The 55,413-nt window shown below is 66.6% G+C and carries 57 protein-coding genes and 1 pseudogene (1 of these 58 only partly in view); 38 read left to right on the forward strand and 20 right to left on the reverse strand.

Annotation, left to right across the window (positions count from 1 at the left end; translation table 11 throughout):
- The 13 genes and pseudogenes from KW843_RS25965 to KW843_RS26025 all read left to right on the forward strand — a co-directional run.
- Window positions 1-127: pseudogene (locus tag KW843_RS25965) on the forward strand (elongation factor Tu); the annotation flags it as partial.
- A gap of 26 nt (window positions 128-153) precedes the next feature.
- Window positions 154-465, forward strand: coding sequence for a 30S ribosomal protein S10 (gene rpsJ, locus KW843_RS25970; RefSeq protein ID WP_005796953.1), 312 nt, complete (start codon window positions 154-156; stop codon window positions 463-465).
- A gap of 225 nt (window positions 466-690) precedes the next feature.
- Window positions 691-1,365: a 50S ribosomal protein L3 gene (gene rplC / locus KW843_RS25975; protein ID WP_218298005.1), complete on the forward strand. Its 675-nt coding sequence runs from the start codon at window positions 691-693 to the stop codon at window positions 1,363-1,365.
- Window positions 1,365-1,985, forward strand: coding sequence for a 50S ribosomal protein L4 (rplD, locus tag KW843_RS25980; protein WP_008906425.1), 621 nt, complete (start codon window positions 1,365-1,367; stop codon window positions 1,983-1,985). Before rplC ends, rplD begins: the two co-directional genes overlap by 1 nt.
- A complete protein-coding gene (gene rplW, locus KW843_RS25985) occupies window positions 1,982-2,296 on the forward strand; it encodes a 50S ribosomal protein L23 (protein ID WP_007847815.1) in 315 nt (104 codons plus the stop codon). Before rplD ends, rplW begins: the two co-directional genes overlap by 4 nt.
- A 2-nt stretch (window positions 2,297-2,298) precedes the next feature.
- Window positions 2,299-3,123: a 50S ribosomal protein L2 gene (gene rplB, locus KW843_RS25990; protein ID WP_010467175.1), complete on the forward strand. Its 825-nt coding sequence runs from the start codon at window positions 2,299-2,301 to the stop codon at window positions 3,121-3,123.
- Window positions 3,124-3,133: 10 nt separating this feature from the next.
- Window positions 3,134-3,409 carry a 30S ribosomal protein S19 gene (gene rpsS / locus KW843_RS25995; RefSeq protein WP_010467177.1) on the forward strand — a complete coding sequence of 92 codons (276 nt, stop codon included), beginning with the start codon at window positions 3,134-3,136 and terminating at the stop codon, window positions 3,407-3,409.
- Between the two features lie 9 nt (window positions 3,410-3,418).
- Window positions 3,419-3,751, forward strand: coding sequence for a 50S ribosomal protein L22 (rplV, locus tag KW843_RS26000; RefSeq protein WP_106445895.1), 333 nt, complete (start codon window positions 3,419-3,421; stop codon window positions 3,749-3,751).
- A gap of 15 nt (window positions 3,752-3,766) precedes the next feature.
- Window positions 3,767-4,648, forward strand: coding sequence for a 30S ribosomal protein S3 (rpsC, locus tag KW843_RS26005; protein ID WP_142149114.1), 882 nt, complete (start codon window positions 3,767-3,769; stop codon window positions 4,646-4,648).
- A gap of 2 nt (window positions 4,649-4,650) precedes the next feature.
- Complete coding sequence (rplP, locus tag KW843_RS26010; RefSeq protein ID WP_218298006.1) at window positions 4,651-5,067, forward strand: 50S ribosomal protein L16; 417 nt, start codon at window positions 4,651-4,653, stop codon at window positions 5,065-5,067.
- 16 nt (window positions 5,068-5,083) lie between these two features.
- Window positions 5,084-5,278, forward strand: a complete 195-nt coding sequence (gene rpmC, locus KW843_RS26015) for a 50S ribosomal protein L29 (RefSeq protein WP_008906429.1) — start codon at window positions 5,084-5,086, stop codon at window positions 5,276-5,278.
- A 9-nt stretch (window positions 5,279-5,287) separates the two neighbouring features.
- Window positions 5,288-5,557 (forward strand): 30S ribosomal protein S17, encoded by a 270-nt coding sequence (gene rpsQ / locus KW843_RS26020; protein WP_218298007.1) that lies wholly within the window; start codon window positions 5,288-5,290, stop codon window positions 5,555-5,557.
- 134 nt (window positions 5,558-5,691) lie between these two features.
- Window positions 5,692-6,198: a peroxiredoxin gene (locus KW843_RS26025; protein WP_218298008.1), complete on the forward strand. Its 507-nt coding sequence runs from the start codon at window positions 5,692-5,694 to the stop codon at window positions 6,196-6,198.
- Window positions 6,199-6,265: 67 nt separating this feature from the next.
- On the opposite strand, the gene KW843_RS26030 is transcribed toward KW843_RS26025, so the two are convergent.
- Together KW843_RS26030 and KW843_RS26035 are read right to left on the reverse strand one after the other, a co-directional pair.
- Entirely contained in the window at window positions 6,266-6,757 is a 492-nt protein-coding gene (locus KW843_RS26030) for a GNAT family N-acetyltransferase (RefSeq protein WP_218298009.1), read from the reverse strand.
- Window positions 6,758-6,806: 49 nt separating this feature from the next.
- On the reverse strand, window positions 6,807-7,490 hold the full coding sequence (locus KW843_RS26035) for a cytochrome b/b6 domain-containing protein (protein WP_218298010.1): 684 nt from the start codon (window positions 7,488-7,490) through the stop codon (window positions 6,807-6,809).
- 167 nt (window positions 7,491-7,657) lie between these two features.
- Here KW843_RS26035 and KW843_RS26040 point away from each other — a divergent pair, with 167 nt between their 5' ends.
- The gene (locus tag KW843_RS26040) at window positions 7,658-8,113 is read left to right on the forward strand and encodes a cytochrome c (protein WP_218298011.1); all 456 of its coding nucleotides are present in this window, start codon (window positions 7,658-7,660) and stop codon (window positions 8,111-8,113) included.
- A gap of 236 nt (window positions 8,114-8,349) precedes the next feature.
- On the opposite strand, the gene KW843_RS26045 is transcribed toward KW843_RS26040, so the two are convergent.
- Complete coding sequence (locus KW843_RS26045; protein ID WP_218298012.1) at window positions 8,350-8,853, reverse strand: TlpA disulfide reductase family protein; 504 nt, start codon at window positions 8,851-8,853, stop codon at window positions 8,350-8,352.
- Window positions 8,854-9,013: 160 nt separating this feature from the next.
- On the opposite strand from KW843_RS26045, the gene KW843_RS26050 reads away from it, so the two are divergent.
- The 6 genes from KW843_RS26050 (at window position 9,014) to KW843_RS26075 (ending at window position 14,707) form a co-directional block, all read left to right on the forward strand.
- Window positions 9,014-9,568, forward strand: a complete 555-nt coding sequence (locus KW843_RS26050) for a hypothetical protein (protein ID WP_218298013.1) — start codon at window positions 9,014-9,016, stop codon at window positions 9,566-9,568.
- Window positions 9,565-10,836, forward strand: coding sequence for a nitrate/nitrite transporter (locus tag KW843_RS26055; RefSeq protein ID WP_218298014.1), 1,272 nt, complete (start codon window positions 9,565-9,567; stop codon window positions 10,834-10,836). Before KW843_RS26050 ends, KW843_RS26055 begins: the two co-directional genes overlap by 4 nt.
- Complete coding sequence (locus tag KW843_RS26060; RefSeq protein ID WP_218298015.1) at window positions 10,833-11,285, forward strand: PTS sugar transporter subunit IIA; 453 nt, start codon at window positions 10,833-10,835, stop codon at window positions 11,283-11,285. The genes KW843_RS26055 and KW843_RS26060 overlap by 4 nt, the downstream gene beginning before the upstream one ends.
- Window positions 11,254-11,523 carry an HPr family phosphocarrier protein gene (locus KW843_RS26065; RefSeq protein WP_218298016.1) on the forward strand — a complete coding sequence of 90 codons (270 nt, stop codon included), beginning with the start codon at window positions 11,254-11,256 and terminating at the stop codon, window positions 11,521-11,523. Before KW843_RS26060 ends, KW843_RS26065 begins: the two co-directional genes overlap by 32 nt.
- On the forward strand, window positions 11,520-13,277 hold the full coding sequence (ptsP, locus tag KW843_RS26070) for a phosphoenolpyruvate--protein phosphotransferase (RefSeq protein WP_218298017.1): 1,758 nt from the start codon (window positions 11,520-11,522) through the stop codon (window positions 13,275-13,277). The genes KW843_RS26065 and ptsP overlap by 4 nt, the downstream gene beginning before the upstream one ends.
- 185 nt (window positions 13,278-13,462) lie before the next feature.
- On the forward strand, window positions 13,463-14,707 hold the full coding sequence (locus KW843_RS26075) for an MFS transporter (protein ID WP_218298018.1): 1,245 nt from the start codon (window positions 13,463-13,465) through the stop codon (window positions 14,705-14,707).
- Between the two features lie 66 nt (window positions 14,708-14,773).
- Here KW843_RS26075 and KW843_RS26080 read toward each other — a convergent pair whose 3' ends face one another.
- From KW843_RS26080 to KW843_RS26090, 3 genes are all read right to left on the reverse strand, one after another.
- Window positions 14,774-15,379 carry a bifunctional 2-polyprenyl-6-hydroxyphenol methylase/3-demethylubiquinol 3-O-methyltransferase UbiG gene (locus KW843_RS26080; protein WP_218298019.1) on the reverse strand — a complete coding sequence of 202 codons (606 nt, stop codon included), beginning with the start codon at window positions 15,377-15,379 and terminating at the stop codon, window positions 14,774-14,776.
- Between the two features lie 75 nt (window positions 15,380-15,454).
- On the reverse strand, window positions 15,455-16,288 hold the full coding sequence (locus tag KW843_RS26085) for a DMT family transporter (protein ID WP_218298020.1): 834 nt from the start codon (window positions 16,286-16,288) through the stop codon (window positions 15,455-15,457).
- Between the two features lie 130 nt (window positions 16,289-16,418).
- Window positions 16,419-17,180, reverse strand: a complete 762-nt coding sequence (locus tag KW843_RS26090) for an AraC family transcriptional regulator (RefSeq protein WP_218298021.1) — start codon at window positions 17,178-17,180, stop codon at window positions 16,419-16,421.
- Between the two features lie 136 nt (window positions 17,181-17,316).
- Between KW843_RS26090 and KW843_RS26095 the strand changes: the two genes are divergently transcribed.
- From KW843_RS26095 to KW843_RS26115, 5 genes are all read left to right on the forward strand, one after another.
- A complete protein-coding gene (locus KW843_RS26095; protein ID WP_218298022.1) occupies window positions 17,317-19,479 on the forward strand; it encodes a type I secretion system permease/ATPase in 2,163 nt (720 codons plus the stop codon).
- Between the two features lies 1 nt (window position 19,480).
- Complete coding sequence (locus KW843_RS26100) at window positions 19,481-20,896, forward strand: HlyD family type I secretion periplasmic adaptor subunit (RefSeq protein ID WP_218298023.1); 1,416 nt, start codon at window positions 19,481-19,483, stop codon at window positions 20,894-20,896.
- Between the two features lie 5 nt (window positions 20,897-20,901).
- A complete protein-coding gene (locus tag KW843_RS26105; protein WP_218298024.1) occupies window positions 20,902-21,567 on the forward strand; it encodes a response regulator transcription factor in 666 nt (221 codons plus the stop codon).
- The gene (locus KW843_RS26110; protein ID WP_255591960.1) at window positions 21,560-21,790 is read left to right on the forward strand and encodes a hypothetical protein; all 231 of its coding nucleotides are present in this window, start codon (window positions 21,560-21,562) and stop codon (window positions 21,788-21,790) included. The genes KW843_RS26105 and KW843_RS26110 overlap by 8 nt, the downstream gene beginning before the upstream one ends.
- 141 nt (window positions 21,791-21,931) lie before the next feature.
- A complete protein-coding gene (locus KW843_RS26115) occupies window positions 21,932-31,774 on the forward strand; it encodes a retention module-containing protein (protein WP_218298025.1) in 9,843 nt (3,280 codons plus the stop codon).
- 269 nt (window positions 31,775-32,043) lie between these two features.
- On the opposite strand, the gene KW843_RS26120 is transcribed toward KW843_RS26115, so the two are convergent.
- A complete protein-coding gene (locus KW843_RS26120) occupies window positions 32,044-33,957 on the reverse strand; it encodes an EAL domain-containing protein (protein WP_218298026.1) in 1,914 nt (637 codons plus the stop codon).
- Between the two features lie 30 nt (window positions 33,958-33,987).
- Entirely contained in the window at window positions 33,988-34,686 is a 699-nt protein-coding gene (locus tag KW843_RS26125; RefSeq protein WP_218298027.1) for a transglutaminase-like cysteine peptidase, read from the reverse strand.
- A 138-nt stretch (window positions 34,687-34,824) separates the two neighbouring features.
- Between KW843_RS26125 and KW843_RS26130 the strand changes: the two genes are divergently transcribed.
- Window positions 34,825-36,306 carry a TolC family outer membrane protein gene (locus KW843_RS26130; protein WP_218298028.1) on the forward strand — a complete coding sequence of 494 codons (1,482 nt, stop codon included), beginning with the start codon at window positions 34,825-34,827 and terminating at the stop codon, window positions 36,304-36,306.
- Between the two features lie 47 nt (window positions 36,307-36,353).
- Here KW843_RS26130 and lipA read toward each other — a convergent pair whose 3' ends face one another.
- The 3 genes from lipA to KW843_RS26145 are packed head-to-tail and all read right to left on the reverse strand — an operon-like array spanning window position 36,354 to window position 38,421.
- Window positions 36,354-37,343 (reverse strand): lipoyl synthase, encoded by a 990-nt coding sequence (gene lipA / locus KW843_RS26135; protein ID WP_218298029.1) that lies wholly within the window; start codon window positions 37,341-37,343, stop codon window positions 36,354-36,356.
- Between the two features lie 14 nt (window positions 37,344-37,357).
- Window positions 37,358-38,056: a lipoyl(octanoyl) transferase LipB gene (gene lipB / locus KW843_RS26140; protein ID WP_218298030.1), complete on the reverse strand. Its 699-nt coding sequence runs from the start codon at window positions 38,054-38,056 to the stop codon at window positions 37,358-37,360.
- Window positions 38,057-38,103: 47 nt separating this feature from the next.
- Window positions 38,104-38,421, reverse strand: a complete 318-nt coding sequence (locus KW843_RS26145) for a YbeD family protein (RefSeq protein ID WP_218298031.1) — start codon at window positions 38,419-38,421, stop codon at window positions 38,104-38,106.
- Window positions 38,422-38,697: 276 nt separating this feature from the next.
- Here KW843_RS26145 and KW843_RS26150 point away from each other — a divergent pair, with 276 nt between their 5' ends.
- The 9 genes from KW843_RS26150 (at window position 38,698) to KW843_RS26190 (ending at window position 45,868) form a co-directional block, all read left to right on the forward strand.
- The gene (locus KW843_RS26150; protein WP_218298032.1) at window positions 38,698-39,171 is read left to right on the forward strand and encodes an ATP synthase subunit I; all 474 of its coding nucleotides are present in this window, start codon (window positions 38,698-38,700) and stop codon (window positions 39,169-39,171) included.
- Window positions 39,172-39,190: 19 nt separating this feature from the next.
- Entirely contained in the window at window positions 39,191-40,069 is an 879-nt protein-coding gene (atpB, locus tag KW843_RS26155) for a F0F1 ATP synthase subunit A (protein ID WP_218298033.1), read from the forward strand.
- Window positions 40,070-40,127: 58 nt separating this feature from the next.
- Entirely contained in the window at window positions 40,128-40,397 is a 270-nt protein-coding gene (gene atpE / locus KW843_RS26160; protein ID WP_099657604.1) for a F0F1 ATP synthase subunit C, read from the forward strand.
- 34 nt (window positions 40,398-40,431) lie between these two features.
- Window positions 40,432-40,902, forward strand: a complete 471-nt coding sequence (locus tag KW843_RS26165; RefSeq protein WP_007847746.1) for a F0F1 ATP synthase subunit B — start codon at window positions 40,432-40,434, stop codon at window positions 40,900-40,902.
- Between the two features lie 10 nt (window positions 40,903-40,912).
- A complete protein-coding gene (locus KW843_RS26170) occupies window positions 40,913-41,455 on the forward strand; it encodes a F0F1 ATP synthase subunit delta (protein WP_218298034.1) in 543 nt (180 codons plus the stop codon).
- Window positions 41,456-41,497: 42 nt separating this feature from the next.
- The gene (gene atpA / locus KW843_RS26175; RefSeq protein WP_055396240.1) at window positions 41,498-43,051 is read left to right on the forward strand and encodes a F0F1 ATP synthase subunit alpha; all 1,554 of its coding nucleotides are present in this window, start codon (window positions 41,498-41,500) and stop codon (window positions 43,049-43,051) included.
- 18 nt (window positions 43,052-43,069) lie between these two features.
- Entirely contained in the window at window positions 43,070-43,936 is an 867-nt protein-coding gene (gene atpG / locus KW843_RS26180; protein WP_218298035.1) for a F0F1 ATP synthase subunit gamma, read from the forward strand.
- Between the two features lie 33 nt (window positions 43,937-43,969).
- Window positions 43,970-45,376 carry a F0F1 ATP synthase subunit beta gene (gene atpD / locus KW843_RS26185; RefSeq protein WP_055396243.1) on the forward strand — a complete coding sequence of 469 codons (1,407 nt, stop codon included), beginning with the start codon at window positions 43,970-43,972 and terminating at the stop codon, window positions 45,374-45,376.
- Window positions 45,377-45,451: 75 nt separating this feature from the next.
- Window positions 45,452-45,868, forward strand: a complete 417-nt coding sequence (locus tag KW843_RS26190) for a F0F1 ATP synthase subunit epsilon (RefSeq protein ID WP_218298036.1) — start codon at window positions 45,452-45,454, stop codon at window positions 45,866-45,868.
- 131 nt (window positions 45,869-45,999) lie between these two features.
- On the opposite strand, the gene KW843_RS26195 is transcribed toward KW843_RS26190, so the two are convergent.
- The 6 genes from KW843_RS26195 to KW843_RS26220 all read right to left on the reverse strand — a co-directional run bounded on the left by KW843_RS26195 (window position 46,000) and on the right by KW843_RS26220 (window position 50,237).
- A complete protein-coding gene (locus tag KW843_RS26195; protein ID WP_218298037.1) occupies window positions 46,000-46,857 on the reverse strand; it encodes a hypothetical protein in 858 nt (285 codons plus the stop codon).
- 146 nt (window positions 46,858-47,003) lie between these two features.
- Window positions 47,004-47,300 carry a DUF4148 domain-containing protein gene (locus KW843_RS26200; RefSeq protein WP_218298038.1) on the reverse strand — a complete coding sequence of 99 codons (297 nt, stop codon included), beginning with the start codon at window positions 47,298-47,300 and terminating at the stop codon, window positions 47,004-47,006.
- 92 nt (window positions 47,301-47,392) lie between these two features.
- Complete coding sequence (locus KW843_RS26205; protein WP_218298039.1) at window positions 47,393-47,680, reverse strand: DUF4148 domain-containing protein; 288 nt, start codon at window positions 47,678-47,680, stop codon at window positions 47,393-47,395.
- A gap of 441 nt (window positions 47,681-48,121) precedes the next feature.
- Window positions 48,122-48,667, reverse strand: coding sequence for a TPM domain-containing protein (locus KW843_RS26210; RefSeq protein WP_218298040.1), 546 nt, complete (start codon window positions 48,665-48,667; stop codon window positions 48,122-48,124).
- Between the two features lies 1 nt (window position 48,668).
- Complete coding sequence (locus KW843_RS26215; protein ID WP_218298041.1) at window positions 48,669-49,601, reverse strand: YgcG family protein; 933 nt, start codon at window positions 49,599-49,601, stop codon at window positions 48,669-48,671.
- A 36-nt stretch (window positions 49,602-49,637) separates the two neighbouring features.
- Window positions 49,638-50,237: a LemA family protein gene (locus KW843_RS26220; RefSeq protein WP_218298051.1), complete on the reverse strand. Its 600-nt coding sequence runs from the start codon at window positions 50,235-50,237 to the stop codon at window positions 49,638-49,640.
- 235 nt (window positions 50,238-50,472) lie between these two features.
- Between KW843_RS26220 and KW843_RS26225 the strand changes: the two genes are divergently transcribed.
- The 3 genes from KW843_RS26225 (at window position 50,473) to KW843_RS26235 (ending at window position 52,573) form a co-directional block, all read left to right on the forward strand.
- On the forward strand, window positions 50,473-50,922 hold the full coding sequence (locus KW843_RS26225) for a nuclear transport factor 2 family protein (RefSeq protein ID WP_218298042.1): 450 nt from the start codon (window positions 50,473-50,475) through the stop codon (window positions 50,920-50,922).
- A 66-nt stretch (window positions 50,923-50,988) separates the two neighbouring features.
- Complete coding sequence (locus KW843_RS26230; protein ID WP_218298043.1) at window positions 50,989-52,008, forward strand: YheT family hydrolase; 1,020 nt, start codon at window positions 50,989-50,991, stop codon at window positions 52,006-52,008.
- Window positions 52,001-52,573 carry a DUF2946 family protein gene (locus tag KW843_RS26235; protein WP_218298044.1) on the forward strand — a complete coding sequence of 191 codons (573 nt, stop codon included), beginning with the start codon at window positions 52,001-52,003 and terminating at the stop codon, window positions 52,571-52,573. Before KW843_RS26230 ends, KW843_RS26235 begins: the two co-directional genes overlap by 8 nt.
- Window positions 52,574-52,679: 106 nt before the next feature.
- On the opposite strand, the gene KW843_RS26240 is transcribed toward KW843_RS26235, so the two are convergent.
- From KW843_RS26240 to KW843_RS26250, 3 genes are all read right to left on the reverse strand, one after another.
- On the reverse strand, window positions 52,680-53,558 hold the full coding sequence (locus KW843_RS26240) for a cytochrome c5 family protein (protein ID WP_218298045.1): 879 nt from the start codon (window positions 53,556-53,558) through the stop codon (window positions 52,680-52,682).
- A 172-nt stretch (window positions 53,559-53,730) separates the two neighbouring features.
- Complete coding sequence (locus tag KW843_RS26245) at window positions 53,731-55,158, reverse strand: efflux transporter outer membrane subunit (protein ID WP_218298046.1); 1,428 nt, start codon at window positions 55,156-55,158, stop codon at window positions 53,731-53,733.
- Window positions 55,151-55,413: the 3' end of an efflux RND transporter permease subunit gene (locus KW843_RS26250; RefSeq protein ID WP_218298047.1), read on the reverse strand. 2,893 nt of this gene lie beyond the right edge of the window; 263 of the gene's 3,156 nt are visible here — the last part of the coding sequence; its start codon lies beyond the right edge, outside the window; the stop codon is at window positions 55,151-55,153. Before KW843_RS26250 ends, KW843_RS26245 begins: the two co-directional genes overlap by 8 nt.

Genomic DNA, 55,413 nt, shown 5'->3' on the forward strand with positions numbered 1-55,413 from the left:
TGGCGACAACGTGTCGATCACCGTCAAGCTGATCAACCCCATCGCCATGGAAGAAGGCCTGCGCTTCGCCATCCGCGAAGGCGGCCGTACGGTCGGCGCTGGCGTCGTGGCCAAGATCATTGCTTAATTCATAAGCAGAACAAGGAACTTGCCATGTCCAAGCAAAAAATCCGCATCCGCCTGAAGGCGTTTGACTACAAGCTGATCGACCAGTCCGCTGCCGAGATCGTTGACACCGCCAAGCGCACCGGCGCCATCGTCAAGGGCCCCGTGCCCCTGCCGACGCGCATGAAGCGTTTCGACATCCTGCGCTCGCCGCACGTCAACAAGACCAGCCGCGACCAGCTCGAAATCCGCACGCACCAGCGCCTGATGGACATCGTGGACCCTACGGACAAGACCGTGGACGCCCTGATGAAGCTCGACCTGCCCGCGGGCGTGGACGTCGAAATCAAGCTGCAGTAATGGCTTTTGCGGGGTGGGTTCGCCCACCCCGCAAGGTCCGAAATAACGCGAACTTGCTTGCGAAAGCAGTTCGCGTTATACTTTAGGGCTTCACTCGATTTGCGCCTTTGAAAGGGTGCCGGCCGGGCGGAGTTTTATTAACCTTCTTTCATGCACGCAGGCGAGAGCTTGCGGAAACGCCGTAGCCAATTGAAGTTGCGGCGGTGAGAGTTTTGGAGAAAACCAATGAGTCTGAGCAACTCCCTCGGGTTGCTGGGTCGCAAAGTGGGCATGATGCGTCTGTTCACCGATGATGGGGACGCAGTGCCTGTCACGGTGGTGGATGTGTCCAACAACCGCGTTACCCAGATCAAAACCCAAGAGAACGATGGCTACGTGGCCCTGCAGGTCACGTTCGGTTCGCGCAAAGCATCGCGCGTGACCAAGCCAGAAGCCGGCCACCTTGCCAAGGCAGGTGTGGAAGCCGGTGAAATCATCCAGGAATTCCGCGTAACCGCCGATACCGCAGCCCAGTACCAAGCTGGCGCCTCGGTGGCTGTGACGTCCGTGTTCTCCGTGGGTCAGAAGGTCGACGTGCAAGGCACCTCGATCGGTAAAGGCTACGCCGGTACCATCAAGCGCCACAACATGAGCTCGCAGCGCGCGTCGCACGGCAACAGCCGTTCGCACAACGTGCCTGGCTCGATCGGTATGGCACAAGACCCAGGTCGCGTGTTCCCCGGCAAGCGCATGACGGGCCACCTCGGCGATGTCACCAAGACCACGCAAAACCTCGATGTGATCCGCATCGACGAAGCGCGTCAACTGCTCTTGATCAAGGGCGCTATTCCGGGCTCCAAGGGTGGGTTCGTGACGGTGCGTCCAGCGGTCAAGGCCAAAGCCTCCAAAGGAGCGAACTAATGCAGCTCGAACTCCTGAATGACCAAGGCCAGGGCGCATCCAAGCTGGATGTTCCTGAAACCGTGTTCGGTCGTGAATACAACGAAGATCTGGTGCACCAGATCGTGGTGGCCTATCAGGCCAACGCACGCCAAGGCACTCGCGCCCAGAAGGACCGCGAGCAAGTCCGTCACTCGACCAAGAAGCCTTTCAAGCAAAAGGGTACGGGTAACGCACGTGCAGGTATGACCTCGTCGCCACTGTGGCGCGGGGGCGGTCGGATTTTCCCGAACATGCCTGACGAAAATTTCACGCAGAAGATCAACAAGAAGATGTACCGCGCTGGTATGTCTGCCATCTTGTCGCAGCTGGCCCGCGAAGGCCGTCTGGCTGTGGTCGACTCCCTGAAGCTGGATTCGCCCAAGACCAAGGTCTTGGCCGACAAGTTCAAGGCGATGAACCTGCAATCGGTGATGGTGATCGCCGATGAAGTGGACGAAAACCTGTACCTGGCTTCGCGCAATCTGGTGAACGTGCTCGTCGTCGAGCCCCGTTACGCAGATCCCGTGTCGCTGGTCCGTTTCAAGAAAGTGCTCGTCACCAAGGGTGCAATCGACAAACTCAAGGAGATGTTCGCATGAGCACACTCAAGTTTGACGAAGGTCGTCTGATGCAAGTGCTGGTCGCTCCCATCGTGTCCGAAAAGGCCACCATGGTTGCCGAGAAGTCCAATGCTGTGACGTTCAAGGTGCTGCAGAACGCTACCAAGCCAGAAATCAAGGCCGCTGTGGAATTGATGTTCAAGGTCGAGGTCAAGGGCGTTTCTGTGGTGAACACCAAAGGCAAGACCAAGCGCTTCGGCAAGACCGTCGGCCGCCGCGACAACGTTCGCAAGGCATACGTCACGCTGCAGCCAGGTCAAGAGCTGAACCTCTCCGGGGAGGCCGCGTAATCATGGCTGTCATCAAGATGAAACCCACTTCGCCCGGCCAACGTGCCGTGGTGAAGGTCACGCGTGACCACCTGTACAAGGGTGAAGCGTACGCCCCCCTGCTGGAACCACAATTCCAGAAGGCCGGCCGTAACAACAACGGTCACATCACCACCCGCCACAAGGGCGGTGGTCACAAGCACCACTACCGCGTGGTGGACTTCAAGCGCAACAAGGACGGCATTCCGGCCAAGGTTGAGCGCATCGAGTACGACCCCAACCGTACGGCCCACATCGCTCTGGTGTGCTATGCCGACGGCGAGCGTCGCTACATCATCGCTCCCCGCAACCTGGAAGTGGGCGCAACCCTGCTGTCCGGTTCGGAAGCCCCGATCCGCGCTGGCAACACGCTGCCGATCCGCAACATCCCCGTGGGTTCGACCATCCACTGCATCGAGCTCAAGCCCGGTGCCGGTGCGCAGATCGCCCGCTCGGCAGGTGCTTCGGCAACGCTGCTGGCCCGCGAAGGCGTTTACGCCCAGGTGCGCATGCGCTCGGGTGAAGTTCGCAAGATCCACATCGAATGCCGCGCCACCATTGGCGAAGTGGCCAACGAAGAACACAGCCTGCGCCAACTGGGCAAGGCCGGTGTGAAGCGCTGGATGGGTATTCGTCCCACGGTTCGCGGCGTTGCCATGAACCCGGTGGATCACCCTCACGGTGGTGGCGAAGGCCGCACCGGCGAAGGCCGCCATGCAGTCGATCCTTGGGGCAATCTGACCAAGGGTTATCGCACCCGTAACAACAAGCGCACACAGATCATGATCGTGTCGCGTCGCAAGAAGTAAGGGGTAACAGATGACTCGCTCTCTTAAAAAGGGTCCATTTGTTGACCATCACTTGCTGGCCAAGGTCGAAAAGGCCGTTGCCACCAAGGACAAGAAACCAGTCAAGACCTGGTCGCGTCGCTCCATGGTTCTGCCCGAGTTCATCGGTCTGACCATTGCCGTGCACAACGGCAAGCAGCACGTACCTGTCTATGTCACCGACCAGATGGTGGGCCACAAGCTGGGCGAATTCGCCCTGACGCGCACCTTCAAGGGTCACCCCGCTGACAAAAAAGCGAAGAAGTAAGGAACGACCATGTCTGAAACACGTGCAGTCCTCCGGGGCGTCCGTCTGTCGGTCGACAAGGGCCGTCTGGTCGCCGATCTGATCCGCGGCAAGAAGGTGGACCAGGCTCTGAACATCCTGAACTTCACGCAGAAAAAAGCTGCGGGAATCGTCAGGAAGGTTCTGGAGTCGGCCATCGCCAACGCCGAACACAACGATGGCGCCGACATCGACGAACTGAAGGTCAAGACCATCTACGTCGAACAAGGCACCACGCTCAAGCGCTTCACCGCGCGCGCCAAAGGCCGCGGCAATCGCATCAGCAAGCCCACGTGCCATGTGTACGTGACGGTTGGCAACTAAAGGCTCGGGAAGACTATGGGACAGAAAATCCATCCTACCGGCTTCCGCCTTGCGGTCAGCCGCAACTGGTCCAGCCGTTGGTACGCCAGCAACCGCGATTTCGCGGGCATGCTGGCCGAAGACATCAAGGTGCGTGAGTACCTGAAGGCCAAGTTGAAGAACGCCGCCGTGTCGCGCATCCTGATCGAGCGTCCTGCCAAGAACGCCCGCATCACCATTTACTCGGCTCGTCCTGGTGTGGTGATCGGCAAGAAGGGTGAAGACATCGAGAACCTGAAGAAGGAACTCGCTGCTCGCCTGGGCGTGCCCGTCGCAGTGAACATCGAAGAAGTGCGCAAGCCTGAAATCGATGCCAAGCTGATCGCCGACAGCATCACGCAACAGCTCGAAAAGCGGATCATGTTCCGCCGCGCCATGAAGCGCGCCATGCAGAACGCCATGCGTCTGGGTGCCCAGGGCATCAAGATCATGTCGTCCGGCCGTCTGAACGGTATCGAAATCGCTCGCTGCGAGTGGTACCGCGAAGGCCGCGTGCCACTTCACACGCTGCGTGCGGACATCGACTACGGTACCTCTGAAGCCAAGACCACCTACGGTGTGATCGGCGTCAAGGTCTGGGTCTACAAGGGTGACACGCTGGGCCGCAATGACCTGCCCGCCGTGGAAACGCCTCGTCCAGACGAAGAGCGCCGCCCACGCGGTCCACGCCGTGATGGCCGCCCAGGTGGCGACCGTCCAGGCGCAGGCCGTGGCCCACGTCGTCCTGTCGGTGGCAACACCGCTCCGGCCGACGGCAGCGACAAGCCAGCGGAAGCTGGTGGCGCTGATAACACCGCCGTTAAGCGCGTACGCAAAGTCGCCGCGCCCGCTACAGCAGCGGACGGTAAAGGAGAATAACTATGCTGCAACCTGCTCGCCGCAAATACCGCAAGGAGCAAAAGGGCCGTAACACTGGTGTCGCAACGCGGGGTTCCTCCGTTGCGTTCGGTGATTTCGGTCTGAAGTGCACCGACCGTGGCCGTCTGACGGCCCGTCAGATCGAGGCTGCACGCCGTGCAATCTCCCGTCACGTCAAGCGTGGCGGCCGTATCTGGATCCGCGTGTTCCCGGACAAGCCAATCTCTACCAAGCCCGCAGAAGTGCGTATGGGTAACGGTAAGGGCAACCCCGAGTACTACGTGGCCGAAATCCAGCCCGGCAAGATCGTTTTCGAGATCGTCGGTGTGCCCGAAGAACTGGCCCGTGAAGCGTTCCGCCTGGCTGCCGCCAAGCTGCCGCTGCGCACCACGTTCGTCAGCCGCCTGATCGGCGCGTAATTCAGGAGAACAAGCAATGAAGACTACTGAACTGCGCCAAAAAGACGTCGCCGGCATCGAAGCCGAAATCAAGGCGCTGCAAAAGGCCCATTTCGGCCTGCGCATGCAAAAGGCCACGCAGCAACTGGGTAACACCAACACGCTGCGCACCACCCGCCGCGATATCGCCCGTGCCAAGACCATTCTTGCTGAAAAGCAAGCCGCCAAGTAAGGAGCCCACATGACGGAACCTAAAAAATCCCTCAAGCGCACCTTGGTTGGCAAGGTGGTCAGCGACAAGCGTCAAAAGACCGTGACCGTGCTGGTCGAGCGCCGTGTGAAGCACGAGCTCTACGGCAAGATCGTTGCGAAGTCGAGCAAGTACCACGCCCATGACGAAAAGGGCGAGTACAAGCTGGGCGACGTGATCGAAATCACCGAGAGCCGTCCGCTCTCCAAGACCAAGAACTGGGTTGCCACCCGCTTGGTGCAAAAGGCCGGCCTGCTCTAAGCCCTCCCGGCTTCCAGGCAGCACAGCCCCTCAAAACGACCCACAATGTGGGTCGTTTTGTTTTGTGGGCCGCGTTTTTTTGCAGGCCTGCAGGCGAATGTGTTCAATACCCCCAGCAACCCAAGGAGAGATCAATGATCAAAATCGGTGACACCCTGCCAGCCAGCACCCTGATGGAATACTCGGAAGTCGAGGGCGAAGGCTGCTCCATCGGCCCGAATCCCGTGCCGGTGGACAAGGCCACGGCAGGCAAGACGATTGCCCTGTTCGCGCTGCCTGGCGCCTTCACGCCCACCTGCTCGGCCAAGCATGTGCCTGGCTACGTGGAAAAGGCAGCCGAATTCAAGGCCGCCGGCGTGGATGAGATCTGGTGCGTGAGCGTGAACGATGCCTTCGTGATGGGCGCCTGGGCGCGCGACCAGAAGACCGACGGCAAGGTGCGCATGCTGGGCGACGGTGATGCCACCTTCGCCAAGGCGACCGGCCTGACGCTGGACCTGAACGGCAAGGGCCTGGGCCTGCGCAGCAACCGCTATTCGATGCTGGTGCGCGATGGCAAGGTGGTCACGCTCAACGTGGAGGCCCCTGGCAAGTTCGAGGTGAGCGACGCCGACACCCTGCTGGCCCAGGCCAGGGCGTGATGCCCTGATTTGCTATCCAATTGGTAGCTTCTGGCGCTTGTGAACCAGGCGCCAGCGCCCAAAAACCTCAGAAGATATCGACCTTGAGGTAGTGGGCCCCCGCAATGGGGTTGTGGTAGTAGGGCGGAATCTCCTCGAAGCCCAGGTCGGTGTACAGCGCGCGCGCCGACTCCATGTCGTCAAGGGTATCGAGCAGCACACAGGCATAGCCTGCCTGCCGCGCGAGGTCGAGCATGGCTTCGGCCAGCTCGCGGCCCAGGCCGAATCCACGGAACGCCTTGCGCACGTACAGGCGTTTCATCTCGCTCGCATTGGGGTAGTCGGCCGCATCCAGCGGCCGCAGGGCGCAGCAGCCCGCTATCGCGCCCTCTACCTCGGCCAGCAGCAGGGCACCGCGCGGCGCGGCATAGTCGCCGGGCAGGTGGGCAAGCTCGCTCTCGAAGTCCTGAAAGCACAGATCGACGCCCAGGGTGTCGGCGTATTCGCGGAAGATGTCGCGGACCGCCTGAAGCTCGGCAGGCGAGGAGGGGATCCGCAGGGTGACGGCAGGCTTGTCCAAGGCACAAAGTGGTGTGAAACGACGGAAGCCGCAGTGTAGCCAGTTCGGTTCAGAACCCGGGCGCCGCCGCCAGTGTCGACACCCACCAGGCCAGCCCGAAGCTCAGTCCCAGCACCACCAGCGCGACCACCCGGGTGGCCAGATCGTCGCGCGATGCAGGCGCGGGCGCCGCCAGCAGCTTGTCGCCGTGCAGCATGGGCTTGACCAGGCGCTGCTTGCGCACCAGCACGTAGAACACGATGGCCAGCAGGTGCAAGGCCACCAGCGCCAGCACCAGGTACTGCCCGATTTCCTTGTGGTAGCCCGTGGCCTGGCCCACCACCGCATTGGGCACGAACCGGGTGAGCGGGCCGGCAAAGGCGATCTCGTCATCGCTGAGCAGGCCGGTTGCCACCTGCGCGGCCAGCACGGCCAGCAGCGCGAACACGGACAGCGCCCCCAGGGGGCTGTGGCCGATGCTGTCCTCGGCGTGCGCCGCGCCGCGCACATAGCGCAGCAGCCGGGCGGGGGAGTACAGGAAGCTCGCGAAACGCGACCAGCGCCCGCCGATCAGTCCCCAGACGGCGCGGAACACCAGCAGCGCCAGCACCATGTGGCCCAGCCGGAAATGCCACTCCATGGCGTTGCCGCCCACCTTGGCCGTGACCACCAGTGCCACGACGCAGGCGGCCAGGGTCCAGTGGAAGATGCGGGTGGGAAGGTCCCAGATGCGTACGGTGTGCTGCTGCGTCATGGTGGCGGTGGGCTGGGTGTTGAGGAGGAGGGGAATGGCCGCATTGTGAAGGAGGCGGGGTAAACCCGGAAGGAGGGCGCCGCTGCGAAACCCGTGGTAAACCGGCATACTCCCTGCTGGTCAAAAGGTTTTTGCATTTACCCCCCACGAAAAAAGGAAATACCCCCATGAAAGCACTTGCCGCGTTCGCCCTTGCCGCTGCCACGCTGACCGTGTCGGCACCGGCCTCCGCCCAGTTCGCCAAGGCCGAGGACGCCATCAAATACCGCCAGAGCGCACTCTTCGTGATGGGCCAGCACTTTGGCCGGCTCGGTGCCATGGCCAACGGGCGCATTCCGTTCGATGCCAAGGCGGCGCAGGAGAACGCGGATGTGGTGGCCCACATGGCCAAGCTGCCCTGGGCGGGCTTCGGGGCGGGCACGGACAAGGGCGCTCCCACCAAGGCGCTGCCCGAGATCTGGACCGAGCAGGCCAAGTTCAAGGAACACTCCGAGAAGCTCGAGGCCGAATCCGTCAAGCTGGCCGCCGCGGCCAAGACCGGCAGCCTGGACAACCTGAAGACGGCCTTTGGCGCTGCCGCGGGCACCTGCAAGGCCTGCCACGACAACTACCGCGCCAAGTAAAGTGCATCGCCCTGAGCGGCGTTGCCGCTTCTCCCTTCTCTCTGCGCGCTGCGCGCTCCGGGAGGGGGGACGACGCCAGCGCGGCGGGGCAGCCCTTGTGCGGCGTTCGCTGGCCGGGGCCGCGCGCGCTCAATGCGCATGCTATTAAAGTGGTAGCTGTTTGCGCTGAATCCATAAGCGACAAAGGCCGATTTCGCATGAAATCGGCCTTTTGCCTTTGAAGGTGCCGTAGCGGCTCAGGTCTCGGCCAGCAGCTTTTCGATGAGCTGGTGCAGCTCGGGGAAGTTGGGTGCGCCCACGTAGGTCTTCACGATCTCGCCGCGCTTGTTCACGATGAAGGTCGAGGGCGTGAGCCGCACATCGCCCCAGGCCTGGGCCACCTTGCCGGTGTTGTCGATGGCGACCTGGAAGGGCAGCTTGCGGGTTTCGGCAAAGTTCACCACGTAGCTGGGCGGGTCGTAGCTCATGGCCACGGCCAGGGTGTCGAAGCCCTTGGCGTGGTACTTGTTGTAGGTCGCCACGATCTCGGGCATCTCGGCCACGCAGGTGGTGCAGCTCGTGGCCCAGAAATTCACCAGCGTGACCTTGCCGCGCAGATCGGCGGTGGACTTGCTGGAGCCGTCCAGCAGCACGAAGTTCGACTCCGGCGCCACGGAGCGGCCCGTATCCAGGTACACATAGGCGCCCACGGCCGCGAACGCCGCCACCGCCACACCTGCTGCCCAATGCTTGATCGCCATGACTTCCTATCCATCCAGAACTGTGGGCCGGGCCCGCGCCGAAACCCGGCCGCAGCCGGTGCCCCGATTGTCGCAGCTTGGGTGGAGTCGTGTGCTGCGCAAAAGTTCGCGCAAAACGGCGCACGCGGCCCGCGCTGCGTGCTGTGCCGATAATCGGCCAATGAACCGAACACCAACCCGCGCGGCCGCCTTGCCGCCCATGCTCCTGCTGGCGTGGCTGGCAGGCTGCAGCCCCGCGCTCAACTGGCGCAGCGTGCCGCTGCCCGAGGCGGCCATCACCATCACGCTGCCCTGCAAGCCCGACCGGGCCGTGCGCCCGGTGGAGCTGGCGGGCTCGCCCGTCGAGCTGGCCATGGCGGGCTGCGATGCGGATGGCGCGACCTTTGCGGTGTCGCATGCCGCGCTGGCCGACCCCGCGCAGGTGGGCGCGGCGCTCACGCACTGGCGGGCGGCCGCGATCGCCAACCTGGGCAGCGGCGCGGCCGCCCGCGCGGTCGACACGCCGTACGCGCCGCCGGGCGTGCTGCCCCTGCCCCAGTCGGTGCGCACCGTGGTCCAGGGCCAGCGCCCGGATGGCAGCGCCGTCACGGCCCAGGCCGTGTGGTTCGCGCGCGCCGTGGGCCCGCAGGTGCGGCTGTACCACGCGGTGGTCTACACCCCCAAGCCCCGCCCCGAGGTGGCCGACCAGTTCTTTGCCGGGATCACGCTCCAATGACGGCCCCCGGCGTGCTGCCGCGGCGGGCCGCGGTGATTGTCTTCCTGGCATTTGCCTTCGCGTATTTCCTGTCGGCCCTGGTGCGGGCGGTGACTGCCACCCTGGCGCCCACGCTGTCGCAGGAGTTCTCGCTGCACGCCAGCGACCTGGGGCTGCTGGCCGGGGGGTACTTCCTGGGGTTCGCGGCCACGCAGCTGCCGCTGGGCACCTGGCTGGACCGGCACGGGCCCAAGAAGGTCGCCCTCGGCTTCCTGGGCGTGGCCGTGGTGGGCAGCCTGGTGTTCTCGGTGGCGACGGGGTTCTCGGGCCTGCTGGCCGGCCGCGTGCTGTGCGGCGCCGGCGTCAGTGCCTGCCTGATGGCGCCCCTCACCGGCTACCGGCGCTGGTTCGAGCCCACCCTGCAGATGCGGGCGAACTCGTGGATGCTGATGACCGGCTCGCTGGGCATGGTGGCGTCCACGCTGCCGGTGCAATGGGCGCTGCCGCTGGTGGGATGGCGGCCCCTGTTCTGGGTCCTGGCCGCGCTGATCGCGGTATCGATGGTGGTGATTGCCGTCTGGGTGCCGGCCTGGGGCGCCGCCACCCCGCGGGCAGACGGACCGGTGCCTCCTGCCGGGGCCACCGAGGGCGCGCAACACGGCTACGCCATGGTGTGGCGCCATCCCTACTTCCAGCGCCTGGCGCCCCTGGGGTTCTTCGTGTACGGCGGCATGGTGGCGATGCAGACCCTGTGGGCCGGGCCCTGGATGCAGCGCGTGGCGGGCTACACGCCGCTGGAGGCCGCCACGGGCCTCTTCTGGATCAATGTCTCCATGCTGTGCACGTTCTGGACCTGGGGCATGCTCAACCCCTGGCTGCTGCGAAAAGGGCTGGGGGCCGACCGCCTGATGGCGGCGGGCCTCCCGCTGTGCCTGGTGGTGCTGCTGGGCACCATCGTGGCGGGGCCCCGGGCCGGGGGCGGGGCGTGGGCGCTGTTCTGCATGTCGTGCACGTTCGTATCGCTGTCGCAGCCCGCGGTGGCCATGGCGTTCCCGCAGGCGCTCGCGGGGCGGGCCTTGTCGGCCTACAACCTCGTGATTTTTGCGGGGGTGTTCGTGGTGCAGTGGGGCATCGGCCTGGCGGTGGACGCCTTCGCCGCCGCGGGCCTGTCCGCGGTGCAGTCCTTCCAGGCCGCGATGGCGGTGTACCTCGCGTGCAACGCGGGCGCCTACGCGTGGTTCCTGCTGCGGGGGCGGCGCCATAATGTGCTGCAAACCACCGCGCCATGAGCACCACCAGCATCCTCATCATCGCCCACGCCCCGCTGGCCCATGCGCTGCGCGAATGCGCGCTGCATGTGTTCCCCGACTGCGGGGGCAGCGTGTCCGCGCTCGATGTGCAGCCCAACCAGCCGCCCGAGGAGTCGCTGGCGCAGGCCCGCATCATGCTCGATCAACTGGGCGCGGATTCGACGCTGGTGCTCACCGACGTGTTCGGCGCCACGCCCTGCAACATTGCGCAGCGCCTCATCGGCAACGTGCGCTCGCGCCTGGTGACGGGCGCCAACCTGCCCATGCTGCTGCGGGCCGTGAGCTACCGCCACGAGCCCCTTGATTCGGTGGTCACCCGCGCCGTGGTGGGTGGCACCCAGGGCGTCATGCAGGTGGCCATCTCCGCACCGCAGAACCAGAATACCCGCAACCGACATGATCAAGACCCGTACGACCATCAACAATAAACTGGGCCTGCATGCCCGCGCGTCGGCCAAGCTCACCAAGCTGGCCGGCAGCTTTCCCTGCGATGTCTTCATGAGCCGTGGCGACCGGCGCATCAACGCCAAGAGCATCATGGGCGTGATGATGCTGGCCGCCGGCATGGGCACCGAGGTGGAGATCGAAACCAGCGGCGAGCGCGAACAGGAGGCCATGGACGGGCTCCTGGCCCTGATTGCCGACAAGTTTGGCGAGGGTGAATGACCTTCTCCGTCCACGGTCTCGCAGTCGCCCGCGGCATCGCCATCGGCCGTGCGGTGCTGGTGGCGTCCAGCCGGGTGGACGTGGCGCACTATTTCGTCAAGCCCGAGCAGATCGAGGGCGAGATCGAGCGGGTGCGCAACGGGCGCAATGCCGTGGTCGAGGAACTGCAGCGCCTGCAGGTGGAGATGCCCGCCGATGCGCCGCATGAACTGACCGCGCTGCTCGACGTGCACCTGATGCTGCTGCAGGACGAGGCCCTCACGGGCGGGGTCAAGCACTGGATCACCGAGCGCCTGTACAACGCCGAGTGGGCGCTCACCACGCAGCTCGAAGTCATCGCGCGCCAGTTCGACGAGATGGAGGACGAATACCTGCGCGAGCGCAAGGCCGACCTGGAACAGGTGGTCGAGCGCATCCTGCGCTACATGAAGGGCGTGGCCAGCCCCGTGGCGCCCCCCGCCAGCAGCCCGCGCCGCAAGACCCAGCAGGACCTGCTGCTCGACGACACGGTGGACGTGCCCCTGGTGCTGGTCGCGCACGACCTCTCGCCCGCCGACATGCTGCAGTTCAAGCAGAGCGTGTTCGCGGGCTTCGTGACCGACGTGGGCGGCAAGACCAGCCACACCGCCATCGTGGCGCGCAGCATGGACATTCCGGCCGTGGTGGGCGCGCGCGCGGCCAGCCAGCTGGTGCGCCAGGACGACTGGGTCATCATCGACGGCGATGCGGGCGTGGTCATCGTGGACCCGTCGCCCATCATCCTGGCCGAGTATGGCTTTCGCCAGCGCCAGGTGGAGCTGGAACGCGAGCGCCTGGCCCGGCTGCGCCACACCCCGGCCATCACGCTCGACGGCCACAAGATCGAGCTTCTGGCCAACATCGAGCAACCAGGCGACGCCGCCGCCGCCGTGCGCGCCGGCGCCGTGGGCGTGGGCCTGTTCCGCAGCGAGTTCCTGTTCATGGGCAAGAGCGGCAACCTGCCCGGCGAGGACGAGCAGTACCGCGCCTACTGCGAAGCCATCGACGGCATGCAGGGCCTGCCCGTCACCATCCGCACCATCGACGTGGGCGCCGACAAGCCGCTGGACCACAAGAGCCACAAGGACAGCTACCTGAACCCGGCCCTGGGCCTGCGCGCCATCCGCTGGAGCCTGGCCGACCCGGCCATGTTCCGCACCCAGCTGCGCGCCGTGCTGCGCGCGGCGGCGCATGGCAAGGTCAACCTGCTGTTCCCGATGCTGGCGCACACGCACGAGATCCAGCAGACCATCGCGCAGGTGGACCTGGCCCGCGCCGAGCTGGATGCGCGCGGCGTGCCCTACGGCCCGGTGCAGCTGGGCGCGATGATCGAGGTGCCCGCGGCGGCGCTCATGGTGCGCACCTTCCTGCGGTATTTCGATTTCCTCTCCATCGGCACCAACGACCTGATCCAGTACACGCTGGCCATCGACCGCGCGGACGAGGCGGTGGCGCACCTGTACGACCCGCTGCACCCCGCCGTGCTGCGCCTGGTGGGCGATGTGATCGCCGAGGGCGAACGCCAGGGCAAGAGCGTCTGCGTGTGTGGCGAAACGGCCGGCGACGTGACCATGACGCGCCTGCTGCTGGGCCTGGGCCTGCGCAGCTTTTCCATGCACCCCGCGCAGATCCTGGCCATCAAGCAGGAGGTGCTGCGCGCCGACACGCGCAAGCTCGCGCCGTGGGCGCGCCAGGTGCTGGAGGGGGACGAACCCGCGGCCGCGCTGGCGCCGTAGGGTGGTGCTGAAATGCTCCTTAATTGATAGCTTTCTGCGCTTGATGGACCGGCGCCAGGGGCCGGTTTTGCCAGATTTTTTTGAAAAGTGAAGCGCGGCGTCCGCCAGCCTGCAAGGCCGGCGGATGCACTTCTCCCCGCCCGTTCTGATGGCCTGCGCTGCATCCAGAAAAACCCATGCCTCCCATGCAGCTTGCCCACGCAGACCCGTCCCTCATCGACTCGCCCCAGGCACTGCGGCGGCTTCTTGCGACCCTGGGCCTCGTCGTGCTGGGGAACAGCAGCATGTACGTGGTGTCGGTGGTGCTTCCGGCGGTGCAGACCGAGTTCGGAATCGGCCGCGCCAGCGCCTCGCTGCCCTATACCCTGATGATGGTCTGCCTGGGTCTGGGCGGGCTATGGACAGGGCGGCTGGCGGACCGCCACGGCCTGATGCCCGTGCTCTGGCTGGGTGCCCTGGCGGTGTTTGGCGGCTTCATGGGGGCGAGCCTGTCGGGCAGCATCTGGGCTTTCGGTCTGGCGCACGCGGTGATGGGGTTCATTGGCGGCTCCGCGACGTTCGCGCCCTTGCTGGCCGATACGGCGCTCTGGTGGAATCGCCGGCGGGGCATCGCGGTGGCGGTGTGCGCCAGCGGCAATTATGTGGCGGGCGCGGTCTGGCCGCCCATCGTGCAATACGGCGTCGACTCCATCGGCTGGCGCCCTACCTACATGGTGCTGGGCAGCATCTGCGGCGTGGGTATGCTCGCGCTGTCCCTGCGCATGCGCCAGCGCCCTCCCGCGATTCCGGCGTCTGCGGCAGTGGGCGCGAACCGGGCGGCGCCGGACCGTGCCCGCCCTTTCGGCCTGGCTCCGAACCACGCGATGGCGCTGCTGTGCCTGGCAGGCATCGCGTGCTGCGTCGCCATGGCCATGCCGCAGGTCCACATCGTGGCCTACTGCACGGATCTGGGCTTCGGCGCCGCCCAGGGCGCCCAGATGCTGTCGCTCATGCTGGCCTGCGGCATCGTGAGCCGTCTTGTGTTCGGGCTGATCTGCGACCGCATCGGCGGCATCCGCACCCTGTTGCTGGGATCGGCGCTGCAGGGCATCGCCCTCGTGCTTTTCCTTCCCTACGACGGCCTGGTGCCGCTGTACGTCATCTCGGGGCTATTCGGGCTGTTCCAGGGCGGCATCGTGCCCACCTACGCCATCATCGTGCGCGAGTACTTCCCGCCCGGCCAGGCGAGCGTGAGGGTGGGGGGCGTCATCATGGCCACGCTCGTCGGCATGGCGCTGGGCGGCTGGCTTTCCGGCTGGATATTCGACGCCACGGGAAGCTACCACGCCGCCTTTCTCAATGGCATCGGCTGGAACCTGCTGAACCTCTCCATCACCGGCTGGCTCTACCTGCGCGTGCGCCGGGAGCGCGCGGCCCCGCGCATGCCGTGAAGTGCTCCTGAATAGATAGCGTTCCGCGCTTTCCGGACAAGCACGGGAGGCCCGCTGGATGCAGATTCACACGGGCCGCCGCAGGGCCAGCACACTCCAGCGCACGTCCGGCCGCCCCTGGGCGTCGTCCCGCGTGCCGCTGTGCGCGGTGGCCAGCCCGTGCCGTGCGCCCAGCGCCGCCGTTTCCTGCATCGACACGTCGAACATGCGCCGCCCCCGGGGCACGGGGCCATGGCGCAGCGACATCACCACCAGCGCGCCCGGCGCGAGCAGGTCCGCCACGGCCCGCATGGCAGCGGTGCGTTCCGCGGCGTCCAGATGCATCCACACGGCGGTCAGCAGCACCAGGTCGAACTGGCGGCCCCGCAGGCCGGTGAGCGCGGGCAGGTGGTCGTCCACCCACTCGATGGGCAGCCCAGCGTGGATGCGCTGCCCCTCCTGCCGCAAGGCCGCCGTGGGCTCGGCGGCCACCACATGGTGGCCCGCGCGCACCAGCGCGGCAGCGTCCCGTCCCGAGCCCGCGCCGATGTCGAGCACCCGGCTGGGCGTGCGCGGGAACAGGTGCAGCGCGCTGCGATGCACATCGGCGAACGCGATGCTTTCATACTGCGCCGCCAGCGCGGCGGCGTGCGTGCCATAGCCCGCCGTGCCGGGGATGGGGAGGGTGTCCATGCGAGGATCGGGTTTGCTATCGGATAAATAGCTATCAGCGCTTGATGGGCAAGCGCCTGGGCCACTTTGATTGAATCAGCGCGCCCGCATGCCCATCACGGCCGCGCCGATGATCATCACCGTGGCCAGCGCGATGCTCCAGGTGAACGGGCGGCCGCTCACCGCGATCAGCAGCGCGGTGGACGCCAGCGGCGTGATGTAGCTCAGGATGCCGATGTGCCGCGCGTCGCCCAGCTTGAGTGCCTTGTCCCACAGAAAGAACGAGGCGCCCAGCGGGCCCAGGCCCAGCACGGCCAGCAGCGCCCAGTCGCGCGGCTGCAGCGCCACGGCGGGCTCCAGCAGCGCGTGGCACAGCAGCGACAGCACGCCCGACACCAGCCCGAACAGGCCGATGGCGGTGGTGGGGAACGCCGCCACGCGCTTGGTCATGAGCGAATAGGTGGCCCAGATGAAGGCCGCCGCCAGCGCCGGCAGGTAGCCCCAGGCGAGGGTGCCGCTCAGCGCGCGCCCGCCCGCGATGGCGATGGCGGCCCCGCCAAAGCCCAGCAGTGCCGCCAGCACATGCGGCGTGCGCAGCGACACGCCGGGCAGCACCACGGGCGAGAGCACGACGATGAACAGCGGCCACAGGTAGTTGACCAGGTTGGCCTCGACCGGCGGCGCGTGGCGCAGCGCGATGAACAGCAGGAAGTGGTAGGCGAACAGGCCGTACACCCCCAGCGCCAGCGTGCGCGCCGGAATGCGCCACTGCGACGGATCGCGCAGCACGAAGGGCCAGGCCGGCACGCTGCCGATGATGAGCGCGATGCCCGTGAGCAGGAACGGCGGAATGTGGGTGAGCGACACGCCCAGCGAGGCGAGCGAGGCCCACAGGGCGATGGCGCCGAGGGCATAGAGATTGGCTTGCATGGGCTTGACTGTATGCGCGAGCGGCGGCCCGCATCGTCGCGCAACGGCGGCCGCTCGTCGCGCAGCGGGGGTGCGGCGGCGCCGCACCGGTCATTCCCTCATCGATCCATGCATCCATTCATTTGCTCACTCACCCATTCGCCGGTTCATTCACCGGGCCCGGGCTCCCCGCCGCGCCCGCCTGGCGCCGCAGCGCCGCGGTCAGCGCCGAGGGTGAACGGTAGCCCGTGCGCTGCGCCACTTCGGCCACGGCCATCCCGCCGCCGCGCAGCAGCCGGGCCTGTGCCAGCCGCTGGCCGCGCAGCCAGGCCATGGGCCCCAGGCCCTGCTCGTCGCGGCAGCGGGCCGCGAACTGGCTGGGGCTCAGGTGCACGCGCGCGGCCAGGTCGGCGACCGAGAGCGCCCCGTCCCACTGCTGGGCGGCCCACTGCCGCAGCGCGGCCCAGTCGATCGGCCGCTGGCGCGAGGGTGCCAGGCCGGGGGGCCAGGCGCGGGGGCCGGAGCCTGCCAGCCACGCCTCCAGCAACAGCGCCGGGCCGTGGGCCTGCGCCAGGGGGCGGCCTTGCTGCAGTGCGCCCGCCAGGTAGTGCGCCAGCGGCAGGGCCTCGGCGGGGGGCGCGCTGGCGCCCTGGCCGTGCGGCCGCAGGCAGCGCGCCCATCCGGGCTGCGCACTGTCGAGCACCAGGCACAGGCTGCCGCGCGCCGACTCGAAGTCATGGCGGTCGCCCGGGGCGATCACGCACCCCCCGCCGGGGCTGACGCGCACGCCGCGCCCCTCGACTTCGAGGTCGAGGGCGCCGGACAGCCCCAGCAGGACCTGGAAGTGGTCATGGCTGTGGCTGCCGGGAGAGGCACCGTAGCGGCGCAGCGAAAGCTGTTCGGAGGAGGGCATGTGCACCGTGGATTTTGCTGCAACCGCACACGGACCACCAGCCGGGCGGGCGCGCGCCGGGGTGGCGATTTTTTCCTTCGCGCTTTGAATTTATGTTGCTAGAGTGAATTTCAACAAGTGGCAACAAGGAATTCATATGGTTTCAAGTGCGGGCTTGGCGCAGCCTGCAGAACTTTCAGGCAGCGGTTCCGACGAGCTGTTGGCGTGCCTGCTCATTGTTGCCAAGGCCCACGGCCTGCCTTCGACGCCCGAGGCGGTGATGGCCGGGTTGCCTGCTGAAAACCACCGGCTGACCCCCGGCCTCTTTGCCCGTGCGGCCCAGCGCGCGCACATGAGCAGCCGTCTCGTGCGGGAGCCGCTGACCCGCGTCAAGGACGCCTTGCTCCCGGCGGTCCTGCTGCTGCAGGGCGAGCGCGCGTGCGTGCTCCTGGGCTGGAGCGACGGCCGCAGCGAAGCGCGTGTCGTGCTGCCCGAACTGGGGGACGCGCCCATCCAGGTGTCGCGCGCGGCGCTGGAGGCGGACTACCTGGGCACCACGGTGTATGTGCGCCCTTCCCAGCGTTTCGATGCGCGTGCCCCGCAGGTCAGGGCGGGCCGCCATGGGCACTGGTTCTGGACCGTGCTGGCCGAAAACCACGGGCTGTACCGCGACGTGCTCATGGCCGCCTTCCTGGCCAACCTGTTCGCCCTGGGCATGCCCATCTTCACGATGAATGTCTATGACCGGGTGGTGCCCAACAACGCCATCGACACCCTGTGGGTGCTGGCGCTGGGGCTGTCCATCATGCTCGTGGGCGACCTGGTGCTGCGCACGCTGCGCGGGCGCTTCGTGGACCTGGCCAGCAGCCGTGCCGACGTGAAGCTGTCGGCCTACATCATGGAAAAGGTGCTGGGCACGCGCATGGAGCAGCGGCCGGCCTCGGCGGGCTCGTTCGCGTCGAACCTGCGCTCGTTCGAGTCGGTGCGGGACTTCATCAGCTCGGCGTCCGTCGTGGCGTTCATCGACCTGCCGTTCGGCCTGATCTTCATCGTGGTGATCGGCTGGATCTCGTGGCCGATGCTGATCCCGCTGCTGTGCGGCGCGGCGGTGATGCTGCTCTACGCCCTGGCCGTGCAGGGGCGCATGCACGCGCTGTCCGAAACCACCTACCGCGCGGGCGCGCAGCGCAATGCCACGCTGGTGGAGGCGCTGGTGGGCTTCGAGACCGTGAAGGCGCTGGGCGCGGAGGCGCCCCTGCAGCGCAAGTGGGAGCGCAGCACGGCGCTGCTGGCCCGCGTGGGCGTGCAGCTGCGCCTTCTGTCGGCCACGGCCAGCAACACCTCGGCCTTCCTGCAGCAGCTCATCAACCTGGTGATCGTGATCGTGGGCGTGCACATGATCGGCGAGCGCCAGCTCACCATGGGGGGGCTGATCGCATGCACCATGCTCGCGTCGCGGGCCATGGCGCCGGTGGGGCAGGTGGCGGGCCTGCTCGTGCAGTACCACACGGCATCGACGGCCCTGACCTCGCTCAACGAGATGATGAAGCGCGAGGTGGACCGCCCCGAGGGCGCCAGCTTCATCAGCCGGGGGCGGCTGCAGGGCGCGATCGAGTTCAGGGATGTCGGCTTCACCTACCCGGGCCAGCAGACGGCCTCGCTGCGCAACGTGACGCTGTCCATCAAGCCCGGCGAGCGGGTGGCCATCCTCGGGCGCATCGGCTCGGGCAAGACCACGCTGCAAAAGCTGATGCTGGGGCTGTACCGGCCGACCTCGGGCGCGGTGCTCATCGACGGCATCGACCAGCGCCAGCTGGACCCCGCCGAGCTGCGCCGCCAGGTGGGCTACGTGCAGCAGGACGTGGTGCTTTTCTATGGCTCGCTGCGCGAGAACATCACGCTGGGCGCCCCGCTGGCCGACGACGCGGCCGTGGTGCGGGCGGCCGAGATCGGCGGCATCCTGCCGCTCGTGAATGCGCACCCGCAGGGCTTCGACATGCTGGTGGGGGAGCGGGGCGAGTCGCTGTCGGGCGGGCAGCGGCAGGGCGTGTCCATCGCGCGCGCCGTCATCAACGATCCCGTGGTGCTGCTGCTGGACGAACCCACCTCGTCCATGGACCATTCCAGCGAGGAGGACATCAAGCGCAGGCTGGCCGATTTCTCGAAGGGGCGCACGCTGGTGCTCATCAGCCACAGGACCTCGCTGCTGGCCCTGGTGGATCGCATCATCGTGATGGACGCGGGCCGCATCGTGGCCGATGGCCCCAAGGAGCAGGTGGTGCAGGCCCTGCGCCAGGGCCGCATCGGAAAGGCGGTGTGAGATGGCCGAACTCAACGAGAAAGCCTTCGAGCAGATCGGCCGTGCCGTCAGGACGGGCGGGGCGGCCAGCGAATCCGTCTTCGGGCGCATGGTCCGGCGCCTGACGCCCGCGGGCGCGGCCGACACGCTGGACTGGGCGGACGATGCCGACTGGGCGCGGCTGCAGCAGGAGCCCCTGCGCGCCCGGGTCCTTCTGCGCCTGGCGGTGCTCTTTCTGCTGCTGCTGGTGCTCTGGGCCGCGTATGCGGAGCTCGACGAAGTCACGCGGGGCGACGGCAAGGTGGTGCCCACGAGCCAGGTGCAGGTCATCCAGAGCGTGGATGGCGGCGTCGTGGAAGTGCTGCCGGTGCGGGAGGGGCAGATCGTCGAAGCGGGCCAGTTGCTGCTGCGCGTGGACTCCACCCGGTTCATGTCGAACATGCTGGAAAGCCGGGCGAGCCTGCTCGCGCTGCAGGCCAAGGCCCTGCGCCTGCAGGCACTGACGCAGGGCGGCACATTCATTCCTCCGCCGGACCTCCTGCGGGACGCGCCGGACATCGTTGCGCAGGAGATGCGCCTGTACCGCTCGCGGCGCGAGGAGATCAGCGCGCAGGTGTCCATCTCGCAGAACCAGCTCCTGCAGCGCCAGCAGGAGCTCAATGAGGTGCGTGCCCGCAAGGAGCAGGCCGAGCGTGGCCTGGAGTTGATGCTCAAGGAGCTGAACGCCACGCGGCCCATGGTGGCCACGGGCGCGGTGTCCGAGGTGGAGGTGCTGCGGCTGGACCGCGAGGTGGCGCGCCTGCGCGGCGACCGCGAGCAGGCGGATGCGCAGATCTCCCGCGTGCAGGCCGCGATCCAGGAGGCCTCGCGGCGCATCGAGGAGGTGCAGCTCACGGCCCGCAACCAGATGAGCGCCGAGCTGTCGGAGACCATGAGCAAGCTCTCCAGCCTGTCCGAGGGCGGCCGGGCGCTGGCCGACAAGGTCAAGCACGCGGACATCCGCTCGCCGGTGCGGGGCACCGTCAAGCGCCTGCTGGTCAACACCGTGGGCGGCGTGGTGCAGCCTGGCAAGGAGGTGGTGGAGATCGTGCCGCTGGACGACGCGCTCATCCTGGAGGCGCAGGTCAGTCCGCGCGACATCGCGTTCCTGCACCCGGGCCAGGAGGCCATGGTCAAGTTCACGGCCTACGACTTTTCGATCTACGGCGGCCTGGCGGCCGAGGTGGTGAACATCAGCGCGGACTCGGTCGTCGATGACAAGGGCAATGCCAACTACCTGGTGCGCGTGCGCACGCGCAAGGCCAGCCTGGGGGCGAACCTGCCCATCATCCCCGGCATGGTGGCGCAGGTGGACATCCTCACGGGCAAGAAGACCGTGCTGGCCTACCTGCTCAAGCCGGTGCTGCGCGCCAAGGCGAACGCCTTGTCCGAGAGGTGAATGCGATGAACCACTACCTGGCCAGCGATGTGCCGCAGTCCCTGGACCGCTGGGGGGCCGCATTCCCGCAGGGCACGCGCATCGACAAGGCGCAGTGGCCCGCCATGGTGGCCGCGCTGCGCGGCGGCGGCGGGGGGCGCTCGGCCATCGTGTGGCTGAGCACCGAGTACCCCGAGTGGCCGGCGCTGCTGGGCGAACTGGTCCAGTCGGACAAGCGCGCGCGCGTGGTGGTGGCCACCGGCGTGCCGGACGACCGCGAAGGCCTGAAGGCCATCAACGAAGGCGCTCGCGCCTATTGCCACCTGTTTGCCGTGCCCGAGATGCTGCAGGAAGTGGCGCTGGTGGTGCAGCACGGTGGCCTGTGGGTGGGCCGGGCACTGGTGTCGCGCCTGGCCGCCGCCACCGCGGGCCTGACGGCGCCGCACGCCGTGCCACAGGCGCACCAGGATCTGCAGCTGCGGCTGTCCTCGCGGGAGCTGGAGGTCGCGCGCGCGGTGGCCCAGGGGTTGTCCAACAAGGAGATCGCGGACCGGCTGTTCATCTCGGAGCGCACCGTCAAGGCGCACCTGGGGGCCACCTTCGAGAAGCTCGGCGTGCGCGACCGGGTGCAGCTCGTGCTGCGCATGAACCAGGGCCCGCAGGTTGCACAGGGGCCCGCATCCCATGCCTGACAAGAGCCTGCCGCCCCACGGCAATCCGCTGAGCTCCTCCGACGCCGGGCTGGCCCGGGTGACCGAGGACCTGATAGATCTGCTCATCGTGCGCGGCGTGATCCGCTTCACCGACCTGCCGCTGGCCGCGCAGAACAAGCTCCTGGAGCGCAAGGAGACCCGGGCCCGCCTGAGCAATAGCCTGGATCTATTGGGTGACGATTCGGGCAACGAAACTATTTGAGTTTCCGGGGCCGGCAGGCCCAAAAGTGGACCTAAGTCCAATAGTGGATACGGGGCGGCGTCAGTAGCCTTCACTGACATCAGTCACATGCCGTTACTTCCTGCCGCTGCGCAGGGCGTAGGGGTTTACCGGAGCCAGCCCATGTCCCAAATCGCCACCGTGGTTGCCGTCACCGGCACCGCTTTCGCGGTCGATGCCGATGGCCATCGCCGTCCCCTCAAGGCCGGAGACGCCTTGCAAAAGGGTGAAATCGTCCAGACCACGGCAGGAGGCCGGGTGGAGCTGCTGCTGGACGACGGCCAGACGCTGGCCGTGGCGCCCGCGCAAAGCGTCAAGATCGATGACAGCGTCACGCAGACCGCTGAACGCCCCACCGCCCAGGAGGCCAGCGTCGGGCAGGGCACCATCGACACGGTCATCCAGGTGCTGCAGCGTGGGGGCGACCTCAACGAGCAGCTGGACGCCACGGCCGCCGGCCTGGGCGGCGGTGCCGGGGGCGAAGGCGAGGGCAGCAGCTTCGTGCAGCTGCTGCGCATCTTCGAGGGGGTGGACCCGCTGGCCTACCAATACAGCTTCACACCGCAATCGGCGCCCGACATCGACTTCAATCCATTGGCGGTGCTCACCGTCGACGCGGCGCCCACGCCGGCGCCGCCCCCGCCCGTGGCTCCGCCGCCCCCGCCGGTGCCAGCGCCTCCTCCCCCTGCGCCACCCACTCCCCCGGTGCCCGCACCTCCTCCTCCGCCGGCTCCCCCCCCACCCGGCCCTCCCCCTGCTTCGCCACCGCCACCTCCGCCTGCGCCGGAACCGGTGCGCCTGAACGTGAGCACGACGCTGGAAGAAGAATCCGCCCCGTCCGGGGGACCCAGTGGGATCCTGGGCAACAACGAGGAGGACGATGGCCTCCTCAGCTTCCACAAAGGTACCCTGGACTTGGAGGGCGGGACGATTTTCTCCATCGGGTTGCCTGGGTTCGCGAATGTGCCGGTTCCCCCAGAGGGGGTGACCATCTATTTCGACGCACTGGGTCAGCCGATTCCAGAAGGTGATTCCACGCCGCCCGCAGTGCGTCTGTTCATCGCGCCCAACGGGAATTACAGCCTGTCCGTCATCGGACCTTTGCAGCATGCGCCGGGTGACGGCGAGAACTTCCTCGGGCTGCCCGTGGTGACTTTCAGTGGTGTCACGGGGGAAGGTGGGGAGTTCACTGCGGAGCTCAACATGTCGGTGCAGGACGACGTCCCCGTGATCACGACCAGCGCCGAGGATGCGCCCACGCTGACGACGTCGGACCGCGGCGTCAACCAGGCCACCAACACGGGGTACGAGGGCACGGAGAACAACCCGGACGCCGTGGACTCGGACACGGACAGCAACACCTTCAACGGCACGGCCTTTGTGGTGTCCTTCGGGGCGGACGGCCCCAAGCTGCTGCCTGGCGGCAGCGAGGGAGAAGGCCCTGCCGTGCGCGACGGCTATGCCTTCGCATTCCAGATCGGCAATGGCGGAGCCACGGGGCTCTACGCCACCGGCACCAACACCGAGATCGTGCTGAGCACGACCGGGGACCCCTCCGTGGTGGTGGGGCGCGACGGCAGCGGCAACGTGATCCTGACGCTGCAGATCGACCCGCAGACCGGTGCCGTGGTGATGACGCAGACCGGGGCCATTCGGCATGCCGCGCCCGATGGCGTGGATGGCGGCGGCGACGAGCTGCAGGCGCTGGGAACCGGGGTTCTCAGCGTGGTGCTGGAGGCCACCGACAACGACGACGATACCGTGGCGGCCGAGCTGGACCTGGGCGGGCGCCTGCTGTTTGGCGACGACGTGCCGGTCCACCGCTATGACGAGGCCCCCGGGCAGGGCGAGGGCCCCGGGGAACCCGTGGAGCGCGTCCTCTCGCTGCAGGCCGAAGAAGAGTCCGCCATGGAGGGCGGACACACGATAGGCAACGACGAGAACGACCTTCCGCTCACATCCGTCGACAGTGGAGGCCTGACCCAGATCAATGGCGCGATCAACTGGGGCGCCGATGGTTTTGGCAAGCTCACGGGCGTGCGCGTGGGCAGCGGTGAAGGCGCGACCAACGTTCCTGTTGGCCAGGCGGTCTGGTTCAATGCCAACGGCGAAGTGATTCCCTCGGGCCCCGGTGGAGCGCAGCCCGACGGGGCCGCCGCCAGCCTGGTGGTCGAGGCCACGGGCAGCTACACGCTCACGGTGCTTGCCACCATGAACCACGCCGCGGGCGGCACCGTGGTGCAGGGCGAGGACTGGCTCAACCTCGAAACCGTGCGCCTCGTCGGCGAAGATGGCGACGGCGATGCCATCACCGTCGCGCTGGAAACGCGGGTGCAGGACGACATCCCCGTGCACGTCAAGCTGCTGGGCATCCCGGTGCCATTGGTCGCGCTGCTGGAGGAGGAATCCGCGTCCAACGGCGACGGCGGCGTGATCGGCAATGACGAGTCGCTCGACTGGCTGGCCATCATCCCCGTGGGCTCGCTGAGCGCGTCGACGGGTGCCCAGTCCATGACGGGGGTGGTGCGCTGGGGCGCAGACCAGTTCGGCGGCGTGGCCGCCGTCCAGGTCGGCGCCCAGGAATATGCCGTGGGCAACACCATTGCCACCGTGTACCTGGACCGCGAGGGCCAGCCCATTGCAGATGGGGACACCACAACCCCCCGGTCGGTCGAACTGCGCATCGACGGCGCCACGGGCGGCTACCGCCTGACGGTCATCGGGCCGCTGGACCACGATCCGGGCCAGGGCGAGAACCTGATGCTGCGCACCTTCACCTTCGTGGGCGTCGATGGCGACGGCGACCGGATCGGCGTGGATCTCTACGCCAAGATCCAGGATGATGTGCCCGAGCACGCCAGGGAGAATGGCAGTGCCGTCAAGCTCAGCCTGAAAGTCGAGGAAGAGTCGGTGCCCCACAGCGGCGGCACGCTGGGCAACAACGAAACGGCGGATGGACTGAGCCACGCCCACACCGACGCCACGGGCTTCCAGGGCTCCGTGAAGTGGGGCGCCGATGACTTCGGCGGCATCACGGGCGTCAAGGTGCAGACGGGCATCTTCACCGAGAACAGCTACAGCCCGGTGGCCGGCGTGGTGACCGTGTACTTCGACCAGCACGGCAAGGCCCTGCCCCCCGGGGCCACCAGCGGCGCGGCGGTGCTGACGGTGGATGCGGACGGCGCCTACCGGTTCGAGGTGCTGGACAACCTCATCCACAAAGGCGCGGGCGAAGACTGGCTGAACCTGCCCAGGATCACCTTCGTGGGCGAGGATGGCGATGGCGACAGGATCGGCGTGGAATTGAACGCCTCCATCCAGGACGACGTGCCCATCGTGACGGTGTCCGACGCCGTGCCGGTCGCCGAGCACAGCTTCACGGTGGAGTACAAGGGCGGCGAGGCCGGCTACAACAACAGCTTCGGCTATTACTTCAAGAACCCGGATGGCTCCATCGACACCTCCAGGGGCGGGTTCGTGCTGTGGGACAACGTCAAGACCGAAGGCGGCATGACCGTGTCGCTGCCCACGGGCGTGACGGCCGACCAGATCGGTTTCTTCATCATCCCCAACGGCGACAGCCAGAACGGCGCGCTGGGCGACGCCCAGGCGGTGTCGTTCCAGCTCGTGGGCGGGAAGTGGACCGCGTTCGCCGGCGGATCGCCGCTCGCGGGCGAGGGGGCACCCATCTACTTCTCCGACCAGGCGCTCAACAGCGATGGGCAGTCCCACCTGCAGCAAACGCCGTCGGGCACGGCGGCCGGCCAGGACAGCAGGGGCAACTTCAACTGGGAAGATCTCAAGATCACCTCCGGCAGCTCGGACAAGGACTACGACGACGTCAACCTGGACCTGAACTGGAACGTGCCGCTGCTGGTCAAGGATGCGCAAGCCGATCTGGGAACGAGTTCGGACAACGACGGCAAGGCGCTGGCGGGCAGCTTCCAGTTCCACTTCGGCGCGGATGGCGCGGCGGCCAGCGGCAGCAAGACCTTCGGCCTGAGCGTCGGCGCGCAGGGCCAGGCGTCGGCGCTGAAGGACACCGCGACCGGCTCTGCCGTTCTGGTGAAGATGGAGGGCGGCGCGGCCGTCGGCTACATCCTCATCGGCGGTGTGCAGACCAATGTGTTCAAGGTCTCGGTGGCGGGCGACGCGGCCAACAACGGCCAGGTGACGGTGGAGCAGTACCGCGCGGTGGTGCACCCCACCAACGATCCGCACGAGATCGTCAACATCGGCGGCGGCGTGATCCAGCTCACCGCGCAGGCCAAGGATGGCGATGGCGACAAGTCCAATACCGCCACCTACGACATCGGCCGGCAGATCAACTTCCAGGACACGGGCCCGGTGGCTGCGGACGATGCCGCCAATCTCACGGCCTCGGCGGGGACCATGGGCACCACGGAGCATGCCGTGGGCAATGTGCTGGGCAACGACATGTACGAGGCCAAGGCGGATGGCGCCCATGCCGAAGTGGTGTTCAACCGCGCCGGTGGCGACAGGTCGGGCAACACGACCGACCTGGACGGCCCGTCGTTCGATGCCAACGGCACCCTGGGCACACTCAGGATCGCGGCCAATGGCGATGCCACCTATGCGCTGAATGACCTCAAGGCGATGGCGCTGGGCGAAGGCGCCTCGGTCACCGACAGCTTCAACTACCAGATGAAGGATGCGGATGGCGACACCGACGTGGCCAATGTGCGCGTGACGGTGCAGGGCGTGAACGACGCGCCCGAATTCGTGACCGGCAACGACCAGACGACCGAGATCTGGGTGGACAAGGATGGTGATGGCAACAAGGACGGCGACGAGGTCTCGCGCTATTCCGGGCCGAATGCCGACCAGATCGCGGTGAGCGTGCAGGAAGACGCGCTGGAGCCGGGCAACCGCGAGAGCCCGGACCAGACCACCACGGATGCGGCCAGCTTCGGTGTGGCCGACCCCGACATCGGCGACACCGTGGGCGTGCGCTTCGATACGACGGGCAGCCTGCTGCCAGCGCTGACCTCGGGCGGTGCGCCCATCGTCTGGACCCCCAACGCGTCGGGCACGGAACTCATCGGCCAGGTGGGCGGCACCGAGATCATCAAGGTGACCATCGGGGGCACCTATGAAAGCGGCTACACCAGCAGCGTGGTGCTGCTGGGCCCCGTGGACCATGCACCGCCCCCCGCGGGCACGGCCACCGATGGCGATGTGAAGGAACTGAACTTCACGGTCATCGCGAACGACCGCCCGCTCAACCCGTCCACCGGCCTCACGGACACCATGGCGCTCAAGGTGACGGTGGAGGACGACGCCCCCACCGCCAGGCTCGTGGATGGCGCCGCCATGGTGCTGAGCGCCACGCTCGAGGAAGAGTCCGCACTGCGTGGCGGCGCGAAGATCGGCAATGACGAACGGGATGCGAGCGACCTGGCCCATGGCGCGCAGCTGGAGGCATCGACCGGCGTGCAGGTGATGACCGGCGCCGTGAAGTGGGGCGCCGACGGTTTCGGCAAGGTCACCGGCCTGCAGTTTGGCGGCACCACCGTGAACGTGGATCTGGGCACGGGGGGCAAGGTGTACTTCAATGCCGACGGGCAGCCGCAAGGCAGTTCCACGGGGGCGGCCGCCGTGCTGGAGGTCCAGGCCAATGGCGAGTACACGCTCACGGTGACGGGGGCGCTCATGCACTCGGCGCAAGGCGAGGACACGCTGAACCTGGGCCGCGTGCAGATCGTGGGCGAGGACCGTGACGGCGACGCCATCGGCGTGGAGCTGGCCGCCAGCGTGAAGGACGACATCCCCGTCATCACCACGGTGGAGCCCGTGCCTGTGCCGGGCATCACCGTGCAACTGGTGGGCAGCGACGCGGGCTACAACAACACCTGGGGCTACTACATCAAGGACGCCAGCGGCATGCCCACCACGGGCACGGTGGTGTGGGACAACGTGAAGAACCAGCCGGTGACCAGCGTCACCCTGCCGCCGGGCGTGCTGCCCGGCCAGGTCGGCTTCTTCATGATCCCCAATGGCGACAGCCTCAATGGTTCGCTGGGCAACAACACGGCGGTCACCTTCTCGCAAGACAGCGGCGGCCAGTGGGTCGCGCACGCGGGTGGCGCTCCGCTCGCCGGGCAGGGCGCGGCCGCACTGTTCGACAACAGCGCGCTCAATCTCGACGGCCTGTCCCATGTGAACACCCTCGCGGTGGGCCCTGTCTCGGGCAATCAGAACTGGGAGGACATCGCGGGCGGCGGCGACCTGGACTACAACGACGTGCTGCTCAACGTCACCATGCCGCTGCTGGTGGACGACAGCTTCCTGAACATCGACGCGGAGTCCGATGTGGGCTCCACGCGCTTCACCGTGAGCTACGGCGCCGACGGTGCGGCCGCGCTGCAGGGCAAGGCTTATGGGCTGGTCCTGACCGGTGGTGAAGGCACGCCCTCGGGCTTCAAGGACACCGCGCAGTACTCGAACGGCCAGCCCGCCGATGTGCTGCTCAAGAGCGGGCCCGGCGGCACGCTCATCGGCTACGTGACGGTGGACGGCGTGGAAAAGACGGTCTTCCAGCTGTCGGTCGATGCCGCCACGGGCGAGGTCACGTTCGACCAGCAGCGCACGGTGGTGCATTCGACGCCGGGCGACTCCAACGAGGTGCAGTCGGCGCTGGCGGGCAAGATCGGCCTGCAGCTCACGGCCACCGATGGCGATGGCGACCATGTCAACGCGAGCATCGACCTGGGCCGCATGCTGTTCATCGCGGACGACGGCCCCGTGGCGAAGGACGACACGGATGGCACGCAGTGGGTGGTGGACCACTGGGTTGCCACCGGCAACGTGCTCACGGGGGCGGGCACCACCTCGGGCGATGCCGGCAAGGACCAGCACGAGGGCATGCAGGACGGCGCCAAGGCCGAGGTCGTGCAGGTGCGCGCGGGTGCAGAGGGCGCCGTGTGGACGCCTGGCACGGCCGTGGCCAGCGGTGGCAGCGCCACGGTGGCGGGCCAGTACGGCTCGCTCACCATCGAGTCCGATGGCGACTACACCTACACCGGGCACCAGACCACCGTGCAGCTCGGAGGGGGCGCGGGCGTGCCGGCCGGCACCGATGCCTTCGACTACGGCAAGCCCTACACCACGAACCTGGGCGAACAGCTGATCACCAGCCCCACGCCCGCGCAGACCGGCGGCGCCGTGGTCACCAGCCAGGGCAATGGCGCGGGCGTGGACGACCCCACCGAGCCCGTGCCGGGCGACGTGGGCGCCAGCACACCCGAGCAGGTGGGCTACTCGCCCAGCCAGGGCACGGAGGCCCTGTCGGTGGACCTGGGCACGATGGCCGTGCGGGCCGTGGTGGACATTTCCAACCTGTTCCAGAACGAATCGGGCCAGACGGGCAACCAGGGCGAGACCGGGCGCTGGGAGGCGTTCGACGCCGCCGGCAACAAGGTGGGCGAGGGCATGATCGGCGGCGCGCTGTTCCACAACGGCGCGAACGGCAGCGACCCCGTGCACCAGGGCCAGGTGGAGATCGAGGTGCTGGGCGCCGACGGCAACCCCATCGCCTTCCAGAACGTGGTGTTCTCGGGCGTGGACTATCTCGCCGGTGACAAGGGCAGCGACAGCTCGGACTACTTCGTCAAGGCGGTCAGCTTCGAGGAAGCCGTGGCGCCCGAGACGACGGACACGTTCAGCTACCAGATGAAGGACGGCGATGGCGACACCGACAGCGCCACGCTGACCATCGAAACCGGCCACCAGCAGAGCACGCAGGGCCTGGGCATGGTGTACGAGGACGGCCTGGCCACGGGCAACGTGGACAGCAGCCCGCACACCACCGATACGGCTGGCACGCTGGGCATGGGGGGCGCCACCTACGCGCTGGTGGCCCCGGTGCAGAAGATCACCTCGGCGGGCGAAGAGGTGCGCTGGAGCACGTCGGCCGATGGCAAGACCCTGACCGGCACGGCCGGCGCGGGCGCCGATGTGCGCACGGTGGCCGTGGCCACCATCGACGACAGCGGCCAGTACAAAGTGGAACTCAAGGGCCAGGTGGACCACGCCTACACCGAGAGCGGCGAGGAAAACCTGTACCTGCAGCTGGTGGCGCAGAAGACGGTGGACGGCGAGACCGAGGTCCAGGGCTTCAACATCAAGATCCAGGACGACGCGCCGGTCTACGTGGGCGGTACGCAGGACACCCTGGTCGCCAACAGCGGCGTGGGCGAGGTCACGGCGGACCTGGGCGCACGCGTGGGTGCCGACGTGGTGGGGGCGGACGTGAACCTCACGGCGACCTCGGCCGCCACCGTGGGTACGTCCCCCGTGCGGTATGTCTCCATGTCGTACCTGCAGGGCGGCGATGTGCATTCCACCGTGATGACGGTGGACGGCAACAAGGTGTTCTACCAGGCCACGAGCGACGGCAGCATCAAGGCGGTGTACGACGACGGCGGTGTGCTGAAGACCGCGTTCACCGTGAACGGCGTGGTGAATGCCGACGGCACAACCAGCTACGTCACCAACATGGTGGCGGTGGCCGACAAGGTGCAGGTGGGCGAGACGGTCACACCCGGCAGCACGACGACCGTGGAGAAGACCGTGGTCTTCGGCGACAGCAAGAACGACGATGTGTTCAAGCCCAGCAGCTATACCCACTCGTCGGCTGGCGGCAGCGAAATGGGCGCGCGGTACGTGGACTCCGCCACGGGCATCTACATGCAGATCTCGGCCGACAAGGACGAGACCAAGGCCAACACCGTGCAGTGGAAGAACGGGAAGTGGGAGGTCACCCAGGACGACACCTCGCTGCAGACCGACGGCAACCAGGCCAACGACCCCGAGGTCAACTGGTCGTCCACGGGCAACGGCAATGGCGGGGGGGGCTTTGGCGTCGGCGACAACTTCATCGGCAACGACAGCTCGGTGGGCGAGCGCGATTCCGACAGGAGCGATGCCGTGAAGGCCGGCGACGGCGCGGGCGAGCGCCTGGTGGTCGAGTTCTTCAAGGCCGACGGCACGCGCCTGAACGTGACCTCCGCCGACTTCAAGCTCGACCACCTGGGCAAGGAGGAAGCCGCCGTGGTCACGGCGGTGAACACCGGCAGCGGCGGCGCCACGACCGTGGTGGGATCGCCCATCGTTCAGGAGGGCACGGCCAGCGGCGGCAACACCAATGGTGGTACCGCCAGCGTGGAGACGCCCGTCAGGGTGGATCCGGCGGGCTCGGCCACATTCAACACCGTCCAGTTCACCGCCGAGGATTGCACGGACTACCGGGTGACCGATGCGGCCACCCTGACCTACACCGAGACGGTGACAACACCTCCGGTCACGACGCCTGTCTATGCCGACCAGATGTGGATCGACCTGCAGGCCGTGATCGTCGATGGCGACGGCGACACGCTGGCGGACCCGATTGACGTCAAGATCGTCATCGACACCGGCAACACGCTCGATGGCGACGAGGTGGAGCTGTCCGATGCGGCGGCGGGCGGGCTGGCCATCAAGGGTGGCGATGCGCCGGAAACCATCGTGGGCAGCGCGGGCGACGATACCGTGCAGGCTGGCGAGGGCAATGACACCGTGCAGGGAGGTGACGGCGACGATTTGCTGGATGGGGGCCCTGGCAGCGACATCCTGGCCGGCGGCGATGGCGACGACACCATCGAGATCAACCTCGCGGACAGCAGCCCCGGCGGCACCGACAAGGATGTCGTCAAGGACCTGGAGGAGGGCGACAAGATCGAGGTGGCGGACCTGCTGACGGACGACGGTGGCGACCTGCTCGCAAGCCTGCCTCTGGCGGCGGATGCCTCGGGCGACACGAACATCGCGGTGGACAGCAACGGACCGGCGGCGGGCGGAGCGTCCCAGACCGTGGTGGTGGAAGACACCACGCCGGAGGCCCTGGCCGTGGACCTGGCCCTGGGGACCCCCGATGTGGCGACGGTGACCAAGCCGAACGACGACTGAGCCACGCACCCCAGGCGCAAGGGGCCTGGGGTGCGTGGGTTGTGGATGGGCAAGAAAAAGGCTGCCACCGCTTGTGGATCAAGCGGTGGCAGCTATCTGTTTTGATGACAGGCAAGAGGCCGGCGGCAGAGTGCCTTCGCCCTCGCTGGCACCGGACCCTTCATGTCGCGCGGAGCCGCTGCGGCGCATGACGCCGCGCCAGAGCGGCATCCCTTGCGTGCGGCAGCGCGCGAGGATGGCAAGGAAGATGCCAGGCGCCGCCGAACGCCTCAACGGATGCCCGGCCCCGTGGCGCCATCAAAGCCCAGCGAGGCCAGCAGGGGCAGGTCGTCCCGCGATTCGACCCCCAGCGCAATGACCTGGATACCAATGGCATGGGCGATGCTGCACAGCCCCTTGAGGAACTCCTGGTTGCCCAGATTGCCCGCGATGCCGCGCACGTAGCTGGGATGCACCTTGATGTAGTCCAGCCCCAGGTCGGCGAGCTTGTTGCCTTCGGTGAACCGCTGGCCGAAGTATTCGATGCCCACGCGGCATCCGAGTTGCTGCAGGGTGTGGGCAAGCTCCTTGAACGCATCGAAGGCGCGAAACACCCCGTACTCCGGCACCTCGAAAAGCAGGCGTGGACAGATGTCGGGGTAGGCGCGCAGCAACTGCATCAGCTCGTTGCGGAAGTGGAAGTCCGCGATGGTCTCGGACGACAGGTTGATCGCGATGTCGCCGGCCGTGCCGCGCAGGTGCTCGATGGCAAGGCGCACCACGCGCAGGTCGATGGGGGCCGTGAGGTTCAGGTGCGCTGCCATCGGCATGAAGTCGCCCGCGGACAGCAGGGCGCCCGAGGCGTCGGACGCCAGGCGGATCACGCCTTCCTGGTGGATGGCGCCTTCGCCGCGTCCGTCGACAACGGGGTAGAAGGCCAGCTGCAGCCTGCCACCGGTGACGGCTTCGGTCAGCAGCGTGCGCCATTGTTCGGCGGGCCGGGCCTCGGCGGGGTGCTCGCCTTCGTCGGCGAACATGCTGTTGGGGCCCAGGGATTGCGCCCGCGCCAGCGCCTCGTCCGCTCTGCTGAAAAGCGCGCCCAGGGTTTCCTGGCGCCGGTAGCCCACGGCGCAGATGTGGAACAGGTCGGGGGCCGTGGCAGACCAGTGGGGCAGCCATTGCGATGACAGGCGCGCGAAGATATCCTGCGCGGCCTCGGACGGGGAGGGTGTGGAGGGGCACAGGACGCCGAACTCACCGCCGTTGAGGCGCCCCGCGCGCTGGCCGGGCTTGCCCTCGCCGCTCTTGTAGAGCACGGAGCCCAGGTGCTTGAGCAGGGCATCCACCCGCTGATGGCCCAGTTGCGCGTTCAGCCTCTCCAGATTGGCCAGGCGGACAATCACCAGGCTGCCCGATGAGAGGAATTGCTCGCCTTCCAGGGCTTCGCGCAGGTGCGACAGGAAGTACTCGCGGCTGGAGAGCCCGGTGACTGCATCGCGGTTGACCTTCTTGCGAAGCCCTTCCAGGCGGGCCGCCTCCTCCCCGAACATGGACCGCAGGCGCGCGACCATGTCGTTCATGCCCCGTGCCACGCTGCGCAGTTCGGGTGTCCGCGGCTCCGTGATCTTGATGAAACGCCGCTCCGCGATGGCCTCGGCCTGCGCGACCACATCGCGCAAGGGGCGCGTGATGCGGCGCACCGCGATGGTTCCCGCGCCGCCCGCGACAAGGCTGCCCAGGACGAACCAGGCCAGCAGCTCCAGCGTGCCGCTCCAGAGGCTGCGGTAGGCGTACTGGTCGTGGCTTGCGAGGGTCAGCGTTCCATATTGTTTCCATCCATCCTGGATCAGCGCCCTGCCAGGCTCCGCGCTGATCGGGATCAGCCGGGCGAACCAGCCGGGCGCGCCTTCCAACTGCCCGTCGAAGGTGCGCTGCACGAGCGTCTGGCCCGTGGGCGAGGCGATGCGGATGAAGCGGTAGTGGCCAGCGTCAAACTGCGCGGCGACCTGCAGCTCCACCGTGACCGGGTCCTTGTCGAGCTGCGAAAGCGCCAGCGCCAGCGACGTGGCGTTGTCGAAGTTCTTGATCTGCAGCTGCTGCTGCAGGTAGTGCCGCGCGGACAGAACGCTGACGAGCATGCTGCCTCCAAAGGCCAGCGCCATGACCAGTCCGATGGCAAGCCAGAGTTGTTTGGTGAGTGACATGGTCGCTATCTCCGGTGATTGGTGCAGGGGTCAGAAACCCTCTTGCCGCATGCGTTCGAGTACGTCGCGCCAGCGTGACAGCCGCGTCGTCGGGTCTGCCGACGATGTGGATGCGCCGGACACCCACAGCCCTTCGTTGTTGAAGCTGAACACGGGGGACAGGTCCGGCCGGGACGAGGCCGGGCGGATGGCCGTGATCAGGTTGTCCAGCACCACCGGCTCTTCGGCCGGATGGGCGTAGTAGCCCAGGACCATGTGGGCTTCGCTCTTGCTGCTGCCGGGGCCGCCGATGCGGGCCCTCACGTAGATCATCCGCAGCCTGTCGTTGGGCACGCCCATGTGCAGCAGCGTGATGTATTTGGCGATGGAGAAGTCTTCGCAGTCGCCCGCGCCGCGCCCCATGAACTCCAGCGGCGTGGCCCAGTAGTCGTTTTGCTGCCAGACCACCGCATCGCTTTCAAACAGCATGCGGCGGTTGAAGAAGCTGTTGACGTGGGCGAGCTTGTCCACCTCGCTCAGGTGCTGGCCCTCGTTGAGCATGGCGCGCCAGGCGCTGATCTGCTCGGCCCCCTTGGGGCCGTGGCGCTGGAGGGCGAGGGCTTGAATCCTGTCCAGGTCAGGGGCGCTGAATACGGCCCCCAGCAGGGTTGCGACGGCCAATGCCAGCACCACCCGGAAGTGCGCGGTGGCCCGGGGCGCGTGCTGGAAAAGTGGCTGCAGGAAATGCATGGAACACGCGGAACGCGGCTACCTTGCGCGGAAGTAACTGGATTCAACCAGTGGTTGCAGAGTTGTAAAAAAAAACTGTGCGAGTTTCAATCGAAATGCTACGTTTCAATTCTGCATCACAAATGATTCGGAGTTGTCATGAAACTTCCTCTTACCCTGATCGCCGCGGCCGTCGTGGTCAGCACTAGTGCATCCGCACAAGCTCTCCCGGAAGGCCTTGTGGACGCAGCCCGAAAGGCGGTGGTGAGCAACCCGGACGTCCAGGCGCGATGGTTCGGTTTCCGGGCAGCCGATTCAGAGCGAAGCGTTGCGCGCGCCGGCTTCCTTCCCCAGCTGGACGCGGTGGCCAGCACCGGCCGCGAGAACCGTGTGCGGCCTTCCGGCAGCACGGGCTCGTACCACCATACCGGCGCGGCGCTCACGCTGAACCAGATGCTGTTCGATGGCTTCTTCACCAGCAGCGAAGTGCGGCGGCTCGGCCACGCCAAGCTCACGCGGTACTACGAACTGGTGGAGGCCTCCGAGACAGCGGCGCTGGAAGCGGTGCGCGCCTATGCCGATGTGGCGCGGTACCGCGAACTGGTGGAGCAGGCCAAGCAGAACTATGTGGAGCACAAGCTGACCACCAACCAGATTGACGAGCGCACTTCCGCGGGCGTGGGGCGCCGCGTCGATCTCGAACAGGCGACGGGCCGCCTCGCGCTGGCGGAGTCGAATCTGCTGACGGAAATCTCCAACCTGCACGATGTCAGCGCCCGCTACCAGCGGCTGGTGGGCGAGCTGCCGCCGCCCGCGCTGCCGCCCTTGCCCGAAGGCTTTCGGCTCACCCAGCTGCCGCAAAAGACCGACGAGGTGGTGGCCCTTGCGCTCAACAACAGTCCCACGATCAACGCTGCCATCGAGAACATGCTGGCCAGCGAGGCAGGCATTGCATCGCAGAAGGCCGGCTTCATGCCCCGGGTCGACTTCAGGGCCCGCCAGTCGTGGGACCGCAACCTCATCGGGGAGCAGGGGCGCTCGCGCGACAGCACCGTGGAGCTGGTGCTGACCTACAACTTCTTCAGGGGCGGTGCCGACAAGGCGCGGGAGCAGCAGGCGGTGGAGAACAAGTTCCAGGCCCGGGAGCTGAAGGAAAAGGCCTGCAGGGACGTGCGCCAGACCACGGCGATCGCGTTCAATGATGCGCGGAGGCTGGTGGAGCAGATGACCTATCTGGACCAGCACCGCCTGTCGACGGAAAAGGCCCGGGAAGCCTACCGCCAGCAATTCGATCTCGGGCAGCGCACCCTGCTGGATTTGCTGGACACGCAGAACGAGGCATTCCAGGCGAGCCGGGCCTATGTCAACGCGCGCTACGACCAGGTGGTGGCGCAGGCGCGGACCCTGGGCGCGATGGGGCAGCTGCTGGCCGCGTTGAATGTGAGCCGGGCCGACATGCCCTCGCCCGCAGACGCGGGCCAGCAGCGCAGTGGCATCGACCCCGCCGATCTGTGTCCCGCCGAAGTCCCTGTATCGATCGCCGTGGACAAGGCGAGGGCGGTTGCCGATACGCCGGCACGCCCGCGTGCCACGCTGCCCGCGCAGCCCACGGGTGCGCCCCGGCCCGCCGCTGCCCGCTAGGGGGCGGGGCGAAGGCCCCGGCCGCCTGGCTTCGCGAGGCGTTCGGACTAGGCGGCGGCGACGCCTGCGGCGTGCGCCTGCTGATCCGCGTGGTAGCTGCTGCGCACCATGGCGCCCACCGCAGCGTGGCTGAAGCCCATCTTGTAGGCCTCCTGCTCGAACATCTTGAAGGTGTCGGGATGCACGTAGCGGCGCACCGGCAGATGGCTGTTACTGGGCGACAGGTACTGGCCGATGGTCAGCATGTCGATGTCGTGCGCGCGCATGTCGCGCATCACCTGCAGGATCTCTTCGTCTGTCTCGCCCAGGCCCACCATGATGCCGCTCTTGGTCGGTACCTTGGGGTGCAGCGCCTTGAACTTCTTGAGCAGGTTCAGGCTGAACTGGTAGTCGGAGCCGGGGCGCGCTTCCTTGTACAGGCGGGGCGCGGTCTCCAGGTTGTGGTTCATCACGTCGGGCGGCGCGGCCTTGAGGATCTCGAGCGCGCGGTCGTCGCGGCCCCGGAAGTCGGGCACCAGGATCTCGATCTGCGTGGCGGGCGACAGTTCGCGGATGTTCTGGATGCATTCCACGAAGTGGCCGCTGCCGCCGTCGCGCAGGTCGTCGCGGTCCACGCTGGTGATCACCACGTACTTGAGCTTGAGGGCGGCGATGGTCTTGGCCAGGTTCAGCGGCTCGTCCTTGTCCAGCGGATCGGGGCGGCCGTGGCCCACGTCGCAGAACGGGCAGCGTCGCGTGCATTTGTCGCCCATGATCATGAAGGTGGCCGTGCCCTTGCCGAAGCATTCGCCGATGTTGGGGCAGGAGGCTTCCTCACAGACCGTGTGCAGCTTGTGCTCGCGCAGGATCTCCTTGATTTCATAGAAGCGCGTTGTCGGGCTGCCGGCTTTCACCCGGATCCACTCAGGCTTCTTGAGCACCTCGCCCTGCTCCACCTTGATGGGGATGCGCGACAGCTTGGCCGCGGCCTTCTGCTTGGCCAGCGGGTTGTAGGCTTCTGTGGATTGCGCTTCGCGGACGACTTCAGGGGTGCTCATGGCGTGTAGGCGGTTCAGGGCGCGAGCCGGATGCTGAGCTGCTGGCCCAGCACCTGTGCGGCTTCCTCCCAGGTGGTGTGGACCCCGATTGTAGAAAGGTCCACCGTTCGCAATCCTGCGTAACCGCAAGGGTTGATGCGCTCAAAGGGTTCCAGGTCCATCGCCACGTTGAGCGCCACGCCGTGGTAGGTGCAGTGCCGGCTGACCTTGATGCCCAGGGCCGCGATCTTGCCCAGGCCCGTGAAGTCCGGCGCGGCGATGGCGCCGTTCTCCGGGCGCTTCTGGGGGCGCTGCGGCAGCAGTGCATGGCTGTGCGGGTCGTCCAGGCGCACGTAGATGCCGGGGGCCCCGGCGACGCGATGGCCCGTGACGCCAAAGTGCGCCAGCGTGCGGATCGCGGCTTCCTCCACGCGGTACACATACTCCTTGACGAAGTAGCCCGCGCGCTGAAGGTCGATCAGGGGATAGGCCACGACCTGGCCGGGGCCATGGAAGGTGACCTGGCCCCCCCGGTTGGTGGCAACGACAGGAACATCTCCGGGGTGCAGGAGGTGGTCGCTTTTGCCGGCCAGCCCTTGGGTGTACAGCGGCGCGTGCTCGCATATCCATAGCGCATCCACGGTCTCGGCTGCGCGGGTGGCCGTGTAGTCCTGCATGGCCTGCACCGTGGCGGCATAGTCCACGCGGCCAAGCACGCGAAGGTCGATGGCCATGAGTGCTATCTCTATCTATCTCTGTCTGGCTGATGCAGGCGCGGGCCTTACAGCACCACCTTCACCATGGGGTGCGACGACAGCGCGCGGTACAGATTGTCGAGCTGCTCCCGGCTGGTCGCGGTGATGGTGATGGTAACTCCGAGGTAATTGCCGGCCCGGCTGTCGCGCAGTTCAATGGTGCCAGCGTCGAAGGTCGGGTCGAACTGGCGGGCCAGTTCCGTCACGGCATGCACGAAGCCATCCACCTTCGCACCCATGACCTTGATCGGGAACCTGGAGGGGTATTCGATCAGAGAGTCCTTGCGGGGATCGTTAGGCTGTGTGTCGGGGCCGTTTTCAGGCGGCAGGCTGGAGGATGTCATGGCGGAAAGTGCTTCGGTTTCAGGAGCTGGCAGGGCTTTGCCATTGTGCTTCAACGGCGTGTCCGTTGTGAAAACCCTGACCGGGCGGCATGCGCCAGATCGGTGCGCGGGGGCCGCAGGGAAAGGGAAAAAGCCGTTGGCCCGTCACCACAACGGCGCAGGCTTGCGCACCGGTTTTGGACCGGGGTTGCGGGTCTTTGTCGAGCGCCACGGGTTTTTACTTATAATTAGAGGCTTTGTGAAAGTTGCAGTCTGTAACGCGGGCGTCATTCAACAATGAAAACAATCGCGCCTGAGACTGAAACTGAGGCTGAAGAATCTGACTTCAAGCCCCTGACGGCCCAAGAGGCCGAACAGTGGCGCAGTCGCAATCCTCCCATCTCCGTATGGAAGGTGGTGGCGGGTCAGGCGCTGGTCGGGATGCTGGTGGCCCTGGTGGCCTGGCTTCTGACGGGCAGGGCGTCGGTAGGCTGGTCTGCGGCTTATGGTGCTCTGGCGGTGGTGGTTCCGGCTGGCTTGTTTGCACGGGGGGTGTTGCGCCACAAGGCGTCTTCCAATCCGCGTGCCGCCATGGTGGGGTTCTTTGGTTGGGAAATCGCCAAGATCGTGTTGACGGTGGCGCTGCTCGCAGCGGCACCCCGGCTGGTGGCGGGCCTGAACTGGATTGCCCTGCTGGTAGGCATGGTGATCACAATGAAAACGTACTGGGTGGCACTGTTGGTGCGGCCCGGTGTCCGAAAAACCGATTGATAGAGAGAAGAGTTGTCCGATGGCCGCAGAAGCGCACGCTCCGACTGCAAGTGAATACATCGTTCACCACCTGCAGCATCTTCAAAACATCAACCAGACCAAGATTGTTGACTTCACGGTCATCAACTATGACTCGATCATCGTGGGTTTGGTTCTGGGTGCCCTCACTCTTTTGATCCTGTGGTCAGCTGCCCGTAAGGCAACCTCCGGCGTGCCGGGCCGCTTCCAGGCGGCTGTGGAGATGCTGGTCGAGATGGTGGACAACCAGGCCAAGGCCAACATCCACAACGCCGAAAGCCGCAAGTTCATCGCCCCCCTGGGCCTCACGGTGTTCGTCTGGATCTTCCTGATGAACTTCATGGACATGCTGCCCGTGGACCTGCTGCCCGCGATCTGGGCCCAGATCTATGGCGCCGCCGGCCACGACCCGCACCACGCCTACCTGCGCGTCGTGCCCACGGCCGACCTGTCCACCACCCTGGGCCTGGCGTTCGCCATCCTGGTGCTGCGCTTCTGGTATAGCGTCAAGATCAAGGGCGCTGGCGGCTGGGCGCACGAACTCGTGTCGGCCCCGTTCGGCACCAGCAAGAATCCCATCTTCGCCCTGATCCTGGGCGTGGTGAACCTGCTCATGCAGGTCATTGAATATGTCGCCAACACCGTGTCGCATGGCATGCGGTTGTTCGGCAACATGTACGCTGGCGAACTGGTGTTCATGCTGATCGCCCTGATGGGTGGCGCGGCTGCACTGTCGCTGTCGGGTGTGCTGCTGCCTGTGGGCCACGTCATCGCTGGCACCATCTGGACGCTGTTCCACATTCTGGTGATCTCGCTGCAAGCCTTCATCTTCATGATGCTTGCGCTGATCTACCTCGGTCAGGCGCACAACGCGCACTAACGGTTCCCTTTCGTTTCTCTTTCCTTTTCAACCTTTCTTTTTTAACTCAGGAGTCATCATGGAAAACATTCTCGGTCTCGTCGCTCTGGCTTGTGGTCTGATCGTTGGTCTGGGCGCTATCGGCGCTTCCATCGGTATCGCACTGATGGGTGGCAAGTTCCTCGAATCGTCGGCACGTCAGCCTGAGCTGATCAACGAACTGCAAACCAAGATGTTCATCTTGGCCGGTCTGATCGACGCTGCTTTCCTGATCGGCGTGGCCATCGCCCTGCTGTTCGCATTCGCCAACCCCTTCGTCTCCACGTTCTTGGTCAACCTGCCCAAGTAATTCCCACTCAACGCCACTCTAGAAAGGTGTTGCCGTGAGTATCAACGCGACCCTGTTCATTCAGGCCATCGTCTTCCTGATCCTGGTGTGGTTCACGATGAAATTCGTGTGGCCCCCGATCGCGAAGGCGTTGGATGAACGAGCCCAGAAAATCGCCGAAGGCCTCGCTGCTGCCGACCGTGCCAAGTCCGAACTGACCGCTGCGAACCAGCGCGTCGAGAAGGAACTGTCACAGGCACGCAACGAAACGGCCTCGCGTCTTGCGGACGCCGACCGACGTGCCCAGGCCATCATCGAAGAAGCCAAGGCACGCGCCACGGAAGAAGGCAACAAGATCGTTGCTTCCGCCCGTGCCGAAGCCGAACAGCAAACGGTGCAAGCCCGCGAAGCCCTGCGCGAGCAGGTGGCTGCGCTGGCCGTCAAGGGTGCTGAGCAGATTCTCCGCAAGGAAGTCAATGCCGGCGTTCACGCCGACCTGCTCAACCGCCTGAAGACCGAGCTGTAAGGGGACACACATGGCTGAACTCGCCACCATTGCCCGCCCCTACGCCGATGCCCTGTTCAAGGCCGCTACCGCGGGTGCGGGCATGGACCTGGCCAGCACCGCTGCCTGGGTCGATGAACTGGCGGCCATTGCCGCCAACCCCCAGTTGCGTCAGCTGGCGGACAACCCCAAGGTGACGGCAGACCAGGTGTTTGCCGTTGTCACGGGGGTTGCGCGTTCGGCGCTGTCCGACACGGCCAAGAATTTCCTGCGCACGGTCATCGACAACGGGCGCCTCAACGCGCTGCCGGAAGTCGCCGCGCAGTTCCGTGCCCTCGTGAATCGCCGCAGCGGCTCTTCGGATGCCGTGGTGCACAGCGCCTTTCCGATGGACGCAGCAGCATTGGCTGAGGTCAGCGCTGCGCTGGAAAAGCGCTTTGGCCGCAAGCTCAATCTCGCCGTTCAGCTGGATGAATCCCTGATCGGTGGCATTCGCGTAGTGGTGGGTGACGAGGTGCTGGACACTTCGGTCAAGGCCCGTCTTGAACAAATGAAAGCGGCCCTCACCGCGTAACGCGCGGCGAGGACAGCGAACCAAAGAAAGAAGGAAAGAGTCATGCAACTCAATCCCGCAGAAATTTCTGAACTCATCAAGAGCCGCATCGAAGGTCTGGCCGCCAGCAGCGATATCCGCAACCAGGGTACCGTGGTGTCCGTGTCCGACGGTATCGTGCGCGTTCACGGCCTGTCGGACGTGATGCAGGGCGAAATGCTTGAGTTCCCCGCCACCAAGGACGGCCAGCCCTCCTACGGCCTGGCCCTGAACCTCGAGCGCGACTCTGTCGGCGCCGTGATTCTGGGTGAGTACGAACACATCTCCGAAGGCGACACCGTCAAGTGCACGGGCCGCATTCTGGAAGTGCCGGTCGGCCCCGAGCTGATCGGCCGCGTGGTGAACGCCCTGGGCCAGCCTATCGATGGCAAGGGTCCCATCAACGCCAAGCTCACCGACGTGATCGAAAAGGTCGCGCCGGGCGTGATCGCCCGTAAATCGGTGGACCAGCCCCTGCAGACCGGCCTGAAGTCCATCGACTCGATGGTGCCCGTGGGCCGTGGCCAGCGCGAGCTGATCATCGGCGACCGCCAGACCGGCAAGACCGCCGTGGCCATCGACGCCATCATCGCCCAGAAGGGCCAGGGCGTGACCTGCATCTACGTCGCCATCGGCCAGAAGGCTTCGTCGATCAAGAACGTGGTGCGCGCGCTGGAACAAGCCGGCGCCATGGAATACACGATCGTCGTGGCCGCATCGGCCTCCGAATCGGCCGCCATGCAGTACGTGTCGGCCTACTCGGGCTGCACGATGGGCGAGTACTTCCGCGACCGTGGCGAAGACGCCCTGATCGTGTATGACGACCTGTCCAAGCAGGCTGTTGCCTACCGCCAGGTGTCGCTGCTGCTGCGCCGCCCACCAGGCCGCGAAGCCTACCCTGGCGACGTGTTCTATCTCCACAGCCGTTTGCTCGAGCGCGCAGCCCGCGTGAACGCCGACTACGTCGAAGCCTTCACCAAGGGTGAAGTCAAGGGCAAGACCGGTTCGCTGACCGCACTGCCGATCATCGAAACGCAAGCCGGCGACGTGTCCGCTTTCGTGCCTACCAACGTGATCTCGATCACGGACGGCCAGATCTTCCTGGAAACCAGCCTGTTCAACGCCGGTATCCGCCCCGCCATCAACGCCGGTATCTCGGTGTCGCGCGTCGGTGGTGCTGCCCAGACCAAGCTGGTGAAGAACCTGTCCGGCGGTATCCGTACCGACCTGGCCCAGTACCGTGAACTGGCTGCGTTCGCGCAGTTCGCTTCCGACCTGGACGAAGCCACCCGCAAGCAGCTGGACCGCGGTGCCCGCGTGACCGAACTGCTCAAGCAGGCACAGTACAGCCCGCTGTCCATCTCGCTGATGGCTTCCACGCTGTTCGCTGTGAACAAGGGCTTCATGGACGACATCGACGTCAAGAAGGTTCTCGACTTCGAACACGGCCTGCACCAGTTCCTGAAGACCAGCCACGCCGCACTGCTGGCCAAGCTGGAACAGGCCAAGGCCATGGACAAGGACGCAGAAGCCGAATTGACCGCTGCCATCGCCGCGTTCAAGAAGTCGTTCGCTTAAACCGGACGAGGATCCATCATGGCAGCAGGCAAGGAAATACGCGGCAAGATCAAATCGGTGGAAAACACCAAGAAGATCACCAAAGCCATGGAAATGGTGGCTGCATCCAAAATGCGCAAGGCGCAGGAACGGATGCGGGCTGCCCGCCCTTACAGCGAGAAGATCCGCAACATTGCAGCCAACCTCGGCCACGCCAATCCGGAATATGTGCATCCGTTCATGAAGGTGAACGATGCCAAGACGGCCGGCGTGATCGTGGTGACGACCGACAAGGGCCTGTGCGGTGGCATGAACACCAACGTGCTGCGCGTCGTGACGTCCAAGCTGCGTGAGCTGCAGGGCGCTGGCGTGTCCACCGAGGCGGTTGCCATCGGCAACAAGGGCCTGGGTTTCCTGAACCGTGTCGGTGCCAAGGTGGTTTCGCACGTGACGGGCCTGGGCGACACGCCCCATCTGGACAAGCTGATCGGCCCGGTCAAGGTGCTGCTCGACGCCTATGCGGAAGGCAAGATCAACGCGGTGTACCTCTCGTACACCAAGTTCATCAACACCATGAAGCAGGAATCGGTGGTGGAGCAGCTGCTCCCCCTGTCGTCCGCGCAGATGCAGGCCGAGAAGACCGAGCATGGCTGGGACTACATCTACGAGCCCGATGCACAGACCGTGATCGACGATCTGCTGGTCCGCTATGTCGAGTCCCTGATCTACCAGGCGGTTGCGGAAAACATGGCGTCCGAGCAGTCGGCACGCATGGTGGCCATGAAGGCCGCCACCGACAACGCCGGCAGCGTCATTGGCGAGTTGAAGCTGGTCTACAACAAGACGCGCCAGGCAGCGATCACGAAAGAACTTTCGGAAATCGTGGCTGGCGCCGCTGCTGTGTAAGCAGCTCAACCAACATCTTTATTGGAGCGAAAAATGGCTCAAGTGCAAGGCAAGATTGTTCAATGTATCGGCGCTGTGGTGGACGTTGAGTTCCCGCGCGACCAGATGCCCAAGATTTACGACGCTCTGAAGCTCGACGGTTCGACCCTGACGCTGGAAGTGCAGCAGCAGCTGGGCGACGGCGTGGTGCGTACCATTGCGCTGGGTTCGTCCGACGGCCTGCGCCGCGGCATCATGGTGACCAACACCGGCAACTCCATCACCGTGCCCGTGGGCAAGGCGACGCTGGGCCGCATCATGGACGTGCTGGGCGCGCCCATCGACGAACGTGGTCCCGTGAGCCAGGAACTGACAGCCTCCATCCACCGCAAGGCCCCTGCGTACGACGAACTGTCGCCTTCGCAAGAGCTGCTGGAAACCGGCATCAAGGTGATCGACCTGGTGTGTCCGTTCGCCAAGGGCGGCAAGGTGGGGCTGTTCGGTGGTGCCGGCGTGGGCAAGACCGTGAACATGATGGAGCTCATCAACAACATCGCCAAGGCCCACAGCGGTCTGTCGGTGTTCGCTGGTGTGGGCGAGCGTACCCGCGAAGGGAACGACTTCTACCATGAAATGGCCGATTCCGGCGTGGTGAACCTGGAGAAGCTCGAAGAGTCCAAGGTTGCCATGGTGTACGGCCAGATGAACGAGCCCCCAGGCAACCGTCTGCGCGTGGCGCTGACCGGCCTGACCATCGCCGAGTCCTTCCGTGACGAAGGCCGTGACGTGCTGTTCTTCGTGGACAACATCTACCGCTACACGCTGGCCGGTACCGAAGTGTCCGCCCTGCTGGGCCGCATGCCTTCCGCCGTGGGCTACCAGCCTACGCTGGCCGAGGAAATGGGCCGCCTGCAAGAACGTATTACGTCCACCAAGGTGGGTTCTATCACTTCCATCCAGGCCGTGTACGTGCCAGCCGATGACTTGACCGACCCATCGCCCGCCACGACGTTCGCCCACTTGGACTCGACCGTGGTGCTTTCGCGTGACATCGCCTCGCTGGGTATCTACCCTGCCGTGGACCCCCTGGACTCCACCAGCCGCCAGCTGGACCCGAACGTCGTGGGCGAAGACCACTACGCCACGGCCCGTGCGGTGCAAGGCACGCTGCAGCGCTACAAGGAACTGCGCGACATCATCGCCATTCTGGGCATGGACGAACTGGCTCCTGAAGACAAGCTGGCCGTGGCCCGCGCGCGCAAGATCCAGCGTTTCCTGTCGCAGCCTTTCCACGTGGCCGAAGTGTTCACGGGCTCGCCAGGCAAGTACGTTCCTCTGTCGGAAACCATCCGTGGTTTCAAGATGATCGTGAACGGCGAATGCGATCACCTGCCGGAACAGGCGTTCTACATGGTGGGCACCATCGACGAAGCCTTCGAAAAGGCCAAGAAGGTGGCCTGATTGCCCGGCGGCTGAGCAGCCTACCGCCGCTCGGCCTTCAGCAATCAAGCAACCCACCTTTTCCTAGGAGCAATGATGAACACCATCCACGTTGATGTGGTCAGTGCCGAAGAGTCCATCTTCTCCGGTGAAGCACGCTTTGTCGCGCTGCCTGGCGAAGCTGGCGAACTGGGCATCTTTCCCCGCCACACCCCGCTGATCACGCGCATCAAGCCGGGCTCGGTGCGCATCGAAATGGCCGACGGCAGCGAAGAATTCGTTTTCGTGGCCGGTGGCATTCTGGAAGTGCAGCCCAACTGTGTGACCGTGCTGTCCGACACCGCCATCCGCGGCAAGGACCTGGACGACGAGAAGGCCAATGCTGCCAAGGCCTCTGCCGAGGAAGCACTGAAGAATGCCAAGAGCGAGATCGATCTGGCCAAGGCGCAGTCCGAACTGGCGGTGATGGCTGCGCAGATCGCGGCACTGCGCAAGTTCCGCCAGAAGAAGTAAGCAATTCAGGCCCTCGCGGATCTGCCCAGAGAAAACCCGGCTTTGCCGGGTTTTTTTATGCCGCAATGCAATGAAGGAGCCTCCACACCCCGCGCCATCCGGGCTGCAGCGCCTGGGCGGGCGCAGGTGTTTCATGGACTGCCGCAGCCGCAGCCGCGGACGCCGGGCGGAGCCGGTGCCTCCACCAGATGGATGTGCAGGCCTTCGCAGGCCACGCCAAGCTGATCATCCTCCGTGCCGGCCCCCAGCAGTTGGTGGTGGGCCAGAAAGGTGCGTGCCACGGCCAGCGAACGGACCCTGAAGGACAGCGATTCAATCCGCAGGTGCTCGCCCGGCACCAGTTCCAGCGAGACCTCCGGGGTGAGCGCGATGGAGTGGCCGCCGGGGGAAGAACCGCTCAGCGCCTGCCATTGGCGCCGATGGGTCGCCAGATCCGGCGTGCCCATGCGGACCGCGTGCAGTCCGAGCAACCCCAGGGGGCCGCCACCGCTTGCCTCCAGCACCTGCCTGTGCCGCATTCGGCGTTCCACGGGTGTGGTGGCATCGTCCCAGGGGTAGATGGGGGCGCCCGGTGCCCATTCGCAGAAGAACACGCAACAGCTGGGGGCTGACAGATCCAGCAGGACAGAGTTGGTGAAGTTCGTGACCACTTCGCCTCGGTGGCCTGCAGATTGGAAGGGGCGGGCAGGTTTGCAGGCGATGCCCAGCGAGGTGGCGTGGGCCATGGCGCCGGGCAAGGGCCCGGAGGGCTCCAATGCGAAACCATGGACCAGCGGCGGCCGCGCGCAGGCCGGCAGGTCGCCATTGTCGGCTGCCGCCCAGAACTCCAGGTCCGTGTTGCCCACGTGCACCCAGCCATAGGTGGCGAAGCCGGTGCGCTGCAGAGGCCACGCCACGGGCAGGCCGAAGGTCCGGCTGAACAGTTCGAACAGAGGCTCTGCCGCAGGGAGCCGCAGCATGACGTGGTCGATGGATCGGAAGGGGGGCATGGCGGCGGTGTGGTGGGAACCATCAGCCCGGCCATTGTGACCGACCGGCCCATGCGAAAAAGGCCGGGGCCCTTCGCGGGGCCCCAGCCTTTTTGGCTTGCATCTGCACCTTCCGTCCCGCATGCGCCGCATGCGGGATCTGGGCATTACATGGCGTTGCCGATTTCGCCCGCGGAGATCTGGCCGGTGCGCACGGCTTCAGCAGCCTGGGCACGCACGGCGGCACGGTCGGCCGTGGACTTGTAGGTCACCACGCGCGAACCTGCGGGCTCGATGGAGCGGGTCTGGGCCACGGTGGCGGCTTCGGCGGCCACTTCGGCGCGCGTGCGGTTCGTCTCGAACTTCGTGGCGAACTGCGAAGCATCGGCCTCGTCGGCCTGGGCACCGAAAGAAGCGAAAGCGGCCACGGCGGCGATGGAGAGGAAACGTGCGGTCTTGTTCATGGTGAAACTCCGGTGAAATTCAAAAAAATGAGGGCGATGTACTTGGAAATACGCAGCAGGAGGGGGCCTGGATTCAGCGAATCAAGCGCTGATCAACCACGCTCACCCGAAGGGATCTGGCCGGTGCGCACGGCATCGGCGGCCTGGGCACGCACGGCGGCGCGGTCGGCCGTGGATTGGTAGGTCACCACACGCGAACCGGCGGGCTCGATGGAGCGGGTCTGGGCCACGGTGGCGGCTTCGGCGGCCACTTCGGCGCGCGTGCGGTTCGTCTCGAACTTGGTGGCGAACTGCGAAGCATCGGCTTCATCGGCCTGGGCACCGAAAGAAGCGAAAGCAGCCACAGCGGCGATGGAGAGGAAACGTGCGGTCGTGTTCATGATGAAAATCCTTGAAATTAAAAAGCGTCTCAGAAAAACCGGGACAAAGCGGAAAGTGACAACTGCTTCAAACCGGGTTCGGTGAGTCGCCTTGCGGGTTCGGCTCATCGATGGGATGAACTGTACGTGGATGGGGCGCGAAGAAAAACCACCGGGTCGCAAACTAACTGTTCCAGTATTGGAAACAATGAAGAGGGAACTCTGCCGCAACCCGCCGGATTTCGCGGCACCACGCGGCATCTGAAGCTGTTTTTAGAGGAAAACCCTGGTGCGAGTTTGGGACAGTGTGAATGGCTTGGGAAAGGCCGTCGCGGCGGCTGCCGCACCGCTGCGAAGGGTGGCGGCGCACCTGCGTCCCTCGCACGCGGTCGCGGCGCGCACGGTCCGCCCGCCCGTTTCCGGCGGCGCTCGGCGCGCCCCGGGCTGCAGCCGGGTGGACTCCTAGCGCACCACGGGGGCGTCCGGCAATTCGTTGTCGCCGGGCGTGTCCGATGTCCGCGGGAAGTGCCTGCTCAGGCGGGACGACACGGCCTCGATGGCTTGCGCGAGGCCTTCTTCGTAGTGCCGCTGGCGGAAGTGGGTGGACATCTGTGCGATCACATCGCGCCATTCGCTGCCCGCCACGTGGCGGGCCAGGCCCCGGTCGGCCACGATCTCTATCGCATGCTCGGGCAGCAGCAGATAGATCAGCACGCCGTTGTTGTGCTCGGTGTCCCACACGCGGTATTTGCTGAACAGCATGATGGCGCGTTCGCGCGCGCTGGCATGGCGGCGCAGGTAGCTCCAGGGCAGGCTGGCTTCGGCGACGATGCGGATCTGGCCCGTGTGCCGCCGCTCGCTGGCCGCAACCCGCGCGGCCAGCCGCTCCAGGGCTTCGCTGGAGAGCGCACGGCGGGCGCCGGGTTCGCCCCAGCGATGCTGCGCAAGGCGCCACAGGGCGGTGGCCAGGCCCGGAAAGGTCGAGGGTGCTGCAGTTTCAGGGCCCATGTCACCAGTCTCCCGAGGCGCCGCCGCCACCAAAATCTCCACCCCCCCCGGAGCTGAAGCCCCCGCCGCCGCCGCTGGTGCCGCCTCCCCAGCCACCGCCGCCGCCATGGCCCCAGCCGCCGATCGGGCCGGCGTTTCGGCCCTGCCGGGCGCCGCCGCCCACGCCGCTGAAGAGCCAGGTGTAGAGCAGTGCGATGATCCCCGCGCCGCCGGCCACCAGCAGGCTGGACGTGAACACGAAGGCAAGAAAGCCCACGCCCCCGCCCATGAACAGGCCTCCCAGCCGGCCGCCGAAGATGCTGCGCGCCAGCGGACCGGCCACCATCACGCCGAAGAACAGGAAGATGGCCAGGTCGGTCCAGTCGAAGCCTCCGCGGCCGCTGTCCTGCGGCGTCGATGGGCCTGTGCCGGTATCCGTGGGCGCAGGCAGTGCCTCGCCGGCGATGCGCGCGCCAAGCTGGGCGATGGCGTCGCGCAGGCCGCCCGCATAGTCGTTCTGCTGGAATCTGGGCTTCATGGCGCCGTCGATGATGCGCGCCGCCGCGATGTCGGGGATGGCGCCCTCCAGGGCCTTGGCGACCTCGATGCGCATCTTGCGGTCGTTCTTGGCGACGATCACCAGAACGCCATCGCCCACCTCCCTGCGGCCGATCTTCCACGTGTTGCCCACGCGGTTGGCGAACGACGCGATGTCTTCGGGGGCGGTGGTGGGCACCATGAGCACCACGATCTGGGCACCCCGGGCCTGCTCCAGCGCGCGCAGCTGCGCTTCCAGCGCCGCCGTGTCGGCGGCGTCCAGCGTGCCGGTCTGGTCAATGACCGGGCCGGTGAGCGCAGGCACGGGCTGCAGGCCCCCGTCGGCCCGGCCCCAGGGCAAGGCGAATGCTATAAAAAATATAGCTATCAGCGCTTTTTGGATAAGCGCTAGAGGCATGTTTTTCTCGGTTATTCGATGGAAGGGCAAGTCCGCTCAGGGCTTGGGTTTGGAGGCGGAGAAATCCACGGTGGGGGGCGCGGAGATCTGGGCCTCGTTGGCCACCGTGAAGCTGGGCTTGGGCTGGTAGCTGAAGGCCATGGCCGTCAGGTTGGTGGGGAAGCTGCGCGCGAGTACGTTGTACTCCTGCACGGTCTGGATGTAGCGGTTGCGTGCCACGGTGATGCGGTTCTCGGTGCCTTCCAGCGTGACGCGCAGGTCCCGGAAGCCCTGGTTGGCCTGCAGCGTGGGATACCGCTCGGAGACCGCCATCAACCGAGACAGCGCACCCGACAATTCGCCCTGCGCCTGCTGGAACTTGTTGAATGCCTCGGGGTTGTTCAGGGTTTCGGGCGTGACCTGGATCGAGGTGGCCTTGGCGCGCGCCTCGACCACGCGGGTCAGGGTTTCCTGCTCGAAGTTCGCCTCGCCCTTGACGGTGGCGACGATGTTGGGCACCAGGTCGGCACGGCGCTGGTACTGGTTGAGGACCTCGCTCCATGCGGCCTTGGACTGCTCGTCCAGGCGCTGGAAGTCGTTGTAGCCGCAGCCGCTCAGAGCCAGCACGGCTGCCAGAAGTGCAAAGATGCGTTTCATCATCATGGTGGTGTTCGCCAGGTGGAGTCAGGACAAGGGACCGGGGTGCGAATGGGCCAGACAGTGGCCGCCCGGCAGATTCTGCAACAAGTGCGCGTGCCGCCACCGCTTTCCGGTGCCGGGCAGGCCGCACATGGTCACCACGCCCGCAAGGGGATGGCCGCACAATAGTGCCCTGCGCGTGGACGGGCCCCCGGCCGCCATGCCTTTCCTTCACCCCATCCTGCCGATCACCATGCCCCGTCCCCGCTCCAGCGCCGCCACCCTCGGAGGTTCCTCGGACGAAACCGAAGCCGCGTTCTACGAGGCCCTGCAGCGTGGCGATATCGAGCTGTTGATGTCCTGCTGGGCCGACGAGGACGACATCGTCTGCGTGCACCCCGGCGGGCCGCGGCTGCTGGGCGCGGGGGCGATCCGGGCGGCATTCGAGGCCATGTTTTCGCATGGCACGGTGCGGGCCCGGCCCGTGCAGGTACACCGGGTGGTGGCCCTCACCAGCGCCGTGCACAGCGTCGCCGAACACGTGGAGGTGATGCTGCCCGACGGCCTGCACCAGGCCGTGGTGCTGGCCACCAACGTCTACCACAAGACCCCCGAAGGCTGGCGCATGGTGGCGCACCACGCCAGCCCCGGGGCCGCGCCGGACGTGCAGACGGCGGACGCGCAGCGGCCCGTGCTCCATTGAGCCGATGGCCTTCCCATGTTCGAGCCTTTTTGCCTTCTTGCCCCGGAACTGTAAGCGCTAGCAGCTATGAAATATGTAGCACCCCGCTGGCTGCCCGGAGGCCAGCTCCAGACCATCTGGCCGGCCCTGTACTCGCGCCGGGTGTTCGGGCCCCGCCCCGAGTACCGCCGCGAGCGCTGGGAGACGCCGGATGGTGATTTCGTGGATGTGGACTTCCTGCAGGATGGCGTGGCGGCGGCCGGCGCGCCCCGGCCGTTGCTGGTGGTCTTCCATGGCCTGGAGGGTTCGTCGCGCAGCCACTACTGCGAAGCGTTCGCCGACCTGGCGCGCGAGCAGGGCTGGGCCTGCGCGCTGCCGCATTTCCGGGGGTGCAGTGGCGAGATCAACCGTGCGCCGCGCGCCTACCACTCGGGCGACCACGCCGAGATCGGCTGGATGCTGCAGCGCCTGCGTGCATCGCACAGGGGGCCGCTGATGGCGGTGGGTGTCTCCCTGGGGGGAAACGCGCTCCTGCGCTGGGCCGCCGAAGTGGGCGAGGACGCCGCGCGCAGCGCGGACGCGGTGGCCGCCGTGTGCTCGCCCATCGACCTGGCCGCAGGCGGGCACGCGATCGGGCGCGGCTTCAACCGGCAGGTCTACACGCGCATGTTCATGCGCACCCTGGTGCCCAAGGCGCTGCAGAAGCTGGCGCAGCACCCGGGGCTGTTCGACCGGCAGGCTATGATGGCGGCGCGTGACCTGTATGCGTTCGACAACGTGTTCACCGCACCGCTGCACGGCTTTCGCAACACCGAAGACTATTGGCTGCGCGCCTCCGCCAAGCCGCTGCTGCACCGCATCCGCCTTCCGGCTCTGGTCGTCAATGCGCGCAACGACCCGTTCGTTCCGGCCGCCAGCCTGCCGCTGCCGCAGGAGGTGGCCAACGGGTTCGTCACGCTCTGGCAGCCCCCGCACGGCGGCCATGTCGGCTTTGCCCACGGGCGCTTGCCGGGGCATGTGCGCGCCATGCCCGACGCAGTCGGGGGATGGTTGGCAGAGCATGCGGGGGCCGTGGCGCGCGCGGGAGCACAATCGCCGCATGGATGACATCGTCAAGCAGGCGCTGGCCAAGTGGCCCAATGTGCCCGACTGCTACGGATGGCTCGGCCTGGATGCGCGCGGCCACTGGTACCTGCGCGACGACCAGGTCCAGGCCGCAGGCCCCTTTCCGCGCAGCAAGGGGTCCCTGCTGCAGCATGAAAAGCTGGTCGAATTCATCGCGCGCAATTACGAGCACGACGCGCAGGGGCAATGGTTTTTCCAGAACGGGCCGCAGCGCGTGTATGTGGAACTGGAAGCCACGCCCCTCGTGTGGCGCATACAGCCGGATTTTTCCGTGCTTTCCCACACCGGCCGGGGGGCCGCGGTGCAGGACTGCCTGGTGGATGCGCAGGGGCGGGTCTACCTGGTGTCGGAGCTGGGCGTGGGGCTGGTGCACACCCTGGACGTGCCCTTGGCCGCCGAGGCGGTGGAGGCGGGCCGCTGGGTACCGCTGGATGTGCGGGTAGAGGATTTGCCGGGGCGCTACGGCTTCGTCATGAGCCCGCATGGTCGCTGGAGCGCTGGTGGAATGCAGGGGCGGGCGCCCAGGGCGGGCATGGCGCGCACCTGAAGAAAAAAGAGAAGGAACCAGGGCGCAGAAAGTAAAAAAGCCGGTCCACAGAACCGGCTTTTTCATGGGCCCGCGCGGCGCTCCGCCGCATGCGGGAGAGAAGGGCCTACTTGGCGGCCGCGGCCATGAACTCGACGGCGGCACGCAGATCGGCATCCGACGCCTGAGCGGCGCCACCGCGGGGAGGCATCGCACCCTTGCCCTTGGCCACGCTGTTGTACAGCGCATCGATGCCGGCAGGCAGGCGGGCCGACCAGGCGGCCTTGTCACCAAACTTGGGGGCGCCGGCCACGCCAGCCGCGTGGCACACCTGGCACGCCTGCTTGTACAGGGCTTCGCCAGCGCCAGCGCCTGCGGCGGCAGCGGCCACAGGAGCGGGCGCTGCTGCTGCAGCAGCAGGAGCGGCTTCGGCAGCGGGCGCTGCTGCGGCCGCCGTAGCGGCAGGGGCTGCGGACGCGGCGTCGGCGGCAGCCGCGGGGGCTGCTCCGGCGGGTGCCGCGGGTTCCGCGAACTTGGCGCCGGCGGCGTTGGCCATGTATGCGACGGCCCGCGCGATTTCGGTGTCGTTGAAGTCGCCGCCGCCTTGCGGCGCCATGGCGCCCTTGCCCTTCAGCGCGGATTGGACCAGCGCTTCAAAGCCGGTCTTGATGCGGGCCGACCAGGCAGCGGCGTCCGAGAACTTGGGAGCCCCCGCGGCGCCTGTGGCATGGCAGGCCGCGCACTGGCCCTTGTAGACGTCTTCGCCGCTTCGCAGGGGGCGGTTGGCATCGCGGATTTCGACCATGCCCACCTTCTGGATGCGCTCGGCAATGGCCTTCTCGGGATTGGCTGCGCCAGCGGCCGGCTTGTCGGCCGACGTGACATACAGGACCAAGCCAATGATGGCAAAGATCGGAATCACAAACGAGAAAAGTACCGCGACCAGCAACTGCTTGGGGTTCTTGATCGGGCCGGTATGGGCTTCTTCGTGGTGGTTGTCGCTCATGACGTCCTCAGGGTGTATCGGGGGGCTTTGATGAAATCAACCCTCAATTATATCTGCGGGGCTGGTGCCTCCCCGTGAGCATCGCACAGGCGCCGCGCCAGATGCGCGAGACAGCCCGCGCGCGCCGCCACCCTGCGGTGCGGGCGCGCGTGGCCTGGCGCCGCCGTGCGCGTCAGGACGGATTGCCCGCCACCGCCGCGGCTTCGGGCGCGCCGCCGCCCAGGGCCTTGTACAGCGCCACCTGGTTTTGCAGCTGCGCGAGCTTGACCTGCACGACGGCCTGCTGCGTGGCGAACAGGGAACGCTGGGCGTCCAGCAGGTCCAGGTAGCTCGATACGCCGTTGCGGTAGCGCAGATCGGCTAGCTGCAGCCGCGCGCCTTCCGCCTGGGCCTGCAGTTGCTGGGCCTCGGCCTGCTCACCCAGGGTGGCCTGGCCCGCCAGCGCATCCGAGACTTCGCGGAAGGCCGTCTGGATGGCCTTTTCGTATTGCGCGATGGCGATGCCCCGCCCGGCTTGCGCACTCTCGAGGTTGGCCTGGTTGCGGCCCGCGTCGAAGATGGGCAGCAGCAGGGACGGCGCGATCGTGAACCCCCACGAGCCGCTCTTGAACAGGCCCGACAGTTCGCCGCTGGCGGTGCCTGCCTGGGCCGTGAGCGATATGCGCGGGAAGAACGCGGCCCGCGCCGCGCCGATGTTCGCGTTGGCTGCGATCAGCTGCTGCTCTGCCTGGCGGATGTCGGGGCGGCGCGTCAGCAGTTCGGACGGCAGGCCCGCGGGCAACTGCGCCATGGCGGGCGCAGCGGCCAGCCGGCTGCCCGTGAGGCTGGCGCGGATGTCGTCGGGCAGGGACTGTCCGAGCAGCAGGGCCAAGGCGTTCTCGTCCAGCGCGCGCTGGCGCTGCTGCTGCGCCAGGGTGGCGCGTGCCGCCTGGGTCAGGGACTCTGCCTGGCGGAAGTCCAGCTCCGAGGCCACGCCCGCGTCCAGCCGCATGCGCGTGAGGCGCACCGATTCCTCGCGCGACGCGAGGGTCTGGCGCGACAGGTCCAGCAGCTCCTCGTCGGCCAGCAGGTTCAGCCAGCCGTTGGCCACGGCGGCCACCAGGCTGACCTGCGCCGCATTGCGGCCCTCTTCGGTGGCAAGGTACTGCGCGAGCGCCTGCTCCTTGAGGCTGGCGATGCGGCCGAAGAAGTCGATCTCCCAGGCCGAAACCGCAAGTCCGACGCTGAACGAGTTGGTCAGGTCGCCCGTGCCCGCGGCCGGTGCGCGGCTGGCGTTGGCCGCCAGGCCCACGCCCGGGTACAGGTCGGCCCGGCGCACCTGGAACGTGGCGCGTGCCTGTTCGATGTTGAGCACGGCCACGCGCAGATCGCGGTTGTTGGCCAGCGCGGCTTCGATGAGCTGGCGCAGCCGGGGTTCGGCGAAATAGTCCTGCCAGGGGGCCGCGGCCTCAGCGCCCTGCGTGGTGCCACTGGCGGAAGCCGCCGTGGTGTACGTGGCCGGTACGGGGGGCGCGGGTCGCTCGTAGACGGGGATGAACGAGCAGCCGGCCAGCAGCGCTGCCGCTGCCAGTGCGATGGAGGTGCTGCGGTGATTAGTCATGGGTTCCAACTCCTGCTTCTTCTGCGTGGCGGCGGTTCATTTCCTGCTGGCGCGCGCTGCCCTTGAACAGGCTGCGGACCACCACGAAGAACACGGGCACGAAGAACACGGCCAGTGCCGTGCCCGTGATCATTCCGCCCAGCACGCCCGTGCCGATGGCGCGCTGGCTGGCCGAGCCCGCGCCCGACGCGATGGCCAGCGGCAGCACGCCCAGGCCGAATGCCATCGAGGTCATCACGATGGGGCGGAACCGCA

Origin of the sequence: Acidovorax sp. sif1233 (assembly GCF_019218755.1) — a bacterium.
GTDB lineage: Bacteria > Pseudomonadota > Gammaproteobacteria > Burkholderiales > Burkholderiaceae_C > Acidovorax.

Coding starts and splice junctions, on each gene's coding strand:
- KW843_RS26130 (WP_218298028.1), top strand. CDS start 34,825: ATGAAACTTCCTCTTACCCTGATCGCCGCGGCCGTCGTGGTCAGCACT.
- KW843_RS26225 (WP_218298042.1), top strand. CDS start 50,473: ATGCCCCGTCCCCGCTCCAGCGCCGCCACCCTCGGAGGTTCCTCGGAC.
- ptsP (WP_218298017.1), top strand. CDS start 11,520: ATGACCTTCTCCGTCCACGGTCTCGCAGTCGCCCGCGGCATCGCCATC.
- rplC (WP_218298005.1), top strand. CDS start 691: ATGAGTCTGAGCAACTCCCTCGGGTTGCTGGGTCGCAAAGTGGGCATG.
- KW843_RS26195 (WP_218298037.1), bottom strand. CDS start 46,857: ATGCCCCCCTTCCGATCCATCGACCACGTCATGCTGCGGCTCCCTGCG.
- rpsJ (WP_005796953.1), top strand. CDS start 154: ATGTCCAAGCAAAAAATCCGCATCCGCCTGAAGGCGTTTGACTACAAG.
- rpmC (WP_008906429.1), top strand. CDS start 5,084: ATGAAGACTACTGAACTGCGCCAAAAAGACGTCGCCGGCATCGAAGCC.
- KW843_RS26210 (WP_218298040.1), bottom strand. CDS start 48,667: ATGGGCCCTGAAACTGCAGCACCCTCGACCTTTCCGGGCCTGGCCACC.
- atpA (WP_055396240.1), top strand. CDS start 41,498: ATGCAACTCAATCCCGCAGAAATTTCTGAACTCATCAAGAGCCGCATC.
- KW843_RS26055 (WP_218298014.1), top strand. CDS start 9,565: ATGACGGCCCCCGGCGTGCTGCCGCGGCGGGCCGCGGTGATTGTCTTC.
- KW843_RS26170 (WP_218298034.1), top strand. CDS start 40,913: ATGGCTGAACTCGCCACCATTGCCCGCCCCTACGCCGATGCCCTGTTC.
- lipA (WP_218298029.1), bottom strand. CDS start 37,343: ATGAGCACCCCTGAAGTCGTCCGCGAAGCGCAATCCACAGAAGCCTAC.
- KW843_RS26045 (WP_218298012.1), bottom strand. CDS start 8,853: ATGGCGATCAAGCATTGGGCAGCAGGTGTGGCGGTGGCGGCGTTCGCG.
- KW843_RS26065 (WP_218298016.1), top strand. CDS start 11,254: ATGATCAAGACCCGTACGACCATCAACAATAAACTGGGCCTGCATGCC.
- rpsQ (WP_218298007.1), top strand. CDS start 5,288: ATGACGGAACCTAAAAAATCCCTCAAGCGCACCTTGGTTGGCAAGGTG.
- KW843_RS26215 (WP_218298041.1), bottom strand. CDS start 49,601: ATGCCTCTAGCGCTTATCCAAAAAGCGCTGATAGCTATATTTTTTATA.
- rplP (WP_218298006.1), top strand. CDS start 4,651: ATGCTGCAACCTGCTCGCCGCAAATACCGCAAGGAGCAAAAGGGCCGT.
- KW843_RS26105 (WP_218298024.1), top strand. CDS start 20,902: ATGAACCACTACCTGGCCAGCGATGTGCCGCAGTCCCTGGACCGCTGG.
- KW843_RS26025 (WP_218298008.1), top strand. CDS start 5,692: ATGATCAAAATCGGTGACACCCTGCCAGCCAGCACCCTGATGGAATAC.
- KW843_RS26200 (WP_218298038.1), bottom strand. CDS start 47,300: ATGAACAAGACCGCACGTTTCCTCTCCATCGCCGCCGTGGCCGCTTTC.
- atpE (WP_099657604.1), top strand. CDS start 40,128: ATGGAAAACATTCTCGGTCTCGTCGCTCTGGCTTGTGGTCTGATCGTT.
- KW843_RS26100 (WP_218298023.1), top strand. CDS start 19,481: ATGGCCGAACTCAACGAGAAAGCCTTCGAGCAGATCGGCCGTGCCGTC.
- KW843_RS26125 (WP_218298027.1), bottom strand. CDS start 34,686: ATGCATTTCCTGCAGCCACTTTTCCAGCACGCGCCCCGGGCCACCGCG.
- KW843_RS26115 (WP_218298025.1), top strand. CDS start 21,932: ATGTCCCAAATCGCCACCGTGGTTGCCGTCACCGGCACCGCTTTCGCG.
- rpsC (WP_142149114.1), top strand. CDS start 3,767: ATGGGACAGAAAATCCATCCTACCGGCTTCCGCCTTGCGGTCAGCCGC.
- KW843_RS26060 (WP_218298015.1), top strand. CDS start 10,833: ATGAGCACCACCAGCATCCTCATCATCGCCCACGCCCCGCTGGCCCAT.
- KW843_RS26190 (WP_218298036.1), top strand. CDS start 45,452: ATGAACACCATCCACGTTGATGTGGTCAGTGCCGAAGAGTCCATCTTC.
- KW843_RS26245 (WP_218298046.1), bottom strand. CDS start 55,158: ATGACTAATCACCGCAGCACCTCCATCGCACTGGCAGCGGCAGCGCTG.
- rplV (WP_106445895.1), top strand. CDS start 3,419: ATGTCTGAAACACGTGCAGTCCTCCGGGGCGTCCGTCTGTCGGTCGAC.
- rplW (WP_007847815.1), top strand. CDS start 1,982: ATGAGCACACTCAAGTTTGACGAAGGTCGTCTGATGCAAGTGCTGGTC.
- KW843_RS26050 (WP_218298013.1), top strand. CDS start 9,014: ATGAACCGAACACCAACCCGCGCGGCCGCCTTGCCGCCCATGCTCCTG.
- atpD (WP_055396243.1), top strand. CDS start 43,970: ATGGCTCAAGTGCAAGGCAAGATTGTTCAATGTATCGGCGCTGTGGTG.
- rplD (WP_008906425.1), top strand. CDS start 1,365: ATGCAGCTCGAACTCCTGAATGACCAAGGCCAGGGCGCATCCAAGCTG.
- KW843_RS26205 (WP_218298039.1), bottom strand. CDS start 47,680: ATGAACACGACCGCACGTTTCCTCTCCATCGCCGCTGTGGCTGCTTTC.
- rpsS (WP_010467177.1), top strand. CDS start 3,134: ATGACTCGCTCTCTTAAAAAGGGTCCATTTGTTGACCATCACTTGCTG.
- KW843_RS26230 (WP_218298043.1), top strand. CDS start 50,989: ATGAAATATGTAGCACCCCGCTGGCTGCCCGGAGGCCAGCTCCAGACC.
- KW843_RS26095 (WP_218298022.1), top strand. CDS start 17,317: ATGGTTTCAAGTGCGGGCTTGGCGCAGCCTGCAGAACTTTCAGGCAGC.
- KW843_RS26075 (WP_218298018.1), top strand. CDS start 13,463: ATGCAGCTTGCCCACGCAGACCCGTCCCTCATCGACTCGCCCCAGGCA.
- KW843_RS26120 (WP_218298026.1), bottom strand. CDS start 33,957: ATGTCACTCACCAAACAACTCTGGCTTGCCATCGGACTGGTCATGGCG.
- KW843_RS26085 (WP_218298020.1), bottom strand. CDS start 16,288: ATGCAAGCCAATCTCTATGCCCTCGGCGCCATCGCCCTGTGGGCCTCG.
- KW843_RS26145 (WP_218298031.1), bottom strand. CDS start 38,421: ATGACATCCTCCAGCCTGCCGCCTGAAAACGGCCCCGACACACAGCCT.
- KW843_RS26235 (WP_218298044.1), top strand. CDS start 52,001: ATGGATGACATCGTCAAGCAGGCGCTGGCCAAGTGGCCCAATGTGCCC.
- lipB (WP_218298030.1), bottom strand. CDS start 38,056: ATGGCCATCGACCTTCGCGTGCTTGGCCGCGTGGACTATGCCGCCACG.
- atpG (WP_218298035.1), top strand. CDS start 43,070: ATGGCAGCAGGCAAGGAAATACGCGGCAAGATCAAATCGGTGGAAAAC.
- KW843_RS26040 (WP_218298011.1), top strand. CDS start 7,658: ATGAAAGCACTTGCCGCGTTCGCCCTTGCCGCTGCCACGCTGACCGTG.
- atpB (WP_218298033.1), top strand. CDS start 39,191: ATGGCCGCAGAAGCGCACGCTCCGACTGCAAGTGAATACATCGTTCAC.
- KW843_RS26240 (WP_218298045.1), bottom strand. CDS start 53,558: ATGAGCGACAACCACCACGAAGAAGCCCATACCGGCCCGATCAAGAAC.
- rplB (WP_010467175.1), top strand. CDS start 2,299: ATGGCTGTCATCAAGATGAAACCCACTTCGCCCGGCCAACGTGCCGTG.
- KW843_RS26090 (WP_218298021.1), bottom strand. CDS start 17,180: ATGCCCTCCTCCGAACAGCTTTCGCTGCGCCGCTACGGTGCCTCTCCC.
- KW843_RS26150 (WP_218298032.1), top strand. CDS start 38,698: ATGAAAACAATCGCGCCTGAGACTGAAACTGAGGCTGAAGAATCTGAC.
- KW843_RS26220 (WP_218298051.1), bottom strand. CDS start 50,237: ATGAAACGCATCTTTGCACTTCTGGCAGCCGTGCTGGCTCTGAGCGGC.
- KW843_RS26080 (WP_218298019.1), bottom strand. CDS start 15,379: ATGGACACCCTCCCCATCCCCGGCACGGCGGGCTATGGCACGCACGCC.
- KW843_RS26110 (WP_255591960.1), top strand. CDS start 21,560: ATGCCTGACAAGAGCCTGCCGCCCCACGGCAATCCGCTGAGCTCCTCC.
- KW843_RS26035 (WP_218298010.1), bottom strand. CDS start 7,490: ATGACGCAGCAGCACACCGTACGCATCTGGGACCTTCCCACCCGCATC.